We start from the raw sequence: 45,898 nt of genomic DNA on the forward strand, positions 1-45,898 counted from the left end.
GTTTTCCTAAAACTTTATTTTCGTTAAGTGTTGACTGCTATTTAGCAGAGCTAAAATTTTTAAGATTTACTGTCGTTAGTAACACAGTTTTTTTGGTACATTTGCTTCATTTTACCCATGTTAGCCATCATTGCTTTCATAGCAGGATCTTTCATATCCATCTTGCTATGATCCATTTTTTGCATCATTTGCATATGCTTTTGCATTTTTTCACAGTTCATCTGATCTTTTTCAGCGTGCATTTTAGGATCATGTGCTAGAGCTGAGGTCGATACGACAAGAGCGATGGCCGTCATTGCGATTGATTTAGACAGTAATTTAAATTGTGACATGATTAATTCCTATTGTTTGGATTAAAGGTTATTGAGTTCAATAGTTGTTAAACCAGCCTAAATGATACATTAATCATTCTGACTGGTAGATGACGTTAAGATTACAATTCTGTCATTCTCACCGCTTTAGATTTTAATGCGCGATATATTCATTTAATATGGCTTCAGCATTTCTATCACGATCGCTACCATATTTTTTCACAAAATACTTTTCAGACTGCAAATGTTGATCTTGATGTTGAACCTGACAAGCCACTCTGGCGTCGACATAACTTTTCTTTTGCTCTTTGGACATTTGTGCATCATTATGATCTGCGTTTCTTGCAAAACTAGTGAGCGCATCACAATTACCAAGAACAGAAGCATCTAAGTTTGTGGTATGCGCATTGGCCGCTGACATGCCCACTAACATCGATACTGAAAGTAAAGCTGCTTTTTTTAATGAACTATAATTTTTCATATAAGACCCTTTAAAGATAAATAACAAACTGTTTAAGTAGGATAATTGCTTTACTCGTAGAGGCAGTCTGTATCAGAGACAAGCCAATATGCGGAGTTGATTTAGAATACTAAATGGTGGCTGACAGCTAGATGACACGGATATTACATGTTCGTTAGGAACAGCATAATATTGTCATCTTCTTGTCATTAAAACCAAGTACCAGCATCTGTCTCTATCCAAAGAACACTGTTATAACAAGGGTTCCTGATAAATATATGGCTGATAAGCTAACAATGTTAGTGATACGCTGTTGACAACTATAATGATATAAAGGTAAGCAACGATGAAAGTACTGTTAGTAGAAGATGAGAAAAACCTTGGAGAATATATTAAGAAAGGCTTAACTGAGGCCGGTTTCATCGTGGATCATCACATGACAGGTTTAGATGGCTATCATGCGTTAATGACTGAAGATTTTAGTGTGGTGGTGATGGATGTGATGCTGCCTGACGTCAGCGGCTTTGAGCTGATACAGCGCTACCGTGCTGCTGGAAAGCATACGCCTGTTTTATTTTTAACCGCTAAAGATGATTTAAGCGATCGGATTAAGGGCATTGAAATTGGTGGCGATGATTATCTGACCAAACCTTTTGCTTTTGCCGAGCTAATTGTCCGAATAAAAAGCCTATTGCGGCGTGCCAATCAATCAGACTATAAAAGCTCTGTCATACATATGGCTGACCTAAAAATAGATATTGCTAAACGCACTGTATATAGAGGCGATACCAACATAAAATTGACTGCTAAAGAATTTGCTTTATTACAACTTTTCTTAGAACGTCAAGGTGAGGTACTGCCACGCACTGTGATTGCCTCACAAGTATGGGACATAAATTTTGACAGTGATACAAATGTCATTGACGTGGCTATAAGGCGCTTGCGGATAAAAATTGATGATGGATTTGATATAAAGCTGATTCATACGGTACGCGGAATGGGCTACAAGTTAGAGCCACTGAATGTCGACGTGGATAGTGGCATGGGCGACGATGATACCAACAAAGATGATCTAAAATAAAATGAGAGATAAATTTAAGAATCGACGCTGGCCTTTGTTATGGCGTACTGTTTTTTTACTGACAATATTTGTTGTTATCTCTCAAGTTGTTATTTATATATGGGTTCAGCGCTCTGTTAACGAGCACTTTGAGCAAATGGACTCAGAGATTATTACCCATGCAGCTTTTAACCTGCGTAAACGCATGGTGAATTTTAACGATCACATAGAACCTTTTACAGTGTCAAAGTCGCAAGCGCTAATTGATGCCAATCATCTACATTCTTCTTGGTTAGACTATGATTTAAAAACGTTAATATCAGACAAAAACGGCAATTTATTGTCCAGCGATCCCAGTAATTTCATCAATGATCTACCGGCAGATTTTAGCTTGTTACAACTATTGCAGGACTATCGCGATCAGCAGTTTATGATCAAGATAAATAATAGGCATTACCGAGCCATTATCATTACACATCAAGAGGTTTTGGCATTTATTGCTCTACCTATCGATGTGCATCATCAATATCTTATCCAGTTTAATCGCCAGCTGAGCTTGATACTTATCGCCATTACCTTATTATTGGTTTCAGTAGCAGCACTAAGTGTACACTGGGGTTTTGCTCCCCTAGCTACTATCGTACAAAAGATGAAAGGCATTAATCTTCAAAGGTTAGATGAAAGAATTGTGGTTGGCGATATGCCGTTAGAATTACGTCCACTAACGGAGTCTTATAATTCTATGATGATCAAGCTTGAAAGTAACTTTGAATCATTATCACGGTTTTCAGACAATATCGCCCATGAGCTACGTACGCCAATAGCGACGCTGAGTACGCAAACGCAAGTCATGTTAACTAAGCCAAGAGAAAGCGACGAATACATTGAGCAATTGCATCATCAGCATGATACGTTAAAGCAGTTATCCGCCATGATTAACGATATGTTATTACTGGCAAAAACTCAAAAAGAGCTGAGTGATTCGCAAATCAGTCATGTCGATATAGAGAGCTTGATCACAAAGCTTATAGATTATTATGAGATGATTGCTGAGGATCGTGAGATAATCTTTGAAAAATCGGGTGATTTTAAAACAGTACTAGGTGATAAAGGCTTATTGCAACGGCTGTTTGCCAACCTGATGTCAAATGCGATTTATTATGCGGCTAGTAATAGCACTATTATGATATCCGCTACTGTCCTCACTTCAAGCACCTCGCTTAATGCGCCAAAAGACGATATTCAATCCCCAGAGCAGCTCTGGTTAAGAATAACTATGACCAACCGTCTAGACAAACCATTAAATCAGATTGAAGCCGATAAACTGTTTGAGCGATTCTATCGTCATGATAAAACGAATACGATGCATTCAGGAACAGGCTTAGGCTTATCTATTGTGCAAGCTATCGCCAATGCTCATAATGGCAAAGTTAGTATTACTATCAAAGATGAGTGTCTTTTTGAGGTTGCTGTAAAGTTGTTGATTGCCAGGTAGTAAATACCTTCATACTGTCTATGAACGAGCCTTTCCTAAATTTCGTGTAAGTACTTCTACAATCTAAATGATAGTTACACACTTTTTAGGAAAGGCTCGACAATGCAAGAGCTAATCTTAGCATGGGAAATATATCAAAATTTTTAATTCCTATACCTCCTCTAGCTGAACAACACCGTATCGTTGCTAAAGTCGATGAACTAATGGCTATTTGCGATCAGTTAAAAGTTAAGCTACAGCAGTCTCAAGAGACGCAAATTCAGCTTACTGATGCGTTGATTGATAGGGCTTTAGGGTGAGTTTTAATGTTGGAGCAATCACGTTTTATATGCCTTAGTACAACTAAAAGAAATAAACAAGACCTTCTATTAGCAGTGATATTTTAAAATCAGGTATAATAACCTTGTATGTATAACCCATATTGTGCAGAATTAAAAGTGCACAATGCTATTATAGCTTTTAAGGCTATGTTATTAGGCGTCTTGTGCATAAATTAGGGGTTATAATATTCCTAGGTGTGCCTTTCAACATTGCGAGCTATGCGCTATTGACTCATATGATCGCGCAGGTGTGTGGTCTAGAAGTTGGAGAGTTTGTCTGGACAGGTGGTGATTGCCATATCTATCAAAACCACCGTGAGCAGGCCGAGCTACAGTTGACACGCTCGCTATATAAACTGCCAACATTGTCTTTGAACCCTGAAGTAAAAGACATATTTGCGTTTGAGTACGAAGACATTAACGTCAATGACTATGAGTCGCACCCTGCTATCAAAGCCAAAGTTGCCGTATAAAGTTAGTTTGATTAACTACGCTAAATAAAAGTAAAACTTAAGAATATAATAAAAAGGATATATTATGAGCTATGCCCATACCGAAGTTGCCCAAATCGCTGCTATTAGTAGCAATCGCTGTATCGGCAAAAACAATGAGCTACCGTGGCATATCTCAGCAGATTTGCAACATTTCAAAAGCATGACGACCAAAGAAAACGATAGCAAGATTCAAGGTATCGTGATCATGGGTCGTAAGACATTTGAGTCAATGGGTAGTAAACCATTACCTAAGCGTGTGAGCTTCATTGTCACGACACAGATGGATTATGCTGAGACAAAAGGTCTCGCAGATAGCAACAATGCTTATGTGGTACACAATCTAGACGATGCTCTGACACAAGCAGCTAGCCTAGCACATGGCGCGCATCTCGATACGATTTGGGTGATTGGCGGCGAGCGAGTATTTAGTGACGCTCTGATGTACACCGACCGTATTGAGCTGACTCATGTAGATACTGACATTGCTGATGGCGATGCCTTTTACCCTGAGCTGCCAGAACGCTTTAAAGTAGCAGACGAATCTGAGCAGATGCACGATGAAAAAAGCGATTTAAGCTTTAAATTTACCACTTATAAAGTAGAAGCTGATAAGTAGTAAAAGCTTATTAAAAAAGGGCAGTCTTGGATAATTTTACTTATCTGAAATTGCCCCTTTTTTTAATCTTCACACAGTCTTATTTATAGACAATCAATAAAAACTGCTGCTTGATAATATCTAATCCATTACTCGTGCAATACTTTATAAACCGTTTTTGCGAGTACTGGTCCGATGCCTTGTACGCCTGCCAACTCTTGCTGTGAAGCACCAAGCAGCTGCTGCATACCACCAAAGTGATTGAGCAAGTCACGACGACGTTTCTCACCCAGTCCCGGTATCACCTCTAGCACTGATGATGAGCGACGCTTATCGCGTTTTTTACGGTGAGCGGTAATCGCAAAACGATGCGCCTCATCACGAATATGCATCAGCAAATGCAATGCTTTGCTATCCATCGGTAGATCTAACGGCTCGTGATCTAAAAAGTGCAATACCTCAAGCCCAGCCTTGCGTCCTTCCCCTTTTGCCACACTGACGAGCAAGGTGTCGCCAAGAATACCCAATTCAGTCAATACTTCTTTGGCAATGCCAAGCTGACCTTTACCACCATCAACCAATAGTAAATCCGGCAATGGTTGTTTCTTGTAACGCCGAGTCAGCACTTGTTTCATCGCTGCATAGTCATCGCCACCTTGGATATCATGGATAGCATACTGACGGTAATCGCGACGGCGCGAGCCACCTTGGTCAAACACCACGCAGCTACCAATGGTCGCCTCACCCATAGTATGGGAGATATCAAAACATTCAATGCGATCAATCGTCCGATCGGTGACAGTTGACAATACGTCTTTTAGTGCGCCAAAGCGTGCATGCAGCTCTAGATAATCGCCAAGCTTGGTTTTTAGTGCATTACTGGTATTTAATGTTGCTAAGTCTAGCCACTCTGAACGGTGCTCACGCACATTGGTCTTGATGACCACCTTATTGCCAAAATGCGTTGCCAATGCTTCACTCACTGCTACCTGATCTGGTATCTGATGGCTCAATATGATTTCAGCGGGCAAATCATCGGTTACTTGGAAATAGAATGACGTAATAAAGGCCGATAGGTTATCTGCTAACGACTCACTACTGTCCACATCTGGGAAATAATTTTTTCCGCCTAGTACACGGCCGCCACGTACCGTCAGTACGTTCACACAGGTCATGCCAGCTTGACTGGCAATCGCAATCACATCTGCCTCACCTTGTACGGTATAGACCGCTTGCCTGGCTTGTACTTCGCGTAACATAGACAGCTGATCACGATAAAATACTGCTTTCTCAAAATCTAACGCTTCAGCTGACGCTTCCATTTTTTCAATCAGCGTACTATGGATATCGCTAGAGTCGCCCTTTAGAAAACGAATCGTATTGTTGACGTCTTCTGCGTACTCTTCTGGCGAAACTAAACCGACACAGGGCGCACGGCAACGTTTAATCTGATACTCAAGGCAAGGACGCTGACGCTGCTTAAAAAAGGTATTGGTACATTGACGCATTTGAAACATCTTTTGCATCAATACCAACGTTTCTTTTGCCGCATGTGCAGAGGGAAACGGGCCAAAGAATCGACCTTTTTGGTGATTGCCCTTACCGCGACCGTAAGCCAAGCGTGGATAAGGCTTATCGGCTGAGATAAACACATAAAGATAGGATTTATCATCACGCAGCAGCACGTTATAGGGCGGACGATGCTCTTTGATTAGATTCTGTTCAAGCAACAGCGCTTCGGTCTCACTACGCGTAATGATAGTCTCAATATTATGAATCCGCGCCACTAGCGCCCGTGTCTTTGGATGATCTATCGTCTTAGCAAAGTAGCTATTTACCCGACTTTTTAGCGACTTAGCTTTACCAACGTATAATATATCGCCGTTCTTACCTAGCATCTTATACACCCCTGGCAGGTTAGGCAGGCGTTTAATCAGATGCTTAAGACGGGCTTTTTTATCATCGACAGGACTCGATTCTGAGACATTAACCATAGAATTTATTGCTCTTAAAAATCTTAGTAATACTGCTAGTTATGGGGCGGGAGTCATTGTTTTACAAGCCAATTATTATCGCAGCGCTACCCATAAAAAAGCCAGCTTTCGCCGGCTTAGTTTGTTCTATTATCGTTTATCCAATCACATACTACTAATGACGGAAGTTTGCCATCAGTGCTGGGATACCCGGCAGCATACCGACGATAGCCATGACGCCTGTCAGTACCACGAACATAATACCCGGTATGATCCAGCGGCTCATCTTAGTCAAATTGGCACTACGTTCTTTAGAGCCGATCAGACCTAAGTTATCAAGCAACAATGTGAGCGACCAACCGAAGGCTGGGTTGACCAATGCCGATGCGAATACCACGATAGCAGCAGATTGCGTGGTTTTACCTTCACGCGTCATCTCCATACCAGCTTCTAGTAATGGAATAAACACCCCAACGATCAAGGCCACACACATCACTGGCTGCCAAATGGCCAAATCCATCGGATAGCCCCAAACCCCTGCGATAATACAAAATAGAGCCGTCAATAAAGCACCGGCAGGAATTGGACGTTTAGCAATCGCCGCAGGAACAATATACGTTCCCCAAGATGACGCAAAGTTGGAGCCGCCCAATACAGAGCCGACTACCTGACGAAATGAAGCACTGGTCATGGTGTCATCAATATCCATAAGCACTTTTTCAGTACGCTTAGGATAGCTGATTTTTTGGAACACCTGATGGCCCAAGAAATCTGGCGACCACATTGCCACGGCCAAAATAGCAAACGGCAGTACTACAATGAAGCTTTCAATCGTCGGCAGACCTAACATCCAACCTGTGTTTTCGCCCCACCAATACATTGGATTCATGTTTGGTAATCCTGGTGCTGTTTTGAACGCAAAAGGTGCACCCAATGCAAATGCAAGACCACCACCCAGCACACAGCTTAGCGGAACCGCGAGCCAGCGTTTTTGCCAATGCTCAAGCAATGCATACAGTAGGATAGTCGCCAGAATAATAAAGAAAGCAATATGCGACATGCCAATCCCTTCTGCCCAAGCGAAGAGGTTTTTGACCTGTGATGTGGTTCCGATAAAGCCCAAGTAAATCAATAGGCCACCGCACACACCTTTACTGGTTAAGTTGGCTAGTAGACTCCCCCCTTTACTAATCGCGAGGAGCAGACCAAAAGCACCGATAAGCAAACCAAAGGCCATCGGGTGCCCACCAGCTGCTACCACAATAGGAATCAAAGGAATAAGTGGACCGTGAGTACCAGCAAGGTTGGCCGTCGGCAATAAAAAGCCCGAAAATAAGATAATAAAGAAGGAGACGATCAATAGCTCGTAGCGTACGTTTTCTAGAACAAACGCATCACCTAAGCCGAGTGGACCTGCAAAGGTTGCTGCAATGGCGCCCACCATAACAACTTTACCGATGGTCGCGGCCATTGCTGGAATAGTATCTTCGTATTCAAAACGGTAATCACGGAATGGTAAATTAGGACGCCAGCGTTTCGGCTGCATGATTTGTAATTCATGGTTTAAGTAAGCATCACGACTGTCAAAACTAGAACTGGGCTTATGCAAATCTACATAACTGCCTTGTACTTGACTGTCGTGGTTTACGTTCGAGGTCGGCGGATTAGACCCTGAAGAGGGGGTCTGAGGGTTACTCATCACATTTCCTTGTGTCGATTACGTCTTTGATTGACTACACACGCTCTGCTCTAATGTCATAGACCAAAGCGCCTATTACAAACTGCGAACTATTGTATGCCAAGACTTGATGAAATGCGAACCTAAAACCATTTAAAGATACTATGTATCTCATTATAATATATAAACTAAAGTTTCTATTTGAGACAAAATTAACCTTAATAGAAAACCATGAGGAAAAAATCTCTCTGTTATGGACTTTGAATTAGGATAAATGACCATTTTATTGATAATGATTTGCATCTAGATGATTTTTTATCACATAGATGAATAGCAAAGATAGTTATAATAAATAACGATCGTTACTTATAAGTGGGCATAAATATGTCATTTCGGTTACGCTTTAGAGCTAGCGGGCTGAGTACTTTTTAATTATGATAAATACTTTTTATCGATTTATTTCTCAGTGACACTGTGTAAAACCGCATTATTGATACAATCAAAAAATTGAGAAAAAAGGCAACAGGACAAGTTTATGAGCGTATTACCTACCAACCTTGAGACCTTGAAACGTCGGGCCAAGCAAAGCATCATGCCGCTGCTGACACCGCACTTATTAAAGCTGCGCCTTAATACTTATGCACCATACATTGGCGCAGGTATCAAAATCGATCATATCAGTCTCGATCAAGGTTTATGTGTGGTAAGCATGGGACTAAATACTCTGAACAAAAATATCGTCGGTACTCAATTTGGTGGTAGCTTGTATTCGATGGTTGACCCTTTTTATATGCTCATGCTGATGCATCAACTGGGTAGCAACTATGTAGTGTGGGACAAGAGCTCACACATTGATTTTGTCGCGCCTGGCAATAGCAAAGTCACTGCGCGCATGAAAATACCTAGCTCTGAAATTATTACTATTCAAGATCTAGCAAAAGAAGGCGAAGCGGTATTCCGTGAATATAAAGTCGATATCGTTGATGAGCAGCAAAAGCTCATTGCAACCGTTACCAAGACTTTATACATTAGACTGCGCAAATACAGTAAGTCCAAAGAGCAAGTCAACCGCATCGATACATTTGATGCTCAATAAACTTTAGCTTATAACTGGCACTATCAGAGCTGATAAAACTCAAATTATTAATGCTATACATACAAAAACCCCAATCTAGCTTGCGCATAGATTGGGGTTTCGTCTTTTTTGGTATGGCCCGCTTATTTATAAATAAACCTATGAATAAGGGCTTGTATCTACTATTACCTTGTCTTGAGCCAATCCTAAAATTATAGGACTAATTCAAAACGGCAAACTTGTGCTTAGATACCAGGTGCAGTATCAACTGCATCAGGTACACCAGCGTCAGTTTTTTTCTGAGCTGGACGTGGCGCAAGTTTTTCGCGGATACGTGCTGATTTACCAGAACGCTCACGTAAGTAGTACAGTTTCGCACGGCGAACAGCACCGCGGCGTTTCACTTCAATGCTATCGATGATTGGTGAATGCAATTGGAATGCACGCTCAACACCAACGCCGCTTGAGATTTTACGTACGGTAAACGCTGAGTTTAGACCGCGGTTACGCTTAGCAATTACAACGCCTTCAAAAGCCTGTAAACGCTCACGCTCACCTTCACGTACTTTTACTTGTACCACAACGGTATCGCCGGGTGCAAAGTTTGGGCGCTCAAGCAATTGAGCGTTTTCGATGACCTGAACCAATGGATGCTTGTTGCTCATGAGAGTTATCTCCTCACATTAGATAATAGAGGCTTAACGCATATCACCTGTTTGTAATAATTAATCGCATCTCTTTATAGTGAGACACAACGTAAATGGGTTATAACCAACGGCCACTATGTGATGACTCGTTTTATTATTGCTCAAAATTCTGTTTCTTAACTGTTTATCAAACCTAGTAACAATAAAGTCAGATTTTAAAAATCTACTTTTTATCTGCTTTGGCCAATGCTTTCAGCCACTTTGCTTGCTCTACCGTTGGAGTAAACGCTTGCCATAAGTCTGGACGACGCGTTTGCGTACGACTGACTTGCTGACTAAAACGCCACTTAGCGATATTGGCATGGTGACCTGAAAGTAATACCTCAGGAACCGCCATACCCGCAAACTCATGCGGCTTAGTATAGTGTGGACAGTCAAGCAAGCCATCGACAAAAGAGTCTTGCTCCGCTGACTTGTCATCACCCATGATATCGGGCAGACGACGTATCACACTATCCATCAGCACCATTGCTGGCAACTCGCCACCAGTCAACACGTAATCACCTAACGATACTTCCATATCAACATATTGTGATAGTAAACGCTCGTCAATACCTTCATAACGACCGCATAATAAAATCATGCCATCGTAATCAGTCATATTGACTACGCTACTCTCACTAAGCGTTTGCCCTTGCGGTGACATATAGATCACCGGACAGTGCTCACTATCGACACGGCAACCATGTTGACTGGCACGCAATCGTGCATCCTCAATGGCTTTCGATAATGGCTCAGCCATCATCACCATCCCAGGACCACCCCCATAAGGGCGCTCATCAATACGGCGATAGTTATCGGTGGTATAATCACGTGGATTGATGCATTCAATCGTAACTTGTTCTTGAGTCACTGCTCGGCCTGTGATTCCAAATTCACAAATCGTGGTAAACATCTCAGGAAAAATACTAATTACGGCAAAATACATCTGATGTCTACTTGCGTTAAGGCTAAAACAATCGGTGTAAGTACTAACAACATCTGACTAAAAAGCCAGAAACGCTATTAGTAATCACTTGGCCATGCCACAAGCACTGTTTTTTCAGTCATATTGACTTCTATCACAGTTTGCTTATGCCATGGAATCAGGCGTTCTTCATTGTCCAAACTGTCTGAATTTGCCGTTACACGCATGATGTCATGGGCACCGGTTTCAAACATTTCAGTGATATTACCTAGATACTCATCCTGCTCGTTCATCACGCGCAGACTGACCAAATCCGACCAATAATATTCGTCTTCAGCTGTTTCAGGCAGGACGTTTTGTTCGACCCAAACGGTAACACCGTTCATAGTCTCAGCAACATTACGATCAGGAATCTGCTCAAATTGAGCCACAATTCCTGTTCCTTGCTCACGCCAAGCTTTCACAGTCAAAGGTTTCATGCCAGTGGCAGTTTTCATCCACCACGGCTTCATGTCGAATATCGCTGTACGGTCATCCGTATCACTGAATACCCAAAGCCAGCCTTTAATGCCGTAAGGCTTCTTAAGCTGACCAATTTTCATAAGGGCACTAGCGTTTGGAACAGATGACATAGCAGCTAACCTAACAATGATTAAAACAGCAATTGCAAAAACAATTGCGTCAAAAGCGATAAACAGTTAATGGCGCACCCTGGTCAGACCAGTTACGCTATGTATTCTAAAGTCTACTGAGTCATATCGTAGTTTTGCTACGAACGTCTCAATAACAACCAAAACTTAAGCAGTTGCTTCAGTTTGAGCTGCAGACTTGTTGTAAGCTTTTGCTAATGAAGCAACACGATCTGAAGGTTGTGCACCTTTTGCGATCCACGCATTGTACGCTTCCATGTTTAGGCGTACTGCTTCTTCAGACTCTTTAGCGAGTGGGTTAAAAAAGCCGATGTTTTCAATATAGCGACCGTCACGCGCGCGGCGTTGATCAGCAACAACTACTTGATAAAATGGGCGTTTCTTGGCACCGCCCCGTGCTAAACGAATAACAACCATGTGAATTCTCTCTTTCGCAGGTATACCAAAAAGGGCATAATTATATCACAGTCTTTATTTGTTGAAAACATAAACTGTGCATATTTAATTATTTATTAACAATAGCTTAAATGTCGACCTAAGTAAAATATAACTGATAATAATAGTTTATTTTTAAAGTTTTTCTTTAAGTTCTGTAGACTCCTATGGTTATTTCTAAAGGTTTTACAGTTATTAGATGGTCTCACCCTTAAGTTTAACTTTATACCTATTCCAATAACTATCTGGCTCGCTCGTCGATTGCATACTGTATCAGTACTATTTATTGATTATGCTATTCTATGATATACCGCCATAAATTAACGCACATACTCGCCTTAAGACGACTATGTTTAGAGAACTACAGGCTATATCACACTAACTTTTCTTTTACTCTGTTGGACACATATGATCTCTCCGAACCCAAAGCCGCGTCGTAAAGGTTGGCTGCCACGCTCTTATTCCAACACTTGGCTAACGACCTTAATGGTTGCCTTTATCGTGCTTATCAGTGTGAGCTTATCAATTTTGTTCTTTTGGCGCAGTCTATATCTACCAGAGTTAAAAAACCATGCGCGTTATTTGACGAGTGAGTTGCAGCTGATCAATAGTGTTAATAAAGACTGGCAAGGTCGTCCCGAAGTACGCCAATGGATTTACCAGCACTCTCATGTCGTTGTGGTAAACAATCCGAGTGACTTTCCAGAAGTCGCTGATAAGCCGTTCGTAAGCTTTTTTACGGACGTACTACAACGTGAAATCGGTGCGCAGCTTGGTCGTCCTGTAGAGGTCTATTTTAAATTTAAGCCAACGCCGCAGCTATGGGTACAAGATAGCCGTGATGACAGTTTTTGGGTGCGTGAGCCTGTCGTCTACTATTCGCAGTATAGCCCGACATTACTGGTGCTATTTTTGATTGGACTGCCTATCCTATCGTTACTCACGATTATTCTATTAGCCCGTCAGTTGAATCGCCCGCTACGCTACCTACAACGTGCAGCTACTAACTATATTCGTCTCGGTCATGCAACCACACTGCCCACTCAGAAAGGCCCCACAGAAATACGTCAAGTTAATATGGCATTTAACCGACTGTTCACGACCTTGAATCAGGCGCAAAAAGAGCGAACAATCATGCTTGCCGGCATCTCACATGATTTGCGGACGCCGTTGACACGTATGCGCTTAACCGCAGAAATGCTACCAGATGATTTCTTCCGTGAAGGGCTGATTTACGATATTGAGGATATGGATGCTATTTTGGAGCAGTTCATCTCATTTATGAAAGACGGTTCTGATGAGCCAGTCAGCTTGACCAACCTAGACACTATATTTAACGAAATCATGGTGCAGTTTGCGCCAATGAAGTTTGTATATGAGTCAGAATGCGACAAGGTCGTTCCCGTACGTCCATTGTCCATCAAGCGCCTGATTATCAACTTGGTTAATAATGCCAATCGTTATGGAAAGCCACCTATTTATTTATCGGCAACGGTTGTACCGACATTTATAGAAACTGTCGAAGACGAAGATACGGATGTGGTCAGTGAAAATGTAGTGAACAAAGAAGCTCAAGAACAGTTAGTGATTTGTGTACGAGATTGCGGTGATGGCGTCGCTGATGATCAATTAGAGCGGATTATGCAACCGTTTGAACGTGGAGAGACGGCACGGACTACTCAAGGTAGCGGACTAGGTCTTGCAATTGTTGATCGTATTGCACGATTACATCACGGTACTGTTGAAGCCATTAACCACCCTGAAGGTGGGCTACAAGTATGCGTACGCATTCCCCTACTCTCTAAAGTCGCTGGAGATACGACATTAGCGGCTGAAGTAGAAGAGGTATCTGAGGTAGACAATACGGTACCAAATTCAAAATATTGATGAAACTTTAATCTGAATAAGCAAAGAGGTCAACGCTAGTCTTTGCTACCAATAGCCGGCGGAATATACTCAGCACTGTTAGTAAAAGCTAGTGGCTGGATAATTTCAGCCTGAGCTGTTTGTAGTGTTCGGGTCGTTGATGGCTGTTTTAAGAATAAATAATAGCCTAGCGTAATCGCATTCAATACTACCAAGCCACCAAATAAATATGGCATCCTATGCCCTCCTATGACATTGTCCAACTGTCTTAAAAATAGCGACAAGCGCCGCACCCAGCTATAAAGCTGTATCCTGTTATACCATTAAGATGACGCTGATTGTCTTTAGCATCATGACTAATAATTATGGCCTAGTCTGATGATTTAGTCTGATAGCTTGCTCTTATAGCTTAGCCCTATAACTTGGGCTAATCTGACAACTTAGTATCGAAGTCGCGCTCGCTTTTCTCTTGCGTCAATTCATCAGCAGCAAGAATTTGCGTCAATGGTTTCATAGGCCATGTCATCACAAACCTTGCACCGCCTAACTCACGACTCTCATCTACTTTCATACTACCATTAAACCAAAAGGCAATACGCGATACAATAGACAAGCCTAGACCATAGCCACCTGACGCGCGTGTACGGCTATCATCTAAGCGTGAGAATGGAATGAATACTTTTTCGCGATCTGCTTCAGGAATACCATGTCCATCATCTTCAACACTGACGAAGGCATTGCCTTTTTTGACACCTGCACTAATGATAATAGTCGTTTCTGCATAGCGTAACGCATTACCTGCAAGATTCTGAATCACACGGTGTAAGTAGCGTCTATCTGCCACTGCTGTTACTTTTGCATTTGGCAGACTGGTTACTATTTTGATAGGTTTACCTAGCGCATTGGTTTCGCGCTCGATCTGCTCTAACAGCTCTCTTAAGTTTACTGGTTCTAAATCTAACTTTGGTGACCCTTCCTCAAGCTTAGCATAGGTCAAAATCTCATCAATCAAACCATTAAGCGATTCAATATCTTCATCAATATAATCACGCTGCATAAAACGTGAGTCTTCGTCATCTGTATCAGCAAGCATATCTACGGCAAATCGAATACGAGCCACTGGCGTACGAAGCTCATGTGAGACTGCTCGGGTAAGCTCTCGCTGTGATTCAATCAAACGCTTAATATGCGAGGTCATAGCATTAAAAGTCGCTGACAAACGCGCTATTTCATCTTGACCAATAACCTGTACTTGAATATCAAGGTTACCTTGACTGACCTCATTCACACCTACCTGAATCAGTTGCAGCTTACGCTCAAGCGGGAAGATGAGCGCATATACACCCAAGCTAATTAGGAACATGCTGATAAGAATCATACTAATAATTAAGTTAAGCGGGAACCAGTTAAATAAAGGTATAGGCCCAATCAAAATTGCCATATCATTGATTTCAGAGGGTACCACTACCCTAATCGCAGAGTTACTCGTACTACTGTTAGTATCTTGCAGCGATATGACAACTTCGTCACGACGCAGACGAGCCATCTGATCTGAATCTAACTCAAGTGTATTGACTGCTTTAAACGCTAAAGGAAAAGAAAACTTCTTCTCCAATTCAGCCAAACGTGCGCGTTTGTCCGACAGTGTCATGTGATAAGACAAATCGTCTAACAAAAAGACCGCGATTGCCCGCACTTGCTGTTCGGTAACTTGAGAGATTCTCGCTGTTAAAACACTCTTGTTATCCGGCAAACGATAATAAACATCTGCATATACAGGCTGGTTAAAATAACGTACAACGGTATTATCATTTTTAAAGCGGCGTAGCTCACTGGCACTAAAGTCTACTTCGTCAATAGGCAAGACTTTAAAAGTAGTACCAAACAAACTGCTCGCATCTGATAACCAATATTCACGCTCTTCCTCGCTATTTTGGTGAGAGATTCCTTCACTCACCAAATGGAACGCCCCCATTGCCATATTTTCACGATAGGACTGCACACGTTCCTTATTGATGGTATCCATCAATAACTGCGCAAAGAGTGCCACACACAAGCAGACTATAAGTAGCCCAGCATAGATACGAACAAAAATACTGTGTTTTAAAGAAGAGACTAATGACATACGTGCCGTGACCAACTTAATAAATAGAGATTGCCAATATCATCAAACATATAGGTAGTGCTATGTGTTTGACGATATCGAACATGATCGAATAGGGATAGACTTTAACTTTGACTTTTAATTACCGTATTTTAATCCATATGCAGCAATCATCCAAAGACTTATATGTATGACACATATTTAGTCAGCGTCTATAATAATGGCTTAATTAAACCACATAACACTGCATTTAAGTTTAAAAATTAAAATTTAGCCACAAAAAAAACCAGCATCGTTGCTGGTTTTTTCGAATAATGATTAATAATTAATCAACCTATAGAAGCAACAATATTAGTTGCCTTCTTTTACGAATAGATAGCCTTTACTACGTACGGTCTTAATACGTTTTGGATTTTCTGGATCATCACCGATTTTTGGACGAATACGTGAGATACGTACGTCAATTGAACGATCTTGACCATCATACTCAATACCGCGTAGACGCTCAAAGATATCTTCACGTGACAAGATGCGACCTGCATTAGAAGCAAGTAACCATAGTAGATCATATTCAGCACTGGTGAAATCAACCAACTCATCACCTAGGTTAACTGAACGACCGCCGTTATCAATTACTAACTCGCCAAACTCCAGACGTTGTGGCACATCTTCTGATGGTGCATTTTCTGAGCGGCGCAGTAGCGCACGAATACGGGCAAGCAATACACGTGGCTGAGCAGGCTTGGCAACATAGTCATCAGCACCCATCTCAAGACCCAATACCTGATCCATGTCTTCAGTACGTGCAGTCAACATCAAAATTGGATTTTGATAATGCGGGCGTACTTCACGGCATACGGTCAAACCATCGCTACCAGGTAGCATAACATCAAGTACAACCATATCTGGCTGCTCATTGACGATACGGCGAATAGCACGATTACCATCAGTTTCAATTGCCACTTCTAAACCATTCTTGACCAAGTAATCTTGAGTCAACATGGCCAGACGCTCATCATCTTCAACAATCAAGATTCGGGGGGTATTGTCTTCTTCATTCGTTGTCATTGTTATATCCTCTAATACATCTAATTTAAAAGCAGTAAAAGTAAGAGCGGTAAAATTAATAGCACCATATAGTGGCACAATTGATGTTCGTATAGCTGTTACAAACTTGGTAGCACAGTATACTATTAAATTATCAGCTTCCTATACTATAGCTGATAGTCGGTAACAAAACCTATAAACTACCCCTATCAAAACTTTAGTTTGCGTCCAGAAATTACGTCAATTACTTCGTTAGTACATTGCAATTTGGATTATCTATCGTTTGCTTATTATCCAAACCATCGAGCCAATATTATTGCGTACAGTTACTGCTCATTACTTATAATACGTTATGTCTAATATAACCATATATTACCGTTGTCGCCAGTGTCTTTTTAAGAAAATTCCAATAGGCGATGATTCATTGATAATAAAAGATTTTTCCTGAGAATAGAGTGAACTGCCACAAATATTATCCAAGTGATAACCATGTGTATTCAATGCAGAACCGTTAATTTCATAATGAATAGGCATAAAAAAACAGCCCATATAATGGACTGTCTTTTTATCATTATTTCTAGCGACAACTCTAAATTATTAGCTAGAGCCATCAGTAATAAATTACGCGCGGTTTTTGTACTTACGAATAGTCTGTAATTGTCCTACAGACTCTGCAAGTGAGGCCAAAGCCGCATTGGTTTGTAGCGTATCAGACTGGTTAACTAACATTTGCTCAGCTTTTTTACGTGCTTCGACGATTTTGCTTTCGTCAAGATTGTGTGCACGCATAGCTGTATCAGCCAATACCGTAACCATCTTAGGCTGTACTTCTAGTACACCACCTGAGACGTAAATTACTTCTTCTTCACCGTTTGGTGTTTGCACTCGCATTGCACCTGGCTTTAGCAAAGTAATAAGCGGTGTGTGACCTGGCAATACACCAATCTCGCCTTCGGTACCAGTAGCTATTAACATGCTAATTTCGCCTGAATACAACTCTTCACGAGCACTTACGACGCGACATTGTAACGTTGCCATACTTAATTCCTTACCATCAAAGCGCGATCAAAAAACAGTAAAACTGCGATGCGTTACTGAAGAGTAGATATAAGGTTTATATTATATCTACTCGTTAGCTTATGCTCATACAACTTACGCTGACTTAGACTTCATTTTTTCAGCTTTAGCGACTACTTCATCGATGCTACCAGCCATGTAGAACGCCTGCTCTGGTAGGTCATCGTATTCACCAGCGATGATTGCTTTAAAGCTAGCAATGGTATCGCGTAGTGGTACGTATTTACCAGGTGCACCAGTGAAGACTTCAGCTACGTGGAATGGCTGAGACAAGAAGCGCTGAATCTTACGAGCACGATAAACAACCAGTTTATCTTCTTCTGATAACTCATCCATACCCAAGATAGCGATGATGTCTTTAAGCTCTTTATAACGCTGTAGAACTTCCTGAACACCACGAGCAACATTGTAATGATCTTCGCCGATTACTTGTGGATCTAACTGACGCGACGTTGAATCGAGTGGATCAACCGCAGGATAGATACCTTGTGATGCGATATCACGGCTTAGTACAACTGTTGCATCCAAGTGAGCAAATGTTGTAGCAGGTGATGGATCGGTCAAATCATCCGCAGGTACGTATACCGCCTGAACTGAAGTAATAGAGCCTGACTGAGTTGACGTAATACGTTCTTGTAGTAAGCCCATCTCTTCAGCTAGTGTTGGCTGATAACCAACCGCTGACGGCATACGACCAAGTAGTGCTGATACTTCTGTACCCGCTAGTGTATAGCGGTAGATGTTATCAACAAACAATAGTACGTCACGACCTTTGCCAGTAACAGGATCTTTGGTATCACGGAAGTACTCAGCCATGGTCAAACCAGACAGTGCAACACGTAAACGGTTACCCGGTGGCTCATTCATCTGGCCATATACCATTGCTACTTTAGACTTACTAAAGTCTTCAGTGTTTACAACGCCAGCTTCCTGCATTTCGTGATAGAAATCGTTACCTTCACGAGTACGCTCACCAACACCAGCAAATACTGACAAACCTTCATGTTTTAGAGCGATGTTGTTGATCAGCTCCATCATGTTAACGGTTTTACCAACACCAGCACCGCCGAACAGACCAACTTTACCACCTTTAGCGAATGGGCAAAGTAGATCGATAACTTTAATACCAGTCTCTAGTAGTTCAGTGCTGTTTGACTGATCCGCGTAGCTTGGTGCTTCACGGTGGATAGACCATTTGTCGTCAGCAACAACAGGACCTTCTTCATCGATAGGACGACCAAGAACATCCATGATGCGACCTAGCGTACCAGTACCAACAGGCACAGAAATCGGTGCACCAGTATTAGTAACAGGTAGGTTACGCTTTAAACCTTCGGTTGAACCCATTGCAATAGTACGTACGATACCGTCACCTAGCTGTTGCTGTACTTCTAGGGTGGTTTCGGTACCATCTACTTGCAAGGCATCAAAAATTTGAGGAACTTCATTACGGTTGAACTCAACGTCAAGAACCGCGCCAATAATCTGTACAATACGACCGCTACTCATTGCGTTCTCCTTGAACTTCTATATATAGGTGTAGTCAATTATGAAACAGCAGCAGCACCGCCAACGATTTCCGAGATTTCTCGGGTAATCGCCGCTTGACGCAGCTTGTTATAAACCAACTGTAAATCGTTAATAAGGTCACCAGCATTATCTGTTGCCGCTTTCATCGCAACCATACGTGAAGACTGCTCAGAGGCAATGTTTTCCATTACCGCTTGATAAACAATCGACTCAATATAGCGACCAAGCAATTCATCAATTAACGTCTTGATGTCAGGCTCGTAGATATAATCCCAGCTAAGTTCTGTCTGTAGACCACTGTCTTCATCATCAAATGACTGCTCTGGTAGAGGAACCAACTGATTAACCGTTGGTTTCTGAGTCATTGCATTGACGAATCGGTTATAGACTACATAAATACGGTCAATATTGCCGTTATTATAGTCTTCAAGCATCGCTTGAACCGGTGCATTCAATTGTTCAAACGTTGGTTTATCGCCATAATCGGTCACAGCCGACGTAACTTTACCACCAAAGTTTTTGAAGAAACTCACACCTTTGGCACCGATGACTGCAAACTCAGCCTGTACAGACTGATCTTGATAATCTTGGATACTTTTAGTTAGGGCTTTGAATAAGTTAATATTCAAACCACCCGCTAGGCCACGGTCAGAGGTAATGACAATATAGCCAACCTTATTGACTGGACGCGATACCATATACGGATGTTTATAGTCTGATGAGGCATGCACCAAATGTGAAATAACCCGGCGCATACTATCAGCATACGGGCGACCCACGTCCATGCGCTCTTGCGCACGGCGCATTTTACTTGCCGCTACCATTTGCATAGCACGAGTAATTTTCTGGGTGCTTTTAATACTGGTGACTTTGGCACGTATCTCTTTTAAGCTTGCCATAATGATTCCAATATAAGAGGGTTAAAAAGCATTGGCGCATGCGACAATCGTTTGATATACAACATCAGTCCTACAGAATAACATTTTATATCTTGTGGCATTACGCGATCTAATACCGATAATGGTTAAAACAGTGGCGCAAATATCTGGTCAGACAACGCGCCACTTTATCAGCTCTAAGCTACAGTTATAACCAATTCGGCTTAACCCGTTAAATTAATAACTGTGATTTTGTTTAAAGGTCTCTAGAGATGACTTTAAACGACCTGCGATATCATCATTGTAGTTCGCAGTGTCATCAATCTCACGCATCAATTCACTTTGCTCATCATGCATATAACGTAGGTACGCTTCTTCGAAAGAACCAATCTTTTCGACAGGTACGTCAGCTAAGAAGCCTTCGTTTGAAGCATAGATAACGGCTGCTTGCTCAGAGATTGACATCGGCTGATACTGCTTCTGCTTCATCAATTCAGTCACACGCTCACCATGATCAAGCTGTTCGCGAGTTGCGTCATCAAGATCTGATGCGAACTGAGCAAATGCTGCTAGTTCACGATATTGAGCTAGAGCGGTACGAATACCACCAGATAGCTTTTTGATGATCTTAGTCTGAGCGGCACCACCAACACGAGATACCGAGATACCAGCGTTTACTGCTGGACGAATACCTGAGGCGAATAAGCTAGACTCTAGGAAGATCTGACCATCAGTGATCGAAATCACGTTGGTTGGTACGAATGCAGATACGTCACCAGCTTGTGTTTCAATGATTGGTAGAGCGGTTAAAGAACCAGTTTTACCTTTCACTTCACCGTTAGTGAATTTTTCTACATAATCAGCATTTACACGTGATGCACGCTCAAGTAGGCGTGAATGTAAATAGAATACGTCACCAGGATAAGCTTCACGACCTGGCGGACGACGTAATAGTAGTGAAATCTGACGATAAGCGACTGCTTGCTTTGATAAGTCATCAAATACAATCAGTGCGTCTTCGCCGCGGTCACGGAAGTATTCGCCCATCGTACAACCTGAGTACGGTGCGATATACTGAAGTGCTGCAGGCTCTGATGCTGAAGCAACCACAACAGTGGTGTATTCTAGTGCGCCAGTTTGCTCAAGCTTACGTACGACGTTAGCGATAGTCGAACGTTTTTGTCCGATAGCCACGTATACACATTTAATGCCTGAAGCTTTCTGTGCGATGATCGCATCAATAGCCATCGCTGTTTTACCAGTCTGACGGTCACCAATGATAAGCTCACGCTGACCACGACCGATTGGAATCATGGTATCAACGGCTTTATAACCAGTCATTACTGGTTGATCTACTGATTGACGGTCGATAACGCCTGGAGCGATCTTTTCGACTTTATCAGTCATCTTGGCATCGATAGGACCTTTGCCATCAATAGGATTACCCAAAGCATCAACAACACGGCCTAACAGCTCAGGACCTACTGGTACTTCAAGAATACGACCAGTACAATAGGCTTTTTGACCTTCTTGCAGCTTTAGGTAATCACCAAGTACTACCGCGCCAACAGAATCACGCTCTAAGTTTAGAGCCATTCCGTAGATTTCGCCTTCAAACTCAATCATTTCGCCGTACATGGCATCTTCAAGACCATGAATCTGCACGATACCGTCAGATACTTTGACAATCGTGCCTTCATTCTTTGCAGTTGCACCCGCATCAAGGTCTTGAATACGCTGCTTAATCAGGTTACTGATTTCCGCTGGATTCAATTGTTGCATTGCCTTGTTTCCTTTAATTTATGATAACCCGCCCACTGACTTAATTGCTCTTATAATCATACAGTCAATATTTGACTGTATTGATGATTGGCATTAGGCAGTTAGCTGTGTTTTTAACTGTTGTAACTTGCCGCGCATCGAATCATCAATGACTTTGTCACCGACTTTGATTGTAGCGCCTGCCAATAGACTTGGATCAACTGATTCGTGAATCACTACACTAGCATTTAGCGAGGCAGCAAGACGCGTTTGTAGCGTTTGACGCTGTTCATCAGTCAATGGGTAGGCAGAGGTCACATATGCGTCAAGCTGCTTTAAGCTTATTGCCTTGTGACGGCGATAATGCTCATAAACTTCAGGAAGCAGCGCCAGACGCTCTTGTTCTGATAACTGTTTAACGAAGTTACTAAGTGCTACTGATACTTTTGGATAGCTTACGTTACTGTCAAGGCTAGTCCCTTGAGCTTCGCTTAATAACTGCTTAAAAGCAGAATCATTAGCGCTAGCTACTTGCGTATCATAAAGATCGACCAAAGCAGCTGACTTATGCTCAGCAGAAACAGCTGGATTGTCTAGCCAAGTACTGAACGACTTGTCATTGACAACAGTGCTAGCAACAAGTAAGAAGTTTTCCCACTCGTTGACTGCGCCGTTTTCGTTGGCATAGTCAAACGCGGCTTTAGCGTACGGTCGTGCTAAGGTTGATAAGTCAGCCATTATATCCTCACAATTACAGCTTCGCCGCCAGTTGGTCTAACATACTGGCATGTTTTTGCACATCGACTTTGTCTTGCAAAATCTTCTCTGCACCAAGTACAGCCAGTTCAGCAACTTGGGCACGCAATGATTCACGCGCTTGATTGATTTCTTGATCGATAGATGCTTGCGCTTGTTGACGAATGCGCTCGCCTTCCGCTTGGGCTTGCGATTTTGCATCTTCGACGAGCTGATTGGCACTCTTGTTCGCTTGCTCGATTAGAGCGGCAGCCTTGGTCTTTGCAAGATCAAGTTCCTGCTGGACATTTTGCTCCGCGGTCGCCAAATCTGCTTTTGCTTTTTCTGCGGCATTCAGACCTTCAGCAATTTTACGCTGACGCTCATTGATGGCACCGATAAGTGGTGGCCACACGAATTTCATGCAAAAAATCACAAATATTGCAAAAGCAATGGCTTGACCGACGAGGGTAAAATTGATATTCACGTGATCACCTCTTTGTTAATGAAAAATCAGTTTCATTGATCATGTTTGGTAGTCAAATCTTGACTATATTTGATAGAAAGTCTCCGAATACCAAACATTTACAACTGAGCTTTCGGATTAACCTGCTAGAGGGTTAGCGAACAACAATAGCATAGCAATACCAACACCGATCATCGGAATAGCATCAAGAAGACCTGCTACGATGAACATACGAGTTTGCAATTGTGAGCCAAGCTCTGGTTGACGCGCAACGCCTTCTAAGAATTTTCCACCTAGAATAGCAAAACCAATACCTGTGCCAAGTGCGCCAAGACCGATAAGTAGTGCTACTGCGATAACTGTGTAACCACCTAATACTGGATCCATTGATGTATCCTCATTTACCTATTGAATGTCTAATTAATGTTCAGTTGATGATGCAAGCGACATGTAAACTATCGTCAGCATCATGAATACGAACGCTTGAAGTGTAATAACTAAGATGTGGAAGATAGCCCACGGTACCGATAACGCCCATTGAATCCAAAACGGCATTAGAGCAATCAGTATGAAAATCAATTCCCCAGCATACATGTTGCCGAATAGACGCAAACCAAGTGATACAGGTTTGGCTATTAGAGTAACTGCTTCTAGGATGAAGTTGATGGGAATCAAAATCGCTTGTACGATTGGGTTTTTGGCGCCAAACGGATGCAGTGTTAACTCACCGATAAAGCCGCCCAAACCTTTTTCTTTAATGCTATAAAAGATAATCAGTGCAAAGACAGAGAACGACATGCCAAGCGTGATGTTAGGATCAGTCGTTGGAACAATCTTAAAGAAAACATGATGTGGATCATGACCCATAGCGGCACCGATTTGACCAGCAATACCTGGAATGAAATCAACAGGTATCAAATCCATCAAGTTCATCAAAAAGATCCAGACAAAAATGGTCAACGCCAATGGCGCAATCAGTTTTGATGTACCACTGTATGAATCACGAACGTTGTTATCAACAAACTCAACGATCATCTCAACTGCTGCCTGAGTTTTTCCAGGCACGCCTGAAGTGACTTTTTTGGCAACCATCCAAAAGACGGCGCAAAATAAGATACCTAGACCAATCGACCATAGCATAGAATCAAGATGGATAGCGTTAAAGCCCATTGCCCCTGCTTCTTCAGCAGTATGAGCAACTTTCCAACCTTCGCCCGGCAGATAGCCATACGTCCAATTCGTTAAGTGGTGAGAGATATATTCTGATGATGTTTGCTCGGATGCCATAATGTAAGCTTCTTATTAATCAACGATTTAATCAACTACCAAAAATATGGTTGTCATCTGATGAGGTGTAGTATTTATATCTATCTTGCTATTAAACAAATAAATAAACCGTACTAAATCACTCATGTAACCAACAACATCCAACCCATAGTTCTATTACTAATATGCAATATTTGATAGCGTGAGATAAATTTTAGCTATCAAAAAAGGGCTTATGATAACTCAGTAATAGCCCTTGCATTTTTATACGCAAAATTATTATATATGTGCTTGCTCACTGACCGTTTTTTACGATCGGCACTTAATGTAGCGCTTATAAGCAAAATATTTAGCCGCCTATATTAATGCAGCGTTGTATTCGTGTAAAGTCAATTGTGATTTTTTTATCCACTGTATGAATAAGTTAGCCACCAGTTTTACTTGCTAATATAGCTACTAACCATAATCAGATATCAGTAATCTAATTATCAGCAATACAGATAGTTGAGTAACCCCTACCCTCTCACTGCATACTACGTCTAACATTGAGACTCATAGTGCGGTCTTTATAATCACTGGTGCTATCCTAAGACAGCGTTGTGCTTCGACTTTTCGAACTAGTCATAGAGAAGCTGGACGGCAGGGTGACTTGCCAGTACTATTAATAAACCATCTGTTTAGCGATCATTTATTAGCGCTAGCGTATATGCCACAACATCCAACTGTGACTAATTTGCATTACCATAAAACCGATAAACAGCGCTGGCGCAGATAGGGGTTGTACGGTAATAAAAATTAGTGCAAAACCAAACACGGTCAATAACCATTTTGACATTTGACCCCGATATAGCTGGCTAACGATGCGTTGGCGCGCGCGATATCCGGTATACCAAAAAATAAAAAACGCAAATACTGCTTGAGTGATAAAACTTAGTAGCGCACCAATTGCAGCGCTTTTTGCTATCGTAAGCTCACTATGTAGCCAAATAGTATCCACTATCCAAGCAATAATAATAAGGATAAATAGTATCCATGCTTGTCGTTTAATATAGATGCCAATCTTGTCTTTTTGCGTGCGTTTGGCAGGCTTGGTCATCGGTATTCCTATAGCCCTTACAGCATTGGGACAATATATCATACTTATGATAATTTTATCCGTGAATGACTTACTCTACAGGCATTACCTTTCGGCCAAAATAAAACGCTACTTATTATAGGTAGAGCGTAACTATTAAGCAAGTAAAATATGACTTTTATCAGTCACCTAACGCATCTTGCTAAGATTATTATATTATTTAGTCTGTAATAAATGCTCGAAGCGAAGCTGTACAACCAACTCAAATAATCCTAGCAAAGTACTGTTTTTGGCTACATTACGAGATACATTGATATATCTGTTTGGCCATATTCTGCCAACCACTGATAAAGTCATCGCTACTACTCATATCTTCTGGCTGTACCGTATTCTTCACTGGTTGTAACTTCGCAAGTAAGCCTTTTGCTGGCTCACTTGGACTGACTAAACACATTTGCTTAGCTGGGCGTTGCTCGTTTAACCAACGTAGTTGGCTTGCTTTGGGTGATAGATGATGATCTACGCTAAGGCTACCGACGAGCGTTAAGTGTAAGCTGTCTTCGATATATTGATAAGCATCATGATAAGCCCAATAAGGTCGTGTTTTTGAGGTACTTTGAGTAGAGCTTTGCTCAAATGCAGTAACTTCTTTGTCTAGTTGCTGTGCAAATTTTTTCGCGTTGGCTTGGTATAGGTCTTTATATTGCGGATTGGCATGGCTATGAATCACAGCCAATGCACGGGTAATGGCTTTGGCATTTTCAGGGTCTAACCAAATATGTGGATCTAGTGTACCCGCGATAGCGTCGCCCTTTACATCACGTAATGGATGACGATTGAATGCATCAAACTCAAATAAAGCAATGGCATTTGGGGCTGTTTTTAGACTTGCTGCTACATTGTTTTCTAGCGGCTCACCAAACCATACCACAAACTTACTTTCTTTGATTGCCTTGATATCACCAGGGCTAATACTACCATGATGTCCTACCTCCCCCGCTTGCAATAGTCGATTGGCTGATGGCGCGCCTTCTGTTACTGCTTCACTTAACAAGAATAGCGGATAATTACTAACACTGACCGTTGCAGCTTGTGCACTCAGTGTGAAAGACCCTAGGACTATCAATCCTGTCATTAGCAAGCGCTGTAATGTGATAAGCGAACGTACGGAGTAAGTAAAAACAGCGTTCATAGTAAGCTCTTGTATTGTTAGATAGCATTGTTGGATAACGAACGTATAAGTCATAGTGTCCTGCCCCACTCCTGTAAAAAGGGTAGATATACAAGACTACTATAAGACAATTCACTCAGTTATTATTTTAGTATGTTATACTATAACAATAAAAAACGCTATCATAAAAAACGTCATGCGATTACCATGCTATTTTTAGGAGCTTGTACCATGTCTATTACTTCATCGATCTGCGAACATTTGCATGATGTGCAAGATCTGACTCCGCATGATGTTCATGAACGCTTAGCAGCAGCTAAAGAGCATTGCCGTGTAAATGGCGCGCGATTTACGCCTTTGCGTCAGCAGATATATCAATTGGTCTTGGAGGCAGATCAGCCCGTCGGCGCTTATGACCTAATCACTCAGTTGCAGCAAATGCGACTGTCTATACCTAATGATAGTAATATTCAAAAAGTAGCGAGCCCACCAACACTTTCGGTAGACACTAAGACAACCAAAAAACGAGCGCCGAAAAATGTCGCGCCACCGACGGTTTATCGCAGTTTAGAATTTTTGCTAAGTGAAGGATTAATTCATCAATTAACGTCTATCAATGCTTATGTTCCTTGCTGTCACCCGCGCGCCCAGCATACAGCCGCCTTCTTGATCTGCGATCAGTGTCAACGCGTGCAAGAATGCAGCAGTCTGCCCGTTCAGGAAATGATGAGCTTTGCCGAGCAAGATGTGGGGTTTGTGGTTGAGCGTAGTGTCATTGAGCTTAGCGGTCGTTGCCAAGCTTGCCAGTAAAATTAAAGCTACTGTGGTTTTTGTGAATGTTTTAAGCATGATTCGTCGATTGTCTATTTACCTATGCGTTGTCATATTATGAATACCTCTACCCTACCTTCTAATCAGTCGAATACTGCTGTTGCGAATAGCAGTACTGTGAGTAATGCTGACAAATTATTGAGCTTAACCAATATCAGTTATCATATCGGGCCTCAACGCCTGCTCTCTCACATAGATATCGACATTGCTGTTAATGAAACGGTCAGCCTTATCGGTCCCAATGGCGCTGGTAAGTCAACGCTAGTCAAACTTATCTTAGGTTTGATTGAGTCAACTGATGGCTCTATGACAGCACATCATCCGCTACAGCTTGGCTACGTACCGCAGCGATTTGCTGTGCCACCGATATTGCCGCTACGTGTCTGCGACTTGTTGGGGCAAGCAGATAAGAAACGTTTAACCCCTGAGCAGCGGCAGTTTATCTTTGATAACTTATCATTAACCCATCTACTGTCACGGCAGATGTTGCATTTATCAGGTGGTGAGACGCAGCGCGTACTATTGGCCAGAGCGCTACTAGACAAACCCAACTTGCTTATTTTAGACGAGCCGATGCAGGGTCTCGATCCCGATACTGAAGTTTGGCTATATCAGTTCATTGATGAGCTGCCTGATTTCTTACGTTGCGCCATGCTGGTGGTGTCTCACGATTTGCATTGGGTCATGAAAGGCAGCCGCCGCGTCATTTGTTTGAATAAGCATATTTGCTGTGAAGGACAACCAAGCGAGCTGGCCATTAGTACTGAGTTTCAAAAGCTATTTGGTCATCATTATGAGCAGCCATACGTGCATCAGCCCCATGCCTGTGAACACCATGCACCAAGCAAGCTATAGCGTCAGTAATCAAGGCTCAAAATCGCCAAAATCCAGCTCATTAAAGCCAAAACTATTAAACATATAAATAATACGGCTTTACTCTTTTATAAAAAATTTTACGGACATTCATTATGACTGCTTGGTTAGCCATCATTGCGCCTGCTTGGATCGCTGGCAGTATATTAGCGTTATTATCAGCGCCGTTAGGTTGCTTGGTATTGTGGCGGCGCATGGCGTTTTTCGCCGATGCCTTAGCTCATGGCACGTTGCTAGGTGTGGCTTTGGCTGTGTGGTGGCAATTACCAATGGGTATCGGCATTGCATTAGTCAGTGTCATGGTCGTACTGGGGCTGGTCTTGATTGATGATGAGCGTCTGCCAGTGGATGCTGTACTGGCAGTCGTTTCGGTATCGCTCTTATGCCTAGGCTTGCTGGCTTTGACCCAATTGACTGACCAACAGGCCAATGTGCTCGGGTTTTTATTCGGCAACTTGCTAGATCTTGATTGGGCAGATTTGCCTTTGCTTGCTGGTAGCGTATTAGCTGGCTTGGGACTGCTTATTTACATTTGGCCTGCGCAAATCAAGCTGGCAACGCATGAAGCATTGGCACGTATTCAAGGTATCAACCCAACGCGGCAACGGCTGTTTTTTATGGGTGTACTGGCAGGGTTTTGTGCGATTGCACTACAAGCGGTTGGCAGTCTATTAATCAGCGGATTATTAGTGCTACCTGCACTGACCGCACGTCTATGGTCGGCATCGCCAAAACAAATGGTGATTATAGCGTTGATAATCGCTCAACTGGGTGTGACACTTGGTGTGTGGGGTAGTATTTGGTTAGACATTCAAACAGGTCTTTCTATCGTCTTGATATTAGCTGCTTTATTTTTTACTGCACTCATTTTTTCGAAGTTAATAAAGATAAAACTTTAGTTAGCGTCGCTGTAAATACGTTATAATAAATAAAATATGACTGTTTTTCGCTATCTTTTTGTTCGACTTTATTTTATTAATATAATGAATACTTTAGTTCAATATTACTATAAGTTGGCTCTAACTTTGATATTACTAGTTAATAGTATAAATATCGTTGATTAGAGTCAAAGTAAGTTCAAAGCAAACGCTGTGCTCTTTTATAGTAGATTGATGATAATTATAAATACCCAGTGAAAAATAGTAGCTCATTTATCCATACTCGCGCTAACAATACTTATTGTTGTGACTCGATAAGGGACTGAACCAATGCCAAACTATCCTGCCAATAAGTTAAGCACCTCTGATAAAACGATAAATATTTTACAGATTACTGATTTGCATTTATCGACGCCTGTCTTTGTTGATGAAAGTAACACCTATAGTGATGACGTAACTTGTCAGCGTAGTTTTGAAGCCGTGCTTCAGCAGGCGCTTAGTGAAGATATTCGCTGTGATTTGATTATTGTGACCGGTGACTTGGTCAATCGAGTAAAGTCTTCAATTTACGATCATATCTTTACTGTATTACAAGCGACTCAGATTCCTTTTGCTTGTATTGCTGGTAATCATGATGTGACGGACGAGAATGGTAAAGACTTGCCATTTTTTCAGCGAGAGCTTGTCGCTCAGCCTGCTGACTCACGTTTGTTAAGTCGTCATGTCATTGAGACTGACTTCTGGCAGCTGTTGTTATTAGACTCATCCATTTCTGGTAAGGTCGCAGGCGAGATTACGCCTACTGATATTAATTGGTTATGTGAGAGACTCAGTACCTGTAATAAGCCTGCATTAATCGCCCTACACCATCATATTGTTCCAGTTGACTCTGACTGGATTGATACCCATATGGCAGAAAACACTGAGAGCTTTTGGGAGCATATGGCACCATTTGAACAGCTACAAGTGGTGATCAGTGGGCATACTCACCAAGAGCAAGTTCGACTGCGCCAAGGCGTCACGGTGTATAGCACGCCATCTACCTGCTATCAGTTCAAACCCTATGAAGATGATTTTTCTTATGATGAGCATGCATTACCAGGATATCGCTGGTTGCAATTAGCCAACAATGGAACAGTTGCAAGCTGGGTTGAAAGACTGGATACTTGATGCCCAGAATTATTGGTACTAGTAAAAGCTATAGCCCTTTATAATTATAGCTTACGCCAATATTTTTTGATAAAAAATACAGTAATAAACAAATAAAATATGCATTCAGTATAAAAAATCACTTCATTATTATTACAAACAATGATACAACTTATGAAATAAAGCTAGGGTGGCCCAATATCTAATATGAAGCCACTGCACGATAGCTAGGATGGCCCATTAACCACAAGCTCAGTTTTCACAATCAATGACCTACGGCATGCTTTAGACAGTATTATTAAAACCGAAGTTTATATAACAATCTATCTAACAATCGGTATATAACTGTCAGTATATAAAGTCTACGATATTATTTGATCAGCTGTGTTACTTGTATTACCAAGTGGTGAAACGTTTGATAAAAGGACAAATTGTAGCGTTTGTAGCATTAATAACGTCTTGTCTTTTGATACGTCGTTTTATTGAATTAATTTGAAAAAGTAGGATACCCATATGAGCACCCTGACCACGAATCCGAGTGAAGTTAAATTTACTCCTTATGTGCCGGCCAAAGACGAAGAGTATATGTCTGATGCGCAGTTGGAGCACTTTAAGGCTATTTTATTGGATTGGAAAAACCAACTGATTGGCGAAGCGGATCGTACCAAAAACTACATCCAAGATGAGTCAAGCGCCATGCCAGACATCAATGACCGTGCCACTCAAGAAGAAGAGTTTGCATTGGCATTACGTACTCGTGACCGTGAGCGCAAACTTATCCGCAAAATCGACAAATCTATGTTAGAAATCGAAAATGATGACTATGGATTTTGTGAGACTTGTGGTGTAGAGATTGGATTACGTCGCCTTGAGGCACGTCCAACCGCTACCCAATGTATCGACTGCAAAACCTTATCTGAAATCAAAGAACGTCAAAACCAAGGCGCTTAGATCAGATATTACAGATATGAATGTAAACAGAAGCGACCTTATAATAGGTCGCTTTTTGTATTTTAGACTGTCACTATTTTGTTGCGTTACTGACTTTGCTCTGATAAATACAATCGCCTGAATAATGACAGTACTAACAAAACAATCTCACTTAATGAATATCTTTTGTTACTCATATTTATTATTCTATCTTTATTACCTCTTATAGACAGCCATTTATTTTGAAAACAATGCTTACCGCCATGCCGACTCAAACGCTACCATCACAGCCTATTGGCCGCTTTGCGCCTTCACCAACGGGTGAATTACATCTCGGCTCTTTAACGACTGCGCTTGCCAGCTTTTGCCATATCAAATCAATTGGTGGTAAGTGGCTTTTACGTATGGAAGATACCGATACTGAACGCTGCGATAGACAGTTCACTGAGCAAATTTTGATGGATCTTGAGGCACTTGGATTACATTGGGATGGTGATGTTATTTATCAGTCTGAGCGCATTGATATCTACAACGACTATCTATCATCATACCTGCGACCATTGACCTATGGCTGCCAATGCTCCCGTAAGGACTTAGAACAGTACTGGGCGCAAGAAGAGATAAGTAGAAACCATAGTCGTACCGGCTTAACCGCGGCGACCGATCAGACATTATTAGACGAACAGATTTCGTTAATTGACCAAGTACAGCCAAATCGGCAGCGGTATCCACGTCGCTGTGTGGCAGCTGACCTTGATAGACAGCAGCATAAGCTACGTATTCAGCTACCAGACTATCGGATTGGCTTCAATGACGGTATTCAGGGACTACAATGGGATAATCCGCAGCAGACGTTAGGCGATATGGTCGCTCGTCGTCAGGATGGTATGATTAATTACATACTGGCAGCTAGCCTCGATGATGGTCTACAGCAGGTTAGTCATATCATGCGTGGCCTTGATATTCTACCTATGACGACTGCGCAAATCGGTATCATGCAAGCCGCCCGCCTACCTACTATTGACCAATGGTATCATCTGCCATTGATTAATAATGCTGACGGCCAAAAACTCTCTAAGCAAAACCTTGCTCAACCAATCGACACATCAAACCCGAGTCAACTTATTGCTGAAGCACTATCGCTACTGCAGCAAGCAAAGGTCGATATCGATACCCCAGAAAATATGCTTGAACAAGCCATTGCGCAATGGGATAACACCCCGCTACAAGGCAAGCAGCAGTTAAATTTATCTTATTAACAAATAGTTAATACATCAACAGCCGTAAAATAGACAATAAAAAGCGCCACTAAGAGTGACGCTTTTATTGCAATAATGCTAAACACTATTTACCGAAAATCTGAAGCTATGCAGAGACTATTATATATAGAGCCTATTAGTAATAACGGCATTGGCTTTTCTCGATTTCAGGGCTTTCTTTATATATTTTCAATAATAGCGCGACCATAACCAAGCTAATCAACATAGACGATCCACCATAACTAAAGAACGGCATAGTGAGACCTTTGGTTGGAATGGCACCCATATTCATCGCAGCGTTAATAATCGTCTGGGCAATAAACACCACACCGATTCCGAAAGCGGTATAGCTCATACGCATTTGACGACGTTTCAGCGCGTTGTAACTGATACGCATCGCACTACCGATGATCAATGCTTCAAGTATCAGTACCATGCTAACACCGACGAACCCTAACTCTTCACCCGTAATGGCTAATAAGAAATCCGTATGCGCCTCAGGCAAATGCGACAGTTTCTGTACACTTTCACCATAGCCGACACCCGTGAACTGGCCACGACCAAAGGCGATCAAACTACGTGCCAGCTGATAATCAGTATCTTGCACATCATCAAATGGATCCATAAACGACATCACACGCACCAGTCGGTACTCTGCCGTAGTCACCATCAATACCGCCCCACCGATAGCAGCAGCACCCAATGCTAAGAAATGCTTATAAGGCGCCCCAGCGATATAAAAAATCGCGAACAGCGTACCAATGATGACGACAAAAGAACCAAAGTCTGGCTGCGACAATAGCAGTATCGTGATCAGCGCCACTACCAACATAATTCGTAAGAAACCATCTAGGCCATTACGAACTTCAAAAGATCGCCGCACCACAAAGTCAGATACAAACACAATCATGACCAGTTTGGCTAACTCAGCTACCTGAAAATTAAAGCCGCCTACTGTGAGCCAGCGTTTAGAGCCATTAATTGGTGTGCTAAACAACGTGGCAACAAGCAATAGCCCCGTGATGCCTAACAAAGCAAACTGGGTCTCGGTCTTATAAAGTGTGCGCAAAGACACGCCATAATAAGGAATGACCGCAACGATTAAACCAATCGTCATATACAACAGCTGGTTTTTGAAAAAATATAGCTCTGTCATACCGCGGCTGAGCGCAAAAGGGATAGAAGCAGAAGCCACCATCAGCAGACTAAGCACCATCATACAGCCGACGCTTGATAATAAAATTGCGCGCGCTGACGGCATAGACAGAACACCGTCTGAGCCAGAGGTTTGCTTGGTTTGGGGCGAGTAACGAAAAAAAGAAGAGAGCGCCATAATTTTATATACACTAACAAACGAAAAAACACGGCGTCTATGAAACGCCACCGTTTAAAAAATTATAAAGTAAATCGTACTAAATAGATGGTGATAGGAAACCTTTAACCATTGGCAAACGCCTTAGCCAGCACCTATTTCAGTAATCAGGATTATATGCTTGACAGTAGCAGCAATCTATAAGCAAAACAATCATTTATCCAGAAAATACTGGCTGTTGCTAGAGAATAGACATCTGCTATGCCAACCTATATAGCTGCTTAATATATTCGACTACCTATCAAGCTTCTGATTGTATGGTACCTAATTGATTGACCAGTTGGCTAAAGTGGTCACCGCGAGCCGCATAACCACTATATTGGTCAAAGCTAGCACAGGCAGGTGACAGCAATACAGCCTGTACTTGCGATAAACTACTGGTAGTGACTTGTTGGATAGTCGCAAAGGCATTCTCTAGTGTCTGACACTGATGTAATGCGACATCATCACTCAATCTTGCAGCTCTTAGATGTTGTTCAATCTGCTGACCATCTTCACCAATGAACAAGACTTGGCTCACGTATTGATTGATAAAAGGCGTTAATTCACCAAACTGTTGCCCTTTGCCTTGCCCGCCTAAGATCAATAATAGCTTACCGTCTTTTGGCGCATAGACTGCACCCAAGCCTTCAATAGCGGCCATGGTCGAACCAATATTGGTGCCTTTAGAATCATTGAAATAATCAATACCAGCAGCGTTAGCTACATATTGGCAGCGATGTTCAAGACCTGTGAACTGCTGCAAAGTGGTCAGCATACTCTCTAGCGGTAATCCTGCCAGTTCACCAAGTGCTAGAGCCGCTTGCGCATTCAGTAGATTATGACGACCTTTAATCAACAGTTTGTCTGCCGACAGTAATCGTTCTGTACCACGAGCAAGATAAGTTTGGCCTTCTGTGTCGGTAATCAGACCATACTGACCTTTATCAGGGGCATGAATACCCGTACTAATTCTCGGTAGGTTGTCTGCGACCAATGGACGAGTGAGTGCATCTTCACGGTTAATCATTACCGACTTTGCACCTTGGAAAATACGATGTTTGGCTTGATGGTAACCGAGCATATCTCCATGACGATCTAAGTGATCAGGCGACATATTGAGCACAGTTGCTACTTTTGCGCCCAAGTTGGTGACAGTTTCTAATTGGAAACTAGACAGCTCAAGCACTGCAAGCTCCATATCAGGATTATCTAGCAATGTTAAAGCGGGTACACCGATATTGCCACCGACGCCCACGTTAACGCCAGCATCTGCCGCCATTTGGCCGACTAGCGTAGTGACCGTACTTTTGGCGTTAGAGCCTGTAATTGCTACAATGGGTACGGTACACGCTTCACAGAACAGTTGAATATCGCTAACTACAGGAATATTGGCTTGGCGAGCAGCAGCCACAGCGGTAGTCTCAAGAGAAATACCTGGGCTAATGATAATACGTGCCGCTTGCTGTAATAAATCGGCATCTATCGCACCAAACTGACGAATCTCAATCTCAGCTGGCAACTGATCGGCCAATTTAGGGGTAACTTGAGCATCAGTGACTGCGACTTGATAGCCTTGCTTGGCCAGATAATGCGCGACTGACAATCCAGACTGCCCCAAACCCACCACGACTTGTAGACCACTACCCTTATGAAGTAAGGCTTCTGTTGCTGTATTAGTGGTCATATCTATTCCTTCTATATAAACGAGAAAAGTTGTAACAAATAAACTTGTTGTATAGCGACTCTAATCGACGCCGCTAAGATGTGAAGCATCTTAACGCCATCGTTCAGATTTCGGTACTGATTTTTTATGAGTTTATGCTATTATTCGCCTGTTTTTATATTAAGTGGCTAATGCTATAATAGTCAGCTTGATTAATATTTATCAGCATTTTGCTGAGCACATTGCTCAAGCATTTTAGTTTAGCATGTTGTCACATTTATCGCGCGATTGTCACGTCTCTTCATCAACGATTCTTGTTGTGATAAGGGTGTATCAGACAATTTTGATAATTTGACGAGTGATATATCACCTTCTACTACAGCAAGTGATTGCTGACTCTATATATTATTGTAGGTACATCTATCTAGTTGCCTATTTTAAGCAATCTTTTAAAAAATATTTTTAGGTAATTTACTGCCCTTATCATCGTATTGATTATTGATGAGCGTATTTTTGATACCAAAAAAATCAGTAGATACCTCGGTTATTAGTTAGATATCTTAGTTATTAGTTATATACCTCGGTTATTAGTTTCTCACAATCCAACACAGCAACATGACCTAGTGCATGTTGAAGTAAAAGAAAAATGAATAGCTATTATTAGCAACGCGATCATTTTATAAATGAGTAATGATTACTTTTTTTGCCTCTAACCCTATGTAGTTTACTTATGACATCTTTTATTGATAACTTGCGTGACGAGTGGTTTTCCAATGTTCGCGGTGACGTTTTATCGGGTTTGGTTGTAGCCCTAGCCCTTATTCCAGAAGCCATTGCCTTTTCTATTATCGCTGGTGTTGATCCAAAGGTTGGCTTATATGCCTCATTTTGTATCGCGGTAGTGATCAGTTTTGTCGGTGGTCGTCCAGGTATGATTTCGGCGGCGACTGGCGCTATGGCATTGGTCATGGTTGATTTGGTTGCTGACCACGGTCTGCAGTATTTGCTTGCCGCAACTTTGCTTTGCGGTGCCATTCAGGTCGTGATGGGCATACTAAAGCTTGGTAATCTAATGCGCTTTGTTTCTCGCTCAGTGGTTATCGGTTTCGTCAATGCTTTAGCAATATTGATTTTTGCCGCGCAATTACCAGAACTGAACCCAATGACTGAGCGTGTCGGCATGACCGTTTATATCATGACGGCAGCTGGTTTGGCGATTATTTATCTGTTTCCACTTATTCCTAAAATCGGTCGCATCGTTCCTTCACCGCTTATTTGTATTGTAGGTTTGACCGCTGTTGCAATGTATATGAATCTTGATATTCGTAACGTTGGTAGCATGGGTGATTTGCCAGATGCATTACCAGTATTCTTGTTGCCTGACATTCCATTGAACCTAAATACCTTGCTGATTATTGCGCCATACTCTATCGCGCTTGCCATCGTTGGTCTTTTAGAGTCTATGATGACAGCAACGATCGTCGATGAATTGACCGATACACCAAGTGATAAAAACAAAGAGTGTCGTGGTCAAGGTATGGCTAACGTCGTATCAGGTTTCTTTGGTGGTATGGCAGGCTGTGCGATGATTGGCCAATCAATGATCAACGTCAAATCGGGTGGTCGTACGCGTTTGTCTACTTTGATGGCCGGTGTAGTCCTTCTGATTATGGTCGTGTTTTTGAGCGAGTGGGTCAGTCAAATTCCAATGGCAGCCTTGGTTGCAGTCATGATTATGGTATCGATTGGTACGTTTAACTGGCAATCTATTCGCGAATTTAAGACACACCCAATGTCGTTTAATATCGTCATGCTAGCGACTGTATTGACTACCGTCTTTACTCACAATCTGGCTTACGGTGTGGGCGTAGGTGTCCTGCTATCTGCTTTAGCATTTGCCAATAAAATTGGTCAGTTCCTAACCATCTTTAGTGAATATGATGACAGCAGCAATACCCGCTACTATTATGTTCAAGGGCAGGTATTCTTTGCTTCTACCACCCAGTTCTTGCATAGCTTCGATACCAAAGAAGCTGTAGATAGTATTCAGATTGATGTAAGCCAAGCACATTTTTGGGATGTTAGCGCTGTTGATACCTTGGACAAACTAGTGATGCGCTTGCAACGTGAAGGCATTGATGTCAAAGTGGTAGGACTCAACAATGCGAGTCGAACACTAATTGATCGCTTCTCTGTTCATGACCGCCGAGACATTGGCTTGTTAGACTAAGCGACACTGCTAAGTAAATCTACGCGGTTGCCATGTGACTGTATTATTAGTCTATGGATAATGTATCGGATATTAATAGACAGTTATATTGGTAAAAGGGTTGGATGTATTTTGCATACGCCAACCCTAAACTGAGATAGCCGATTTTTATTATTAAAATGATGTGGTCGTTTTATGAGTAATTTAAAACCAGATAGTGTGATTGCTTGCTTGGACTGTCCTGATCATGTTCAAGCGGTACTAGAGGCCAGTATGTGGGCTTCTATTCGCCTGCGCGCGTCTGTTGGCTTATTGCACTCGATGCCAAGCTTGCAGCAAAAAGCCGCTATTAATTATTCTGGTTGCCTCAATATTGATGATGAAAACGCTTTGCTCGAACAGTTCACATCCAAAGAGCATCTAAGTAACTGTGAGCTAAAAGCGCAGGGCCGACTGCTATTATCTCAAGCGACCTCGTATTGTGAGCAGCAACGTCATAAGTTAAAGACATATACACTACATCGTCATGAGAACCTCAATCAGAGCATTGATTACGTCGATGACCAAGCACAATTGATCGTTATAGGCCATCACGTCACCTGCAAATCAACGCTGAGCCAACTCATTCGAGTCAGTCATTGCCCCATTTTGGTGACACATGCACCATTTTTGCCCCCTACTACTGCTTTATTTGCGTTTGATAACAGTCCAACGTGCCATAAACTACTAAATTGGCTGTGTAAAACGCCACTGGTGCGTGCACTAACGGTTCATATTGTGATGGTTGGTAAGGAAACTTCTGATAACTGTGATGCGTTGCGTGAAGCCTACGCCAAGCTCAAACAGGCGGGTATCAAATCCAAAAAGACATTGCTTGACTGCCGTGATGTAGCTGCGGCTTTGAACTACTATCAAAACCAACATGATATCGGTTTACTTATGACTGGGGCTTTTGGCCAATCTCGTCTACGCGAATTACTACAAGGTAGCGACACTAAAAAGCTATTGGTCAGCACAAAAACCCCTTATCTACTATTTCCTAAAGCATAACGACGTATATATAAATACGCCTTAGTCCTTTATCTACCTAGGCTCAGGGGCCTGACTACTATGTTAGGCTCTGCCGCTTATCTCTATTTTCTCTCTACCTTCCCGCCATTCATCTTTGATATGCTTGCATGAAAAGGCCAAGCTAACGACCAAACTCAAGTTAGCAAATCGTCACATGAAATAAAGGGATAGCCTCCCCAAGCACTCAAAAAGTTGGTTATAATAAAGTTTTCGTTAACCAAACGCTAAAGATTGATTCACCTTTATTATGCTTGTAGCGATGGCTCTAATCGTTGCATCGTAGCCCATACTCTATGTTACTACTGTCATTACTTTTTAATGAACAACGCCAATTCTACCTCCCCCCTTGAGTAGGTTGGCATAGTTCTTGAATAACTTACAGTAAGCAAGGCAGAGATATGATGATGCATCATAGTACTTCTATCAATCTGCGGCATCACACAAATAAGGAATTTTTTATGAAGCTAATCACTGCGATCTTAAAACCGTTTAAGCTCGACGACGTGCGTGAAGCGCTTTCCGACATCGGTGTTAAAGGTGTCACTGTCACTGAAGTCAAAGGTTTCGGTCGTCAAAAAGGTCATACAGAGCTCTATCGCGGCGCAGAATACGTGGTGGACTTTTTACCTAAAGTAAAAGTCGAAGTCGCTGTGATCGACGAGATGGTTGAGCCTGCTATCGAGGCAATCACTCGTATCGCTAGCACTGGTAAAATTGGTGATGGCAAGATTTTCGTCACTGCACTTGAGCAAGTTATCCGCATCCGTACGGGTGAAACAGGACCTGACGCTATCTAAATTTGAAGACCTACCTACGGGCATAAACTTATAGGTACAGACTCTTACAGCATTTTTATCTATCGGTAATGCCGATATCTATATTATAAATTCAAGGGGGAATTTAAATGGAAAGTCAAATCTTTGAGCTCCAATATGCGCTTGATACGTTTTACTTTTTGATATGTGGTGCGTTGGTCATGTGGATGGCAGCAGGCTTCACTATGTTAGAGGCCGGACTGGTCCGATCAAAAAACACAGTCGAAATCTTAACCAAAAACATTGCCCTATTTGCAACGGCTAGTATCATGTATATGGTATGTGGCTATGCGATTATGTATGGTGGCGATCTATTCTTAAGCGGAATTGCAGGCGGTGATACGTTAGTAGAAGACGCCCTAGCAGCCTCTGCTGAAAACGGCTTCGGTGGCGACTCTGTCTACTCTGCCGCATCAGATTTTTTCTTCCAAGTAGTCTTTGTAGCGACCTGTATGTCAATCGTATCAGGTGCGGTTGCTGAGCGCATGAAACTGTGGTCATTCTTATTATTCGCTGTGGTCATGACTGGTGTTATCTACCCACTAGAAGGTAGCTGGACATGGGGCGGCAACGATGTCTTTGGCCTATTCAACCTAGGCGACATGGGCTTCTCTGACTTTGCAGGCTCTGGTATCGTACATATGGCAGGTGCAGCAGCAGCTCTAGCAGGTGTACTACTATTAGGCTCACGTAAAGGTAAATATGGCCCTAATGGCGAGATACGCGCTATTCCTGGTGCCAACCTACCATTGGCGGCACTCGGTACACTAATCTTATGGATGGGTTGGTTCGGTTTCAACGGTGGTTCAGTGCTCAAATTAGGCGACATCGCTAGTGCAAATGCTGTTGCAATGGTATTCTTGAACACTAATGCTGCTGCTGCTGGCGGTGCTGTCGGTGCCTTGATCTTAGCCCGCATCATCTTTGGTAAAGCGGATCTAACTATGCTTCTAAACGGTGTACTAGCAGGTCTAGTTGCCATTACTGCTGAGCCTTCAACCCCTTCTGCATTACAAGCCACTATTTTTGGTGTTATCGCCGGTATTATTGTAGTGCTATCTATTTTAGCCTTAGACAAAATCAAAATTGATGATCCAGTTGGTGCAATCTCAGTTCATGGTGTGGTCGGTCTATTTGGTCTGCTAATTGTACCTATTACTAACCCAGCATCTACCTTTATCGGTCAGATTGTGGGTGCTGCAACCATCTTTGCTTGGGTATTCATTGCCAGCCTAGTGGTTTGGTCTATCATCAAGCTAGTTATCGGTCTACGTATCTCTGAAGAAGACGAATACGAAGGTGCTGATATTGCAGAATGTGGTATGGAAGCTTACCCAGAATTTATAAGATAAGCTCCTTTCAAGTAAGCTAAAGATTGATGTTAAATGCGCTGATACTACCCACTGTAGTATCGGCGTTTATAATTTTAGTGTTTAAAGTTCTCCCCTGTTGAAGCCATAAGCTTAAATCTAAAACGTAAAAAATCCCGCGAGACCTTTCGGTAACGCGGGATTTTTATGTATTACACTAAAACTAATTTTTTAGTTTATTTCTTTTTCCACTCTTGGCTACGAGAGAATGGTCCGATATAGCCTTTTAGCTTCAATGTGTTGCCGCTTAAGCTTGCAGTCATACGATAGTCTTTGCCTTTTTCAGGGTCAGTAATCGTACCACCACTATATTTACCACCACCGTCAGCTTTTAGACCTTTAATAATGGTCGTACCAACGTGCTTTTTGCCTTTAGCTGAGTTAGTAGCAATAAGAGTACCGGTCAACACACCATTTGACTCAGTGATCTTTACCGTACCTTTTGGCTTGCCTTCATCATATGTCTGCCAAGTAGTGTTGGCTAATGGGTCAGCGGCGAATGCCATGCTAGCAATACCAATACCAGCAACTGCTAAAGTGGTCTTTGTAAATAATTTCATAGATTGACTCCCTTCATACAATGATTACTCGAAACGTTATGTTTCTGTTGTCCTATGCTTATCCTTTGCTAGAATCTTTCATTACGAGCTTTATGATTTCGACCTTTTTAAATGATAGTTACCATTACAACTTATAAGCTTTTGGTTAAAGATTCAAGCGACACAAGCGATGTCTTAACTCATTATAAGCAATTTTTAGGTTTTGCCTAGTAATTTTTTTACAGTTTCTTATTTCTATAAAAATAAAACCATATCAAAGAGTTACAGAAAAGGATTGTCGATATCTTTATCTAATTGGTCATCATTTTCCTTTGACTTAGCATCATTCTTGCTATATAGATTTTTATCTTCAAATGCTTGTACGATTTTTCCCGATAGCTCATGCAACTGTTGGGCTTGCTTATATCCTAACTCATCAAAAGTGAGATCAATATCACCATATATAATAATCTTGTCTTTTTGATTTTCAATGACAAGATCACCAATCTGCATGCTTTGATGGTCGTTGGCGAATGGCTCAATCATTTGATTATCCTTATTATCAGTAACATTGTATTTTTTCAGAATGAGGCGGTTTTAGGGTCTTACTTTCAGCTTAAGCCTGTAATTGTGCAATCAACCATTCTAAAATAGCCCAGACAAACAGTATCCACTCAGGCTCTTCTACTGGCACCTCGGGGGTATCTGAGCTCTCACCTGCCTTCAATGGTAAATCAAACGCTTGAGATTTGGACTGACTATCTAGCATAGGTAATACATCGATGCCAATCTCAGTGGTCAGCTCATCGATACTGATCACATCGATGCGTTCTGACTCATCATTTGGTGCGTAATACACGCCTGCTTGATTGGTTGCTGGGATATATACCGCTTTGAAGAAGTGGCTAGGCACAAGGACACGGTTAGCGAGCTGCTTGGTTTTTTTATCAGTAAATGCCACACCCGTGATGGTATACACCTCACCGTATTGCTGCGTTAAATACCGAGTGGCAGATTCAATATTACGCCAAATGTAGCGATTGTTACGTGGTGACTGCGGAGCAATATTGGCTAAACTAAAGCTATCATACTGCTGGCTGCGATTGGCCATATTGGCATTGGGTGCCAAATGACCTCGATCATAGCCAGAGCCTGAATAATCGGATAATGAGGCTCGTGCTGACTTTGGCAGTTTACTCTCTTCGTGAAAGCTATCTTCACGATCGATCTGCTTAGCTTGTTGTAGACGTGTGCGATCGAGATGCTCTGCTGACCAAAGCGGTGTACGCGATACCCCCGAGTACATGACCGCAAAGCCATCCATGCATAGCGCTTGTGTGTCTTTTTTTAGCTTGGTATTGGTAAATTCAGGATAAACACCCCCATAAAAAGACTGGCTACACTGGGTCAAATCATCAGCGTGTGCTTGGGTAATACCCGTCGCGACAAGCAATACTGCCATCAGTGCACTATTCTTACATCCGTACTTGATCCTGCTAAAACTTATCATTCAACTTTCAACCATTTATACTTGCCGTTACATACTTGCTATCCTAGCAGGCGCTTGCCAATAAAGAAAGATAGCGCGCAAGTCGTGACATTCTAAATGGTATCCGCTATACTTAGGCGTTCAAAAAACGGTGAAGTGGGTGAGTGGCTGAAACCGCACGCCTGGAAAGTGTGTATACGTTCATAGCGTATCGAGGGTTCGAATCCCTCCTTCACCGCCAATCTTATAAAATCTTAGTTTTCCCACCTTGACCCAATTCCACTCATATACCAATTAAACCCTTTATAAATAACGCGTCTAGCGTTTTTTTTATGTCTGCTGTTTTCCCAACCCCACCCAACGTGACCCACCTATCACGTCGCTTGTGTTGGTCTATTCGTTGGTCTATTATTCATATAGACCGTAATTAGACCAACATTCGATCTAGATTTATACGCCTTAGACCAACATAATTGTCTTAACGCTTTGAATGTATAGCTCGTAGGTATGAGGAATAGACCAACATGTTAAGTGATACCAAAATTCGTAAGCTTAGACCAAGTGATAAGTGCATACCTTTGCGGCCTGACAAGTATACTGACAAGTATGGATTACAGCTTTTTGTGCGTAGCACGGGTACAAAATCATGGATAAGCGTTTATCGCTTTGATGGTAAGCAAAAAAGTATTACTCTTGGTACTTATCCCTTCATGTCCCTATCTCAGGCTAGACAAGCCAATACTGAGATCAAAGCACTGTTGGCTGACGGTATTGATCCAAAAAATAAAAAGCGGCAGGATAAGCTTGCCAATATTCATGCGCAAAAATTCAATGACTACGCATTAGATTGGCTTGCTGAACGACAACGTAACGTCAAGCCGCGTACTTATCAGCAAGACTATAACCGTATGCATAAAGACGTGTTATCACATTTTGAAGGCATCGCTTTAAAAGATGTAAGCTTTGAAGACTGCCGATCAATGGCAGACGAGATCGAAAAGCGTGTGAACAAGAATGGTGAACCACCACGTGAGGTTACCAGACGCACTATTGATTTGGTTGCTAATGTTTTAAAGCGTGCCAAACGCGAACGTATCATTGAGCAAAACCCAATCGATGATTTAAAGGCACTCTATCCTAAAGCCAAAAGCCAGCACATGAAGCATGTGGATATCCATGAGCTGCCTGCCCTACTCCAAGCTATCGAGGGCTACCATGGTCACGATCAGACTCGCTTAGGTATGAAATTCTTAGCCTATTCATTCTGTCGTACCATCGAGCTGCGTATGATGAAGTGGTCACATATCGATTTTGCCAATCGCTTATGGCGTGTTGATATTGATAACCTTAAAATTGCGCGTAAGCATGTCGTACCACTCTCAGATCAAATGCTAGCAGTGTTAGAAGAGATGAAAGCCATCACAGGGCAATATGAGTACGTGTTTTATCATACAGGCATGCATCAGCCATATAGTGAAGAGTTCATCAATAATGCGCTTGATATCTTAGGTTATGCTGGCAAACAAACAGGTCACGGCTTTCGTCACATCGCCTCTACCAATCTAAACGAGCTTGGCTATATGGGCGACGCGATCGAAAAGCAGATGGCGCATGATAAAAAAAGCAGCATTCGCGCGGTTTATAACCACGCACAGCACTTAGAAGAGCGCCGTAAGATTATGCAGGTCTGGGCAGACTTTTTAGATCTGCTTAGAGACAAAGGCGAAGTCGTAGACTTCCAGACAGCGCGGCAGCAGATCGAAAAGTCGTTAGAAAGTAAGCAGCCTGAACCATTACAACACACTGATAAGCACGACCTCATTAAGGCATTGTTGAGCCAAGGAATTACTATAGATGAGTTACAAAGCTATGTCGATAAGCATTAGTATAAATCCTTACCATTGACATCTACATACTCCATTTCGTAAAACCGATTAATTAGTATATCAAGCATGGCTGTCTCTGACAGCCCTTGTACCTGCGCCATCTTCTCTAACCTACTTTTGGTTTTTTTCGTCAATGGTAGGTGATATGGCTTTTTTGTCTTACCTGCATTGCGATACTTCTGTTGGCTCCAACCTCGTTTCATTTTATCGATTATAATTTCTTTATTTGCACTAGTACTATAAGAATAATTAGTATTTTTTATTTTAGTATAGCTAGGGTAATCAATAAGATCTAAAGAAGCCAATATTGTGGCTTTTAATTCCTCATCTGAATCTATATTGTTGTTCACGTTTGCCATTATATTTCTACGATTTAAATAATTAAATACCCAAAATAGTATTTCTTGTCCATGGTTACTTAACCATTTAGTATAATTTTCATTTGA

Annotated in this window: 42 protein-coding genes, 1 tRNA gene and 3 pseudogenes; 19 read left to right on the forward strand and 27 right to left on the reverse strand. The window is 42.0% G+C overall.

Features of this window, described 5'->3' with window-relative positions; genetic code table 11:
- Nucleotides 1–59: 59 nt before the first annotated feature.
- Nucleotides 60–332 carry a hypothetical protein gene (locus CXF69_RS12725; protein ID WP_102078322.1) on the reverse strand — a complete coding sequence of 91 codons (273 nt, stop codon included), beginning with the start codon at nucleotides 330–332 and terminating at the stop codon, nucleotides 60–62.
- 133 nt (nucleotides 333–465) lie between these two features.
- Entirely contained in the window at nucleotides 466–792 is a 327-nt protein-coding gene (locus tag CXF69_RS12730; protein WP_011959984.1) for a hypothetical protein, read from the reverse strand.
- A gap of 325 nt (nucleotides 793–1,117) precedes the next feature.
- Here CXF69_RS12730 and CXF69_RS12735 point away from each other — a divergent pair, with 325 nt between their 5' ends.
- The 5 genes and pseudogenes from CXF69_RS12735 to CXF69_RS12755 all read left to right on the forward strand — a co-directional run bounded on the left by CXF69_RS12735 (nucleotide 1,118) and on the right by CXF69_RS12755 (nucleotide 4,756).
- Nucleotides 1,118–1,852: a heavy metal response regulator transcription factor gene (locus CXF69_RS12735; RefSeq protein ID WP_102078323.1), complete on the forward strand. Its 735-nt coding sequence runs from the start codon at nucleotides 1,118–1,120 to the stop codon at nucleotides 1,850–1,852.
- Between the two features lies 1 nt (nucleotide 1,853).
- Nucleotides 1,854–3,326, forward strand: coding sequence for an ATP-binding protein (locus CXF69_RS12740; protein WP_102078324.1), 1,473 nt, complete (start codon nucleotides 1,854–1,856; stop codon nucleotides 3,324–3,326).
- A gap of 119 nt (nucleotides 3,327–3,445) precedes the next feature.
- A pseudogene (locus CXF69_RS12745) lies at nucleotides 3,446–3,625 on the forward strand (restriction endonuclease subunit S); the annotation flags it as partial.
- 206 nt (nucleotides 3,626–3,831) lie between these two features.
- Nucleotides 3,832–4,119: pseudogene (thyA, locus tag CXF69_RS12750) on the forward strand (thymidylate synthase); the annotation flags it as partial.
- A 64-nt stretch (nucleotides 4,120–4,183) separates the two neighbouring features.
- A complete protein-coding gene (locus CXF69_RS12755) occupies nucleotides 4,184–4,756 on the forward strand; it encodes a dihydrofolate reductase (protein ID WP_101205944.1) in 573 nt (190 codons plus the stop codon).
- A 128-nt stretch (nucleotides 4,757–4,884) separates the two neighbouring features.
- On the opposite strand, the gene uvrC is transcribed toward CXF69_RS12755, so the two are convergent.
- Nucleotides 4,885–6,729 carry an excinuclease ABC subunit UvrC gene (uvrC, locus tag CXF69_RS12760; RefSeq protein WP_101205945.1) on the reverse strand — a complete coding sequence of 615 codons (1,845 nt, stop codon included), beginning with the start codon at nucleotides 6,727–6,729 and terminating at the stop codon, nucleotides 4,885–4,887.
- A 154-nt stretch (nucleotides 6,730–6,883) separates the two neighbouring features.
- Nucleotides 6,884–8,407 (reverse strand): DUF3360 family protein, encoded by a 1,524-nt coding sequence (locus CXF69_RS12765; RefSeq protein WP_101205946.1) that lies wholly within the window; start codon nucleotides 8,405–8,407, stop codon nucleotides 6,884–6,886.
- 514 nt (nucleotides 8,408–8,921) lie between these two features.
- Between CXF69_RS12765 and CXF69_RS12770 the strand changes: the two genes are divergently transcribed.
- Nucleotides 8,922–9,482, forward strand: a complete 561-nt coding sequence (locus CXF69_RS12770) for a DUF4442 domain-containing protein (protein WP_101205947.1) — start codon at nucleotides 8,922–8,924, stop codon at nucleotides 9,480–9,482.
- A 224-nt stretch (nucleotides 9,483–9,706) separates the two neighbouring features.
- Here the strand turns inward: CXF69_RS12770 and rplS are convergent, their stop codons facing one another.
- From rplS to rpsP, 4 genes are all read right to left on the reverse strand, one after another.
- A complete protein-coding gene (gene rplS / locus CXF69_RS12775; RefSeq protein ID WP_101205948.1) occupies nucleotides 9,707–10,126 on the reverse strand; it encodes a 50S ribosomal protein L19 in 420 nt (139 codons plus the stop codon).
- A 205-nt stretch (nucleotides 10,127–10,331) separates the two neighbouring features.
- Nucleotides 10,332–11,096, reverse strand: a complete 765-nt coding sequence (gene trmD, locus CXF69_RS12780) for a tRNA (guanosine(37)-N1)-methyltransferase TrmD (protein WP_101205949.1) — start codon at nucleotides 11,094–11,096, stop codon at nucleotides 10,332–10,334.
- A gap of 77 nt (nucleotides 11,097–11,173) precedes the next feature.
- Nucleotides 11,174–11,707, reverse strand: coding sequence for a ribosome maturation factor RimM (gene rimM, locus CXF69_RS12785; RefSeq protein ID WP_101205950.1), 534 nt, complete (start codon nucleotides 11,705–11,707; stop codon nucleotides 11,174–11,176).
- Between the two features lie 165 nt (nucleotides 11,708–11,872).
- Nucleotides 11,873–12,142 carry a 30S ribosomal protein S16 gene (rpsP, locus tag CXF69_RS12790; protein ID WP_021812802.1) on the reverse strand — a complete coding sequence of 90 codons (270 nt, stop codon included), beginning with the start codon at nucleotides 12,140–12,142 and terminating at the stop codon, nucleotides 11,873–11,875.
- A gap of 426 nt (nucleotides 12,143–12,568) precedes the next feature.
- Here rpsP and CXF69_RS12795 point away from each other — a divergent pair, with 426 nt between their 5' ends.
- Nucleotides 12,569–14,047 (forward strand): ATP-binding protein, encoded by a 1,479-nt coding sequence (locus CXF69_RS12795; protein ID WP_101205951.1) that lies wholly within the window; start codon nucleotides 12,569–12,571, stop codon nucleotides 14,045–14,047.
- 35 nt (nucleotides 14,048–14,082) lie between these two features.
- Here the strand turns inward: CXF69_RS12795 and CXF69_RS12800 are convergent, their stop codons facing one another.
- The 13 genes from CXF69_RS12800 to CXF69_RS12860 form a co-directional block, all read right to left on the reverse strand.
- Entirely contained in the window at nucleotides 14,083–14,262 is a 180-nt protein-coding gene (locus tag CXF69_RS12800) for a hypothetical protein (RefSeq protein WP_101205952.1), read from the reverse strand.
- A gap of 191 nt (nucleotides 14,263–14,453) precedes the next feature.
- A complete protein-coding gene (locus tag CXF69_RS12805) occupies nucleotides 14,454–16,151 on the reverse strand; it encodes an ATP-binding protein (RefSeq protein WP_101205953.1) in 1,698 nt (565 codons plus the stop codon).
- A 330-nt stretch (nucleotides 16,152–16,481) separates the two neighbouring features.
- Nucleotides 16,482–17,198, reverse strand: a complete 717-nt coding sequence (locus CXF69_RS12810) for a response regulator (protein WP_057761994.1) — start codon at nucleotides 17,196–17,198, stop codon at nucleotides 16,482–16,484.
- Nucleotides 17,199–17,798: 600 nt separating this feature from the next.
- Nucleotides 17,799–18,215 carry a F0F1 ATP synthase subunit epsilon gene (locus tag CXF69_RS12815; RefSeq protein ID WP_057761996.1) on the reverse strand — a complete coding sequence of 139 codons (417 nt, stop codon included), beginning with the start codon at nucleotides 18,213–18,215 and terminating at the stop codon, nucleotides 17,799–17,801.
- 114 nt (nucleotides 18,216–18,329) lie between these two features.
- Nucleotides 18,330–19,763 (reverse strand): F0F1 ATP synthase subunit beta, encoded by a 1,434-nt coding sequence (gene atpD, locus CXF69_RS12820; RefSeq protein ID WP_101205954.1) that lies wholly within the window; start codon nucleotides 19,761–19,763, stop codon nucleotides 18,330–18,332.
- Nucleotides 19,764–19,801: 38 nt separating this feature from the next.
- Entirely contained in the window at nucleotides 19,802–20,683 is an 882-nt protein-coding gene (gene atpG / locus CXF69_RS12825) for a F0F1 ATP synthase subunit gamma (RefSeq protein ID WP_101205955.1), read from the reverse strand.
- A 216-nt stretch (nucleotides 20,684–20,899) separates the two neighbouring features.
- Nucleotides 20,900–22,444 carry a F0F1 ATP synthase subunit alpha gene (gene atpA, locus CXF69_RS12830; RefSeq protein WP_057762002.1) on the reverse strand — a complete coding sequence of 515 codons (1,545 nt, stop codon included), beginning with the start codon at nucleotides 22,442–22,444 and terminating at the stop codon, nucleotides 20,900–20,902.
- A 93-nt stretch (nucleotides 22,445–22,537) separates the two neighbouring features.
- Entirely contained in the window at nucleotides 22,538–23,161 is a 624-nt protein-coding gene (locus tag CXF69_RS12835) for a F0F1 ATP synthase subunit delta (protein ID WP_057762004.1), read from the reverse strand.
- A 13-nt stretch (nucleotides 23,162–23,174) separates the two neighbouring features.
- A complete protein-coding gene (locus CXF69_RS12840; RefSeq protein ID WP_101205956.1) occupies nucleotides 23,175–23,645 on the reverse strand; it encodes a F0F1 ATP synthase subunit B in 471 nt (156 codons plus the stop codon).
- 117 nt (nucleotides 23,646–23,762) lie between these two features.
- On the reverse strand, nucleotides 23,763–24,011 hold the full coding sequence (atpE, locus tag CXF69_RS12845) for a F0F1 ATP synthase subunit C (protein WP_010197960.1): 249 nt from the start codon (nucleotides 24,009–24,011) through the stop codon (nucleotides 23,763–23,765).
- Nucleotides 24,012–24,044: 33 nt separating this feature from the next.
- Entirely contained in the window at nucleotides 24,045–24,911 is an 867-nt protein-coding gene (gene atpB, locus CXF69_RS12850) for a F0F1 ATP synthase subunit A (protein WP_101205957.1), read from the reverse strand.
- A 676-nt stretch (nucleotides 24,912–25,587) separates the two neighbouring features.
- Nucleotides 25,588–25,986 (reverse strand): ATP synthase subunit I, encoded by a 399-nt coding sequence (locus CXF69_RS12855; protein WP_101205958.1) that lies wholly within the window; start codon nucleotides 25,984–25,986, stop codon nucleotides 25,588–25,590.
- Nucleotides 25,987–26,263: 277 nt separating this feature from the next.
- Nucleotides 26,264–27,157, reverse strand: coding sequence for a metal ABC transporter substrate-binding protein (locus CXF69_RS12860; RefSeq protein WP_227522959.1), 894 nt, complete (start codon nucleotides 27,155–27,157; stop codon nucleotides 26,264–26,266).
- A 210-nt stretch (nucleotides 27,158–27,367) separates the two neighbouring features.
- Between CXF69_RS12860 and CXF69_RS12865 the strand changes: the two genes are divergently transcribed.
- The 6 genes from CXF69_RS12865 to gluQRS all read left to right on the forward strand — a co-directional run bounded on the left by CXF69_RS12865 (nucleotide 27,368) and on the right by gluQRS (nucleotide 33,056).
- Nucleotides 27,368–27,946 carry a Fur family transcriptional regulator gene (locus tag CXF69_RS12865; RefSeq protein WP_102078336.1) on the forward strand — a complete coding sequence of 193 codons (579 nt, stop codon included), beginning with the start codon at nucleotides 27,368–27,370 and terminating at the stop codon, nucleotides 27,944–27,946.
- Nucleotides 27,947–28,024: 78 nt separating this feature from the next.
- Complete coding sequence (locus CXF69_RS12870; protein WP_102078326.1) at nucleotides 28,025–28,822, forward strand: metal ABC transporter ATP-binding protein; 798 nt, start codon at nucleotides 28,025–28,027, stop codon at nucleotides 28,820–28,822.
- Nucleotides 28,823–28,935: 113 nt separating this feature from the next.
- Nucleotides 28,936–29,739: a metal ABC transporter permease gene (locus CXF69_RS12875; protein ID WP_101205961.1), complete on the forward strand. Its 804-nt coding sequence runs from the start codon at nucleotides 28,936–28,938 to the stop codon at nucleotides 29,737–29,739.
- A gap of 309 nt (nucleotides 29,740–30,048) precedes the next feature.
- A complete protein-coding gene (locus tag CXF69_RS12880; protein WP_102078327.1) occupies nucleotides 30,049–30,888 on the forward strand; it encodes a metallophosphoesterase in 840 nt (279 codons plus the stop codon).
- Between the two features lie 492 nt (nucleotides 30,889–31,380).
- The gene (gene dksA, locus CXF69_RS12885) at nucleotides 31,381–31,818 is read left to right on the forward strand and encodes an RNA polymerase-binding protein DksA (protein ID WP_057762021.1); all 438 of its coding nucleotides are present in this window, start codon (nucleotides 31,381–31,383) and stop codon (nucleotides 31,816–31,818) included.
- Between the two features lie 242 nt (nucleotides 31,819–32,060).
- A complete protein-coding gene (gene gluQRS / locus CXF69_RS12890; RefSeq protein ID WP_102078328.1) occupies nucleotides 32,061–33,056 on the forward strand; it encodes a tRNA glutamyl-Q(34) synthetase GluQRS in 996 nt (331 codons plus the stop codon).
- A 136-nt stretch (nucleotides 33,057–33,192) separates the two neighbouring features.
- Here the strand turns inward: gluQRS and CXF69_RS12895 are convergent, their stop codons facing one another.
- Nucleotides 33,193–34,389: an FtsW/RodA/SpoVE family cell cycle protein gene (locus CXF69_RS12895; protein WP_180952629.1), complete on the reverse strand. Its 1,197-nt coding sequence runs from the start codon at nucleotides 34,387–34,389 to the stop codon at nucleotides 33,193–33,195.
- A 280-nt stretch (nucleotides 34,390–34,669) separates the two neighbouring features.
- Nucleotides 34,670–36,094 carry a UDP-N-acetylmuramoyl-L-alanine--D-glutamate ligase gene (gene murD, locus CXF69_RS12900; RefSeq protein ID WP_102078330.1) on the reverse strand — a complete coding sequence of 475 codons (1,425 nt, stop codon included), beginning with the start codon at nucleotides 36,092–36,094 and terminating at the stop codon, nucleotides 34,670–34,672.
- A 709-nt stretch (nucleotides 36,095–36,803) separates the two neighbouring features.
- Between murD and CXF69_RS12905 the strand changes: the two genes are divergently transcribed.
- The 4 genes from CXF69_RS12905 (at nucleotide 36,804) to CXF69_RS12920 (ending at nucleotide 41,520) form a co-directional block, all read left to right on the forward strand.
- Entirely contained in the window at nucleotides 36,804–38,303 is a 1,500-nt protein-coding gene (locus CXF69_RS12905) for a SulP family inorganic anion transporter (protein ID WP_102078331.1), read from the forward strand.
- Between the two features lie 174 nt (nucleotides 38,304–38,477).
- Nucleotides 38,478–39,332, forward strand: a complete 855-nt coding sequence (locus CXF69_RS12910; RefSeq protein ID WP_102078332.1) for a universal stress protein — start codon at nucleotides 38,478–38,480, stop codon at nucleotides 39,330–39,332.
- 479 nt (nucleotides 39,333–39,811) lie between these two features.
- Nucleotides 39,812–40,150, forward strand: a complete 339-nt coding sequence (locus tag CXF69_RS12915; protein WP_010197981.1) for a P-II family nitrogen regulator — start codon at nucleotides 39,812–39,814, stop codon at nucleotides 40,148–40,150.
- A gap of 107 nt (nucleotides 40,151–40,257) precedes the next feature.
- Nucleotides 40,258–41,520 (forward strand): ammonium transporter, encoded by a 1,263-nt coding sequence (locus tag CXF69_RS12920; RefSeq protein ID WP_102078333.1) that lies wholly within the window; start codon nucleotides 40,258–40,260, stop codon nucleotides 41,518–41,520.
- 194 nt (nucleotides 41,521–41,714) lie between these two features.
- Here CXF69_RS12920 and CXF69_RS12925 read toward each other — a convergent pair whose 3' ends face one another.
- From CXF69_RS12925 to CXF69_RS12935, 3 genes are all read right to left on the reverse strand, one after another.
- A complete protein-coding gene (locus CXF69_RS12925) occupies nucleotides 41,715–42,098 on the reverse strand; it encodes a DUF2147 domain-containing protein (protein WP_101205965.1) in 384 nt (127 codons plus the stop codon).
- A gap of 261 nt (nucleotides 42,099–42,359) precedes the next feature.
- A complete protein-coding gene (locus tag CXF69_RS12930; RefSeq protein ID WP_101205966.1) occupies nucleotides 42,360–42,623 on the reverse strand; it encodes a hypothetical protein in 264 nt (87 codons plus the stop codon).
- 70 nt (nucleotides 42,624–42,693) lie between these two features.
- Nucleotides 42,694–43,539 (reverse strand): DNA/RNA non-specific endonuclease, encoded by an 846-nt coding sequence (locus tag CXF69_RS12935; protein WP_198551546.1) that lies wholly within the window; start codon nucleotides 43,537–43,539, stop codon nucleotides 42,694–42,696.
- A gap of 177 nt (nucleotides 43,540–43,716) precedes the next feature.
- Here CXF69_RS12935 and CXF69_RS12940 point away from each other — a divergent pair.
- Nucleotides 43,717–43,807: transfer RNA gene (locus tag CXF69_RS12940), tRNA-Ser, on the forward strand.
- Nucleotides 43,808–44,090: 283 nt separating this feature from the next.
- Nucleotides 44,091–45,452 carry a tyrosine-type recombinase/integrase gene (locus CXF69_RS12945; protein ID WP_102078334.1) on the forward strand — a complete coding sequence of 454 codons (1,362 nt, stop codon included), beginning with the start codon at nucleotides 44,091–44,093 and terminating at the stop codon, nucleotides 45,450–45,452.
- Here CXF69_RS12945 and CXF69_RS14360 read toward each other — a convergent pair.
- Nucleotides 45,449–45,898: pseudogene (locus tag CXF69_RS14360) on the reverse strand (hypothetical protein); the annotation flags it as partial. The gene CXF69_RS12945 and the pseudogene CXF69_RS14360 sit on opposite strands and share 4 nt — an antisense overlap.

It is taken from the genome of Psychrobacter sp. Choline-02u-9, assembly GCF_002836505.1.
In the GTDB taxonomy this organism is placed as follows: Bacteria; Pseudomonadota; Gammaproteobacteria; order Pseudomonadales; family Moraxellaceae; genus Psychrobacter.

Excerpts from the sequence above, each read along its gene's own strand:
- CXF69_RS12725 (WP_102078322.1), bottom strand. The coding sequence starts at position 332 with ATGTCACAATTTAAATTACTGTCTAAATCAATCGCAATGACGGCCATC.
- CXF69_RS12730 (WP_011959984.1), bottom strand. The coding sequence starts at position 792 with ATGAAAAATTATAGTTCATTAAAAAAAGCAGCTTTACTTTCAGTATCG.
- CXF69_RS12735 (WP_102078323.1), top strand. The coding sequence starts at position 1,118 with ATGAAAGTACTGTTAGTAGAAGATGAGAAAAACCTTGGAGAATATATT.
- CXF69_RS12740 (WP_102078324.1), top strand. The coding sequence starts at position 1,854 with ATGAGAGATAAATTTAAGAATCGACGCTGGCCTTTGTTATGGCGTACT.
- CXF69_RS12755 (WP_101205944.1), top strand. The coding sequence starts at position 4,184 with ATGAGCTATGCCCATACCGAAGTTGCCCAAATCGCTGCTATTAGTAGC.
- uvrC (WP_101205945.1), bottom strand. The coding sequence starts at position 6,729 with ATGGTTAATGTCTCAGAATCGAGTCCTGTCGATGATAAAAAAGCCCGT.
- CXF69_RS12765 (WP_101205946.1), bottom strand. The coding sequence starts at position 8,407 with ATGAGTAACCCTCAGACCCCCTCTTCAGGGTCTAATCCGCCGACCTCG.
- CXF69_RS12770 (WP_101205947.1), top strand. The coding sequence starts at position 8,922 with ATGAGCGTATTACCTACCAACCTTGAGACCTTGAAACGTCGGGCCAAG.
- rplS (WP_101205948.1), bottom strand. The coding sequence starts at position 10,126 with ATGAGCAACAAGCATCCATTGGTTCAGGTCATCGAAAACGCTCAATTG.
- trmD (WP_101205949.1), bottom strand. The coding sequence starts at position 11,096 with ATGTATTTTGCCGTAATTAGTATTTTTCCTGAGATGTTTACCACGATT.
- rimM (WP_101205950.1), bottom strand. The coding sequence starts at position 11,707 with ATGTCATCTGTTCCAAACGCTAGTGCCCTTATGAAAATTGGTCAGCTT.
- rpsP (WP_021812802.1), bottom strand. The coding sequence starts at position 12,142 with ATGGTTGTTATTCGTTTAGCACGGGGCGGTGCCAAGAAACGCCCATTT.
- CXF69_RS12795 (WP_101205951.1), top strand. The coding sequence starts at position 12,569 with ATGATCTCTCCGAACCCAAAGCCGCGTCGTAAAGGTTGGCTGCCACGC.
- CXF69_RS12800 (WP_101205952.1), bottom strand. The coding sequence starts at position 14,262 with ATGCCATATTTATTTGGTGGCTTGGTAGTATTGAATGCGATTACGCTA.
- CXF69_RS12805 (WP_101205953.1), bottom strand. The coding sequence starts at position 16,151 with ATGTCATTAGTCTCTTCTTTAAAACACAGTATTTTTGTTCGTATCTAT.
- CXF69_RS12810 (WP_057761994.1), bottom strand. The coding sequence starts at position 17,198 with ATGACAACGAATGAAGAAGACAATACCCCCCGAATCTTGATTGTTGAA.
- CXF69_RS12815 (WP_057761996.1), bottom strand. The coding sequence starts at position 18,215 with ATGGCAACGTTACAATGTCGCGTCGTAAGTGCTCGTGAAGAGTTGTAT.
- atpD (WP_101205954.1), bottom strand. The coding sequence starts at position 19,763 with ATGAGTAGCGGTCGTATTGTACAGATTATTGGCGCGGTTCTTGACGTT.
- atpG (WP_101205955.1), bottom strand. The coding sequence starts at position 20,683 with ATGGCAAGCTTAAAAGAGATACGTGCCAAAGTCACCAGTATTAAAAGC.
- atpA (WP_057762002.1), bottom strand. The coding sequence starts at position 22,444 with ATGCAACAATTGAATCCAGCGGAAATCAGTAACCTGATTAAGCAGCGT.
- CXF69_RS12835 (WP_057762004.1), bottom strand. The coding sequence starts at position 23,161 with ATGGCTGACTTATCAACCTTAGCACGACCGTACGCTAAAGCCGCGTTT.
- atpE (WP_010197960.1), bottom strand. The coding sequence starts at position 24,011 with ATGGATCCAGTATTAGGTGGTTACACAGTTATCGCAGTAGCACTACTT.
- atpB (WP_101205957.1), bottom strand. The coding sequence starts at position 24,911 with ATGGCATCCGAGCAAACATCATCAGAATATATCTCTCACCACTTAACG.
- CXF69_RS12855 (WP_101205958.1), bottom strand. The coding sequence starts at position 25,986 with ATGACCAAGCCTGCCAAACGCACGCAAAAAGACAAGATTGGCATCTAT.
- CXF69_RS12860 (WP_227522959.1), bottom strand. The coding sequence starts at position 27,157 with ATGAACGCTGTTTTTACTTACTCCGTACGTTCGCTTATCACATTACAG.
- CXF69_RS12865 (WP_102078336.1), top strand. The coding sequence starts at position 27,368 with ATGTCTATTACTTCATCGATCTGCGAACATTTGCATGATGTGCAAGAT.
- CXF69_RS12870 (WP_102078326.1), top strand. The coding sequence starts at position 28,025 with ATGAATACCTCTACCCTACCTTCTAATCAGTCGAATACTGCTGTTGCG.
- CXF69_RS12875 (WP_101205961.1), top strand. The coding sequence starts at position 28,936 with ATGACTGCTTGGTTAGCCATCATTGCGCCTGCTTGGATCGCTGGCAGT.
- CXF69_RS12880 (WP_102078327.1), top strand. The coding sequence starts at position 30,049 with ATGCCAAACTATCCTGCCAATAAGTTAAGCACCTCTGATAAAACGATA.
- dksA (WP_057762021.1), top strand. The coding sequence starts at position 31,381 with ATGAGCACCCTGACCACGAATCCGAGTGAAGTTAAATTTACTCCTTAT.
- gluQRS (WP_102078328.1), top strand. The coding sequence starts at position 32,061 with ATGCCGACTCAAACGCTACCATCACAGCCTATTGGCCGCTTTGCGCCT.
- CXF69_RS12895 (WP_180952629.1), bottom strand. The coding sequence starts at position 34,389 with ATGGCGCTCTCTTCTTTTTTTCGTTACTCGCCCCAAACCAAGCAAACC.
- murD (WP_102078330.1), bottom strand. The coding sequence starts at position 36,094 with ATGACCACTAATACAGCAACAGAAGCCTTACTTCATAAGGGTAGTGGT.
- CXF69_RS12905 (WP_102078331.1), top strand. The coding sequence starts at position 36,804 with ATGACATCTTTTATTGATAACTTGCGTGACGAGTGGTTTTCCAATGTT.
- CXF69_RS12910 (WP_102078332.1), top strand. The coding sequence starts at position 38,478 with ATGAGTAATTTAAAACCAGATAGTGTGATTGCTTGCTTGGACTGTCCT.
- CXF69_RS12915 (WP_010197981.1), top strand. The coding sequence starts at position 39,812 with ATGAAGCTAATCACTGCGATCTTAAAACCGTTTAAGCTCGACGACGTG.
- CXF69_RS12920 (WP_102078333.1), top strand. The coding sequence starts at position 40,258 with ATGGAAAGTCAAATCTTTGAGCTCCAATATGCGCTTGATACGTTTTAC.
- CXF69_RS12925 (WP_101205965.1), bottom strand. The coding sequence starts at position 42,098 with ATGAAATTATTTACAAAGACCACTTTAGCAGTTGCTGGTATTGGTATT.
- CXF69_RS12930 (WP_101205966.1), bottom strand. The coding sequence starts at position 42,623 with ATGATTGAGCCATTCGCCAACGACCATCAAAGCATGCAGATTGGTGAT.
- CXF69_RS12935 (WP_198551546.1), bottom strand. The coding sequence starts at position 43,539 with ATGGCAGTATTGCTTGTCGCGACGGGTATTACCCAAGCACACGCTGAT.
- CXF69_RS12945 (WP_102078334.1), top strand. The coding sequence starts at position 44,091 with ATGTTAAGTGATACCAAAATTCGTAAGCTTAGACCAAGTGATAAGTGC.